General features: G+C 42.4%; 58 protein-coding genes and 1 tRNA gene (2 of these 59 cut by a window edge). 15 read left to right on the forward strand and 44 right to left on the reverse strand.

Going from position 1 to position 57,671, the window contains the following annotated elements; translation table 11 throughout:
• The 10 genes from MSG35_RS07390 to MSG35_RS07435 all read right to left on the reverse strand — a co-directional run.
• On the reverse strand, positions 1 to 701 hold the 5' portion of the coding sequence (locus MSG35_RS07390; protein ID WP_248383554.1) for a glycosyltransferase family 4 protein. 319 nt of this gene lie to the left of the window's left edge; the window shows 701 of its 1,020 coding nt (coding positions 1-701); it begins with the start codon at positions 699 to 701; the stop codon falls past the left edge of the window.
• A gap of 486 nt (positions 702 to 1,187) precedes the next feature.
• Entirely contained in the window at positions 1,188 to 2,405 is a 1,218-nt protein-coding gene (locus MSG35_RS07395) for a hypothetical protein (protein ID WP_248383555.1), read from the reverse strand.
• Entirely contained in the window at positions 2,386 to 3,465 is a 1,080-nt protein-coding gene (locus MSG35_RS07400; RefSeq protein WP_248383556.1) for a polysaccharide pyruvyl transferase family protein, read from the reverse strand. Before MSG35_RS07400 ends, MSG35_RS07395 begins: the two co-directional genes overlap by 20 nt.
• 4 nt (positions 3,466 to 3,469) lie before the next feature.
• Complete coding sequence (locus MSG35_RS07405; protein ID WP_248383557.1) at positions 3,470 to 4,588, reverse strand: FAD-binding protein; 1,119 nt, start codon at positions 4,586 to 4,588, stop codon at positions 3,470 to 3,472.
• On the reverse strand, positions 4,585 to 5,874 hold the full coding sequence (locus tag MSG35_RS07410) for an oligosaccharide flippase family protein (protein ID WP_248383558.1): 1,290 nt from the start codon (positions 5,872 to 5,874) through the stop codon (positions 4,585 to 4,587). The genes MSG35_RS07405 and MSG35_RS07410 overlap by 4 nt, the downstream gene beginning before the upstream one ends.
• A 21-nt stretch (positions 5,875 to 5,895) precedes the next feature.
• The gene (wecC, locus tag MSG35_RS07415; RefSeq protein ID WP_248383559.1) at positions 5,896 to 7,137 is read right to left on the reverse strand and encodes a UDP-N-acetyl-D-mannosamine dehydrogenase; all 1,242 of its coding nucleotides are present in this window, start codon (positions 7,135 to 7,137) and stop codon (positions 5,896 to 5,898) included.
• 23 nt (positions 7,138 to 7,160) lie between these two features.
• On the reverse strand, positions 7,161 to 8,285 hold the full coding sequence (wecB, locus tag MSG35_RS07420; RefSeq protein WP_248383560.1) for a UDP-N-acetylglucosamine 2-epimerase (non-hydrolyzing): 1,125 nt from the start codon (positions 8,283 to 8,285) through the stop codon (positions 7,161 to 7,163).
• Positions 8,286 to 9,315: 1,030 nt separating this feature from the next.
• Positions 9,316 to 11,556, reverse strand: a complete 2,241-nt coding sequence (locus MSG35_RS07425) for a polysaccharide biosynthesis tyrosine autokinase (protein WP_248383561.1) — start codon at positions 11,554 to 11,556, stop codon at positions 9,316 to 9,318.
• Between the two features lie 115 nt (positions 11,557 to 11,671).
• Complete coding sequence (locus MSG35_RS07430) at positions 11,672 to 12,256, reverse strand: polysaccharide biosynthesis/export family protein (protein ID WP_050645240.1); 585 nt, start codon at positions 12,254 to 12,256, stop codon at positions 11,672 to 11,674.
• A gap of 144 nt (positions 12,257 to 12,400) precedes the next feature.
• Positions 12,401 to 13,822 carry an undecaprenyl-phosphate glucose phosphotransferase gene (locus MSG35_RS07435; protein WP_248383562.1) on the reverse strand — a complete coding sequence of 474 codons (1,422 nt, stop codon included), beginning with the start codon at positions 13,820 to 13,822 and terminating at the stop codon, positions 12,401 to 12,403.
• 445 nt (positions 13,823 to 14,267) lie between these two features.
• On the opposite strand from MSG35_RS07435, the gene MSG35_RS07440 reads away from it, so the two are divergent.
• Positions 14,268 to 14,507, forward strand: coding sequence for a PAS factor family protein (locus MSG35_RS07440; protein WP_004733935.1), 240 nt, complete (start codon positions 14,268 to 14,270; stop codon positions 14,505 to 14,507).
• 143 nt (positions 14,508 to 14,650) lie between these two features.
• Here MSG35_RS07440 and MSG35_RS07445 read toward each other — a convergent pair whose 3' ends face one another.
• From MSG35_RS07445 to MSG35_RS07460, 4 genes are all read right to left on the reverse strand, one after another.
• Positions 14,651 to 16,375 (reverse strand): methyl-accepting chemotaxis protein, encoded by a 1,725-nt coding sequence (locus MSG35_RS07445; RefSeq protein ID WP_248383903.1) that lies wholly within the window; start codon positions 16,373 to 16,375, stop codon positions 14,651 to 14,653.
• A gap of 617 nt (positions 16,376 to 16,992) precedes the next feature.
• Positions 16,993 to 17,409, reverse strand: coding sequence for a MarR family transcriptional regulator (locus MSG35_RS07450; protein WP_017059185.1), 417 nt, complete (start codon positions 17,407 to 17,409; stop codon positions 16,993 to 16,995).
• Positions 17,387 to 18,382 carry a CDF family Co(II)/Ni(II) efflux transporter DmeF gene (gene dmeF, locus MSG35_RS07455; protein WP_248383563.1) on the reverse strand — a complete coding sequence of 332 codons (996 nt, stop codon included), beginning with the start codon at positions 18,380 to 18,382 and terminating at the stop codon, positions 17,387 to 17,389. Before dmeF ends, MSG35_RS07450 begins: the two co-directional genes overlap by 23 nt.
• Positions 18,383 to 18,658: 276 nt before the next feature.
• Positions 18,659 to 19,531: a LysR family transcriptional regulator gene (locus MSG35_RS07460; protein WP_248383564.1), complete on the reverse strand. Its 873-nt coding sequence runs from the start codon at positions 19,529 to 19,531 to the stop codon at positions 18,659 to 18,661.
• A gap of 311 nt (positions 19,532 to 19,842) precedes the next feature.
• Here MSG35_RS07460 and MSG35_RS07465 point away from each other — a divergent pair, with 311 nt between their 5' ends.
• A complete protein-coding gene (locus tag MSG35_RS07465; RefSeq protein ID WP_248383565.1) occupies positions 19,843 to 20,034 on the forward strand; it encodes a hypothetical protein in 192 nt (63 codons plus the stop codon).
• A 165-nt stretch (positions 20,035 to 20,199) separates the two neighbouring features.
• Positions 20,200 to 21,459: an adenylosuccinate synthase gene (locus MSG35_RS07470; RefSeq protein ID WP_248383566.1), complete on the forward strand. Its 1,260-nt coding sequence runs from the start codon at positions 20,200 to 20,202 to the stop codon at positions 21,457 to 21,459.
• Between the two features lie 73 nt (positions 21,460 to 21,532).
• On the opposite strand, the gene MSG35_RS07475 is transcribed toward MSG35_RS07470, so the two are convergent.
• From MSG35_RS07475 to MSG35_RS07545, 15 genes are all read right to left on the reverse strand, one after another.
• Positions 21,533 to 22,474: a sensor domain-containing diguanylate cyclase gene (locus MSG35_RS07475; protein WP_248383567.1), complete on the reverse strand. Its 942-nt coding sequence runs from the start codon at positions 22,472 to 22,474 to the stop codon at positions 21,533 to 21,535.
• Positions 22,475 to 22,604: 130 nt separating this feature from the next.
• Positions 22,605 to 23,243, reverse strand: a complete 639-nt coding sequence (locus tag MSG35_RS07480) for an OmpA family protein (RefSeq protein ID WP_248383568.1) — start codon at positions 23,241 to 23,243, stop codon at positions 22,605 to 22,607.
• Positions 23,244 to 23,251: 8 nt separating this feature from the next.
• Positions 23,252 to 24,808 carry a TadE/TadG family type IV pilus assembly protein gene (locus MSG35_RS07485; RefSeq protein ID WP_248383904.1) on the reverse strand — a complete coding sequence of 519 codons (1,557 nt, stop codon included), beginning with the start codon at positions 24,806 to 24,808 and terminating at the stop codon, positions 23,252 to 23,254.
• A 10-nt stretch (positions 24,809 to 24,818) separates the two neighbouring features.
• The gene (gene tadF, locus MSG35_RS07490; RefSeq protein WP_248383905.1) at positions 24,819 to 25,376 is read right to left on the reverse strand and encodes a tight adherence pilus pseudopilin TadF; all 558 of its coding nucleotides are present in this window, start codon (positions 25,374 to 25,376) and stop codon (positions 24,819 to 24,821) included.
• The gene (locus MSG35_RS07495; RefSeq protein ID WP_248383569.1) at positions 25,366 to 25,848 is read right to left on the reverse strand and encodes a TadE family protein; all 483 of its coding nucleotides are present in this window, start codon (positions 25,846 to 25,848) and stop codon (positions 25,366 to 25,368) included. Before MSG35_RS07495 ends, tadF begins: the two co-directional genes overlap by 11 nt.
• Complete coding sequence (locus MSG35_RS07500) at positions 25,835 to 26,572, reverse strand: tetratricopeptide repeat protein (protein ID WP_248383570.1); 738 nt, start codon at positions 26,570 to 26,572, stop codon at positions 25,835 to 25,837. Before MSG35_RS07500 ends, MSG35_RS07495 begins: the two co-directional genes overlap by 14 nt.
• Before the next feature lie 10 nt (positions 26,573 to 26,582).
• Positions 26,583 to 27,425 carry a type II secretion system F family protein gene (locus MSG35_RS07505; RefSeq protein ID WP_248383571.1) on the reverse strand — a complete coding sequence of 281 codons (843 nt, stop codon included), beginning with the start codon at positions 27,423 to 27,425 and terminating at the stop codon, positions 26,583 to 26,585.
• Complete coding sequence (locus tag MSG35_RS07510) at positions 27,422 to 28,324, reverse strand: type II secretion system F family protein (RefSeq protein WP_146491467.1); 903 nt, start codon at positions 28,322 to 28,324, stop codon at positions 27,422 to 27,424. Before MSG35_RS07510 ends, MSG35_RS07505 begins: the two co-directional genes overlap by 4 nt.
• A 1-nt stretch (position 28,325) precedes the next feature.
• A complete protein-coding gene (locus MSG35_RS07515) occupies positions 28,326 to 29,597 on the reverse strand; it encodes a CpaF family protein (protein ID WP_248383572.1) in 1,272 nt (423 codons plus the stop codon).
• A complete protein-coding gene (locus MSG35_RS07520) occupies positions 29,594 to 30,835 on the reverse strand; it encodes a chromosome partitioning protein ParA (protein ID WP_050621444.1) in 1,242 nt (413 codons plus the stop codon). Before MSG35_RS07520 ends, MSG35_RS07515 begins: the two co-directional genes overlap by 4 nt.
• Complete coding sequence (locus MSG35_RS07525; RefSeq protein ID WP_248383573.1) at positions 30,835 to 31,314, reverse strand: hypothetical protein; 480 nt, start codon at positions 31,312 to 31,314, stop codon at positions 30,835 to 30,837. Before MSG35_RS07525 ends, MSG35_RS07520 begins: the two co-directional genes overlap by 1 nt.
• Positions 31,311 to 32,681 (reverse strand): pilus assembly protein N-terminal domain-containing protein, encoded by a 1,371-nt coding sequence (locus tag MSG35_RS07530; RefSeq protein ID WP_248383906.1) that lies wholly within the window; start codon positions 32,679 to 32,681, stop codon positions 31,311 to 31,313. The genes MSG35_RS07525 and MSG35_RS07530 overlap by 4 nt, the downstream gene beginning before the upstream one ends.
• The gene (cpaB, locus tag MSG35_RS07535) at positions 32,681 to 33,505 is read right to left on the reverse strand and encodes a Flp pilus assembly protein CpaB (protein ID WP_248383574.1); all 825 of its coding nucleotides are present in this window, start codon (positions 33,503 to 33,505) and stop codon (positions 32,681 to 32,683) included. The genes MSG35_RS07530 and cpaB overlap by 1 nt, the downstream gene beginning before the upstream one ends.
• Positions 33,506 to 33,526: 21 nt before the next feature.
• On the reverse strand, positions 33,527 to 33,952 hold the full coding sequence (locus tag MSG35_RS07540) for a prepilin peptidase (RefSeq protein WP_248383907.1): 426 nt from the start codon (positions 33,950 to 33,952) through the stop codon (positions 33,527 to 33,529).
• A 148-nt stretch (positions 33,953 to 34,100) separates the two neighbouring features.
• Positions 34,101 to 34,307, reverse strand: coding sequence for a Flp family type IVb pilin (locus MSG35_RS07545; RefSeq protein ID WP_019826707.1), 207 nt, complete (start codon positions 34,305 to 34,307; stop codon positions 34,101 to 34,103).
• A 416-nt stretch (positions 34,308 to 34,723) separates the two neighbouring features.
• Between MSG35_RS07545 and MSG35_RS07550 the strand changes: the two genes are divergently transcribed.
• A complete protein-coding gene (locus tag MSG35_RS07550; protein WP_048617232.1) occupies positions 34,724 to 35,617 on the forward strand; it encodes a LysR family transcriptional regulator in 894 nt (297 codons plus the stop codon).
• A 624-nt stretch (positions 35,618 to 36,241) separates the two neighbouring features.
• On the opposite strand, the gene MSG35_RS07555 is transcribed toward MSG35_RS07550, so the two are convergent.
• Both MSG35_RS07555 and MSG35_RS07560 read right to left on the reverse strand, forming a co-directional pair.
• Positions 36,242 to 36,318 (reverse strand) — tRNA-Val (locus tag MSG35_RS07555).
• A 266-nt stretch (positions 36,319 to 36,584) separates the two neighbouring features.
• A complete protein-coding gene (locus tag MSG35_RS07560; protein ID WP_017630504.1) occupies positions 36,585 to 37,253 on the reverse strand; it encodes a DUF2726 domain-containing protein in 669 nt (222 codons plus the stop codon).
• Between the two features lie 273 nt (positions 37,254 to 37,526).
• Here MSG35_RS07560 and MSG35_RS07565 point away from each other — a divergent pair, with 273 nt between their 5' ends.
• Positions 37,527 to 37,712, forward strand: a complete 186-nt coding sequence (locus MSG35_RS07565; protein ID WP_017059179.1) for a hypothetical protein — start codon at positions 37,527 to 37,529, stop codon at positions 37,710 to 37,712.
• Positions 37,713 to 37,847: 135 nt separating this feature from the next.
• On the opposite strand, the gene MSG35_RS07570 is transcribed toward MSG35_RS07565, so the two are convergent.
• Entirely contained in the window at positions 37,848 to 39,806 is a 1,959-nt protein-coding gene (locus MSG35_RS07570; RefSeq protein WP_248383575.1) for a GGDEF domain-containing protein, read from the reverse strand.
• Between the two features lie 260 nt (positions 39,807 to 40,066).
• On the opposite strand from MSG35_RS07570, the gene MSG35_RS07575 reads away from it, so the two are divergent.
• Positions 40,067 to 41,173, forward strand: coding sequence for a M20/M25/M40 family metallo-hydrolase (locus MSG35_RS07575; protein ID WP_248383576.1), 1,107 nt, complete (start codon positions 40,067 to 40,069; stop codon positions 41,171 to 41,173).
• A 155-nt stretch (positions 41,174 to 41,328) separates the two neighbouring features.
• Here the strand turns inward: MSG35_RS07575 and MSG35_RS07580 are convergent, their stop codons facing one another.
• Positions 41,329 to 41,751, reverse strand: coding sequence for a DUF3859 domain-containing protein (locus tag MSG35_RS07580; protein ID WP_009846913.1), 423 nt, complete (start codon positions 41,749 to 41,751; stop codon positions 41,329 to 41,331).
• A 73-nt stretch (positions 41,752 to 41,824) separates the two neighbouring features.
• Positions 41,825 to 42,193 carry an ATP-binding protein gene (locus MSG35_RS07585; protein WP_017089280.1) on the reverse strand — a complete coding sequence of 123 codons (369 nt, stop codon included), beginning with the start codon at positions 42,191 to 42,193 and terminating at the stop codon, positions 41,825 to 41,827.
• A 273-nt stretch (positions 42,194 to 42,466) separates the two neighbouring features.
• On the opposite strand from MSG35_RS07585, the gene metA reads away from it, so the two are divergent.
• Positions 42,467 to 43,408 carry a homoserine O-succinyltransferase gene (gene metA, locus MSG35_RS07590; RefSeq protein ID WP_004734938.1) on the forward strand — a complete coding sequence of 314 codons (942 nt, stop codon included), beginning with the start codon at positions 42,467 to 42,469 and terminating at the stop codon, positions 43,406 to 43,408.
• A gap of 169 nt (positions 43,409 to 43,577) precedes the next feature.
• Entirely contained in the window at positions 43,578 to 44,345 is a 768-nt protein-coding gene (gene pilW, locus MSG35_RS07595) for a type IV pilus biogenesis/stability protein PilW (protein WP_248383577.1), read from the forward strand.
• Positions 44,346 to 44,433: 88 nt separating this feature from the next.
• On the opposite strand, the gene rlmF is transcribed toward pilW, so the two are convergent.
• Both rlmF and MSG35_RS07605 read right to left on the reverse strand, forming a co-directional pair.
• Positions 44,434 to 45,735: a 23S rRNA (adenine(1618)-N(6))-methyltransferase RlmF gene (gene rlmF, locus MSG35_RS07600; protein ID WP_248383578.1), complete on the reverse strand. Its 1,302-nt coding sequence runs from the start codon at positions 45,733 to 45,735 to the stop codon at positions 44,434 to 44,436.
• Between the two features lie 4 nt (positions 45,736 to 45,739).
• Positions 45,740 to 46,237 carry a M48 family metallopeptidase gene (locus MSG35_RS07605; protein WP_248383579.1) on the reverse strand — a complete coding sequence of 166 codons (498 nt, stop codon included), beginning with the start codon at positions 46,235 to 46,237 and terminating at the stop codon, positions 45,740 to 45,742.
• A 153-nt stretch (positions 46,238 to 46,390) separates the two neighbouring features.
• Between MSG35_RS07605 and MSG35_RS07610 the strand changes: the two genes are divergently transcribed.
• Positions 46,391 to 46,627 carry a glutaredoxin family protein gene (locus MSG35_RS07610; RefSeq protein WP_016786183.1) on the forward strand — a complete coding sequence of 79 codons (237 nt, stop codon included), beginning with the start codon at positions 46,391 to 46,393 and terminating at the stop codon, positions 46,625 to 46,627.
• 89 nt (positions 46,628 to 46,716) lie between these two features.
• Here MSG35_RS07610 and MSG35_RS07615 read toward each other — a convergent pair whose 3' ends face one another.
• Positions 46,717 to 47,589, reverse strand: a complete 873-nt coding sequence (locus tag MSG35_RS07615) for a LysR substrate-binding domain-containing protein (protein ID WP_248383580.1) — start codon at positions 47,587 to 47,589, stop codon at positions 46,717 to 46,719.
• A 110-nt stretch (positions 47,590 to 47,699) separates the two neighbouring features.
• Here MSG35_RS07615 and MSG35_RS07620 point away from each other — a divergent pair, with 110 nt between their 5' ends.
• Both MSG35_RS07620 and MSG35_RS07625 read left to right on the forward strand, forming a co-directional pair.
• Positions 47,700 to 48,899, forward strand: a complete 1,200-nt coding sequence (locus MSG35_RS07620; protein WP_248383581.1) for an MFS transporter — start codon at positions 47,700 to 47,702, stop codon at positions 48,897 to 48,899.
• Between the two features lie 85 nt (positions 48,900 to 48,984).
• Positions 48,985 to 49,551, forward strand: coding sequence for a DUF1415 domain-containing protein (locus MSG35_RS07625; protein WP_017096948.1), 567 nt, complete (start codon positions 48,985 to 48,987; stop codon positions 49,549 to 49,551).
• 28 nt (positions 49,552 to 49,579) lie between these two features.
• Here the strand turns inward: MSG35_RS07625 and MSG35_RS07630 are convergent, their stop codons facing one another.
• Positions 49,580 to 50,650, reverse strand: a complete 1,071-nt coding sequence (locus MSG35_RS07630) for a diguanylate cyclase (RefSeq protein ID WP_248383582.1) — start codon at positions 50,648 to 50,650, stop codon at positions 49,580 to 49,582.
• A 213-nt stretch (positions 50,651 to 50,863) separates the two neighbouring features.
• Between MSG35_RS07630 and MSG35_RS07635 the strand changes: the two genes are divergently transcribed.
• The gene (locus MSG35_RS07635) at positions 50,864 to 51,439 is read left to right on the forward strand and encodes a nucleoside triphosphate pyrophosphohydrolase family protein (protein WP_248383583.1); all 576 of its coding nucleotides are present in this window, start codon (positions 50,864 to 50,866) and stop codon (positions 51,437 to 51,439) included.
• Between the two features lie 143 nt (positions 51,440 to 51,582).
• Here the strand turns inward: MSG35_RS07635 and MSG35_RS07640 are convergent, their stop codons facing one another.
• The 4 genes from MSG35_RS07640 to gntH all read right to left on the reverse strand — a co-directional run bounded on the left by MSG35_RS07640 (position 51,583) and on the right by gntH (position 55,142).
• Positions 51,583 to 52,071 carry a GNAT family N-acetyltransferase gene (locus MSG35_RS07640; protein WP_017068284.1) on the reverse strand — a complete coding sequence of 163 codons (489 nt, stop codon included), beginning with the start codon at positions 52,069 to 52,071 and terminating at the stop codon, positions 51,583 to 51,585.
• Between the two features lie 115 nt (positions 52,072 to 52,186).
• Positions 52,187 to 52,696, reverse strand: coding sequence for a hypothetical protein (locus MSG35_RS07645; protein WP_248383584.1), 510 nt, complete (start codon positions 52,694 to 52,696; stop codon positions 52,187 to 52,189).
• 179 nt (positions 52,697 to 52,875) lie between these two features.
• Positions 52,876 to 53,391, reverse strand: coding sequence for a hypothetical protein (locus MSG35_RS07650; RefSeq protein ID WP_048611397.1), 516 nt, complete (start codon positions 53,389 to 53,391; stop codon positions 52,876 to 52,878).
• A gap of 125 nt (positions 53,392 to 53,516) precedes the next feature.
• A complete protein-coding gene (gene gntH / locus MSG35_RS07655; protein WP_050650037.1) occupies positions 53,517 to 55,142 on the reverse strand; it encodes a guanitoxin biosynthesis MBL fold metallo-hydrolase GntH in 1,626 nt (541 codons plus the stop codon).
• Positions 55,143 to 55,335: 193 nt separating this feature from the next.
• Here gntH and MSG35_RS07660 point away from each other — a divergent pair, with 193 nt between their 5' ends.
• From MSG35_RS07660 to MSG35_RS07670, 3 genes are all read left to right on the forward strand, one after another.
• Complete coding sequence (locus tag MSG35_RS07660) at positions 55,336 to 56,175, forward strand: LysR family transcriptional regulator (protein ID WP_050650038.1); 840 nt, start codon at positions 55,336 to 55,338, stop codon at positions 56,173 to 56,175.
• A gap of 98 nt (positions 56,176 to 56,273) precedes the next feature.
• A complete protein-coding gene (locus tag MSG35_RS07665; RefSeq protein WP_050645270.1) occupies positions 56,274 to 56,993 on the forward strand; it encodes a hypothetical protein in 720 nt (239 codons plus the stop codon).
• Positions 56,994 to 57,052: 59 nt separating this feature from the next.
• Entirely contained in the window at positions 57,053 to 57,286 is a 234-nt protein-coding gene (locus MSG35_RS07670; protein WP_248383585.1) for a hypothetical protein, read from the forward strand.
• Positions 57,287 to 57,398: 112 nt separating this feature from the next.
• On the opposite strand, the gene cydX is transcribed toward MSG35_RS07670, so the two are convergent.
• Positions 57,399 to 57,500, reverse strand: coding sequence for a cytochrome bd-I oxidase subunit CydX (cydX, locus tag MSG35_RS07675; protein ID WP_017083482.1), 102 nt, complete (start codon positions 57,498 to 57,500; stop codon positions 57,399 to 57,401).
• Between the two features lie 10 nt (positions 57,501 to 57,510).
• Positions 57,511 to 57,671 carry the end of a cytochrome d ubiquinol oxidase subunit II gene (gene cydB / locus MSG35_RS07680; protein WP_193835675.1) on the reverse strand. Its footprint extends 976 nt past the window's final position, so the window shows 161 of its 1,137 coding nt (coding positions 977-1,137); its start codon lies beyond the right edge, outside the window — the gene reads right to left on this strand; its stop codon occupies positions 57,511 to 57,513.

A 57,671-nucleotide genomic window follows, 5' to 3' on the forward strand; every position in this document is an offset into this window, starting at 1 on the left:
ATAAAAGGGGCGTCTTGTAAAACCTCAAAAGGCGACTTAGAGTAACCTAAACAATGGACATTTAAAAAACTCTCTTTATGTGACATCTGTTCCAGGTATTTTCTTTGGGGCCCCTCACCTACGATAAAATACTCAACTTCTTTTTTCTGCTTCTTTCCATATTTAGCTAAGTGTGATGATGCTTCAATAAAACCCTTCCAAGGATTTAAGCTTCCAACAGACGCAAATCGTGTTGTGATGTTTTCATTATAACTCGGCAAAAATTCATCTACTTCAAAGTTTGGATTAGAAATCACGGTGATCAATTCACTTAATACTCCTTCCTTTTTTAACGACTCTTTCACCGCATTTGAAACCGCAATATACTGATCAGATTTAAATAATTTGTAAAGCCACCTTGCCTTCCTATATTCAGCATGTGTGTACAGAATAGTTTTCACAGAAAAAATTTTAAATACTATTAAATAGGGCATAAAACATCGACTATGAATAATCACCACCTTTGGCCTTTTAACCAGTAATAGAATTATAAATAACAAAGAAAATTGATAAGTTAGAACCAAAACTTTGCTTTTAATTGAGTATTGTTCTAAATGATTGACGTGACTAGAACCACACAAAAGCTGAGACAATACCCTTTGCGCCCCCCCCCTTCTCACATCATTAGTATTTATAAAATGTGTCACCTCATCGAATTTCATTAAGGTGTTCTTCCTTTAAACTTGAGAATTCATTTACATAGTGGAGTAAATTATTCTCTATTGATTTTGTAATTACTGAATTGGAAGCCACAAAAACTTCCTCCTTTAACACAACGGGCTCTGCTATGGCCGTGTTAATCCCAATAAAAAACGACCAGATAATATAGATTGTTCGATTGAGCCGAACTATTTATGTTCAAGATTTTCACCTAAGTTCCACCTAAGGTAACAGATCGCATTAATTTAACGGTTCCTTACACCCTGACCGATAACAATACCTATTGGTAGAGCAATTAAATTAATAATATAACCTTACTCACGGATCAATTTTCATTTTAACCAAAAGTAAATTAACACACTAATTAAGCCGTGGAAACATCTGAAGTCTTATCTAATAAAACCGTTTCATACTCTGTAAATAAAACTAAAAATAAGCGAAGTTGATAGCATAACTTTTAAGAGCAAACTTTGCTTTCTTTCAAAACTTTACATTTTATTATAAATCTTAGACTCTCGTTTTGCAGTGTTAAAATAGTATTTTCCATTTATTCTAGCTCTTATATAAAAGTAATATGGCATATACATCCAAAACTTAAAGGTAGGATAGAAAAACAAACACACCAAGAACAAGATAACTGCTCCTTTGTAGTGAAAATCTTCTTTCTTACTTTTAAAGAAAAGCCTAATGCTATCAAATAGCAGAAGCGCTATACCTAGAAATCCTAATTCAAAAAATACTACCGGAACTTCGCTACCATCACGCCCCCCCGGCTTTGCTTCAAAAACCAGTGCCGAAAGCCTATTAGGAACAGCAATCGTAGCCCATGCCCCAACCCCCTGACCAAATACAAATTTTTCAAACCCTTCGTGCACTTGGTGGTCAAAAGTTCTGATTAGAGGGACTAGCCGAGAGCTATGGTTCAAAATACTACTTTCAATGTTTAAATTTCTGTTTTGTGTACTTTTAATATTACCTCTGAATTCATAAGTAAATAGAAAAAAACACACTAAGACAAGGCACATTAACCCGCCTTTTAACGGTTTTTTCCTTAAGTAAGGAAATGAGTAAGTCAACACCAGAATGCCCAGTGGCGCTAAAGAACCATTAACAAGGAATACAAATAAAGTCAGAATACAAAGTAGTTTTTGTTTTTTTATTACTTCAATAGGGTCATTGCCAAACAATAAAAATGTATTAAATGCTAAAGCTATTGCGAACCAGTTCGGTTCGAGAAAAAAGCCTCGTAATCGCTCTGATACAGAAAAACCTTTTTCATAGTGCTCTGGGTCTATAAAAGTAATTTGATATCCCAAAGTTTTATACGCTAAAAACTGTATCAGCCCGCTAAAAATCATCAGATATTGAAATTTTTTAACAAAAGAGAAATCAAAGTATTTCTCTGTATATGAACAATAGACCATTACGTTAATTGAAACCAACAAATACAAGAGTAATACGGCTCCGCCTTCAATTTTGGTAAACAAGAAACTGAATAAAAACCAAATAGAGAAGAGTAATAAAACCTTATTAACTGATAAAGTGGCAGGTATGACTTTAGGATTATTTACCAACAGAACACAGTTAAATAGTAGTATCCCTATAATGCCTAAGTGAAATTGAACCCCAGCATTAATCTTTAATGCTGAGTCAAGAGCAAATGACAAATAAATAATTAGTACTAAGCTACTTATTTTGAATTTCATTGGACAAAGAGCTCAACAGGTATGATTTGGATTCAGAAACGATTCGTTCCAACTTTACATTAACTAATTCATAGTCAATTTCCGGCAATTCAGAAATGTTACTCTCTGGATTAATCATTTGTTCAATAAGTTCTACGTTCTCTAATAAAGTCACCTGCCTACTATTCAAATTTTCAACTACATGAGGGATGAATAAAAAGTTCTTTTCAAAATTAACGGAGAATGCAGTACCATGAAAAGAGTTCGTCACAACGTAAGTTGCTTTTTTAATAAATGAAGCCCATTCAGAAGGCCCTATATCTAGGATATTCTGATCCGCGGCTTTTATAGGCTTTGCTCCTATGTGAATGATAGGAATATTAGTTAACTTCTTAAACTCTAATACTCTATCGTTAAATTTTTCCAGCATCTCACCAGAACCAACTACATATGTAACAACATAAGGTGTTTCGGGAACTCTTGTACTGTCGAACACTTCTGAGTAATCTTTAATCAACAAGCATGGATCGACTACGACTTCAGGTTTAGAACTTGGTACAATTTCTTTAACATCAGCAGCCAATACCGCCTCTCTCGTTCCGATATTATCAAATTTAGATAGTACACTTTCTACACTTTTAGCACTTTCAGAAATACGAATACTTCCAGCACTTGCTGCATATGCGATACGCTTTGTTTCTGTTGGTGCGAAGTCTAAGAAATATGTAGAGTCAAAGTTATTGCCTGTTAATTTATAGTTCCAAATCTGATCACTGCCGCAAACTGCTGCATGCGCTACAGGAAGAGTTTTCAAGCTATTCTTTGTTAAATAAGTTTTAGGAGTTAATTTCATAAACTTATTTCTAAACTCACTAAATTTTTTGTATTTCTTAATTTTATCTAGTGTTTTTTTAATACCTTTTGCAGGTCTGCAAGTTTGAATCAAAAAATAAGAAGGCGCATAATCAAGAACTTCTACGTCGTACCCTTCCTCTTGCAAAAAGCGCATTAAAGCATACGCCTGTAAAACAGCACCGTAGTTCAACACTCTTTGAAATGTAACCGTATAAACCTTTTCCATTTTACTAACCATTTACTACAACCTCTGGTTCGATCTTTACACCAAACTTTTTGTATACATCGTCTATTATTTTTTTTGCGACCCCCCATATTTCATCACCAGAGGCTCGGCCATGGTTCAAAATTATTAATGGGCGATTAACTTCAACACTCACATCACCTACTCGCTTTCCATTCCACTCACAAGAGCGTATTAAATCTCCAGCTGAGATTTTTAAGTGATTATTATATAGAGGATACGAATTTATTTTTGGATCTATTTTCAATATGCGCTCGAATTCAGTCACTTCAACTATTGGATTTTTATAGAAGCAACCAACATTACCTATTTTTTTAGGGTCGGGCATATTCCTACTTCTTATATACTTAACAATACTTCTCTTTAAAGAATTTGGAATAATGTCTAACTTCAACACATCTCTCATATAATTGAAATTCATTTTCAATTTCCAATTTGTTGAACTACCAATTCTTAACATTTTAAAACATAGTGGAATCAGTTTGAAAGTTTGAGTGTAGGCTTCCTTCAAGAAACTAAAGAAACTCAATCTATTCAAACGACCGAAACTAGACTTGTTAAGCTTAAACTCCACAGCATAAACTAATAGCTCCTTTTCTCGCTTAAAAACACTATCTCTATAAGAGAATTCGCATTGCTGGTTGCTAAGTACAACTTGACGTCGATTTTTTAAATCATAACAAAGTACTGAGTGAATAACTTCTGACACTTCTGTTCCATACGCACCTATGTTTTGGACAGGGCTCGCGCCTACATTCCCTGGAATTAGCGTCAAATTTTCAAGGCCTTGCCAGCTTTTATTAACACTATAGTTTACAAAGTCATCCCAATTCATACCAGCAGCAACACGAACAATGACTTCATCGTTATTCTCCTTCACAACTTCCACCGTTTTAGATTTGGGATGAATAACTAAGCCGTCAAAATCACTACGAAAAAGGACATTACTCCCTCCACCTAAAATGAAGAAAGGCCCGAGGCTATTCGTATCACATTTAATAAAATCATCTAGTTCTTGAATTTCAATAAAGCTGAAATATTGTGAACACATAACATTCACGCCGAAGGTATTAAAACTTTTTAGACTGAACTTATCCTGAATCATCTTTGAATACCATCTTTTAAAATACGAACTGCATTAGAGATTAGCACTTGAAGTGAACTAATCTGTAAGAAAAATAGTCTTTTATATGACAAAATAAAATAGTGAGCTATAAAATTTGCGAACAGCAAACCTAACAGCGAAGAAAACGCTGCTCCTTCCATACCATAGATGGGAATAAAGTAATAATTAGCAAACAATGTAATAGCACATCCTACTATACTTTTAATGTACACCATTGACTGCGTGTTATTTAAAATTATCACCTGCCCAGCAGATGCACCTAACGATATAAGCATGGGTGATATGGAGAGAATCGCTAATACGTCACTAGCACCTTTAAAAGCTTCCCCATATATTAAATATATGAGCGAATTACCGGTAACAAACATTAAAAATGACATTAATATGCCTATTAGCACAACTATAGACATGAATTTTCTTTCAAAAATATCACAATCCTGCCTGCCCCTAAATAATTTTGGCGCGAGCGTTTCCGAGACTACTATTGGTACTAGGCAAAAAATAACCATTATATTAGTCGCGCTCGCGTATATTCCAGCCGTTTCCGCGTTTATCAAATTTTTAACTAAAATAATATCCAAGCGCTGGAATAAAATCATAGCAGCCCCAGATAAAACAAAGGGTGCTGCGCTAATAGTTAGAGATTTTACTACTCCCCAACTACAACTAAAATTAGATATGTTATTTGAGAATAAATAAAACAACACTAAAAATATCGATAAAAACAGGAAGTCCAACCCTCGAATCGCAACCAAATACTCTAATTCTAATCCTTTCATAGCAACAGGAATAAAAATTGCGAGCGTTGCCAGTGCAGCTATAACCTCACACTTTGCAATAAATACATTCTTTTCGATTGATATAAAATAGGCTCTAAATAGCCTCGGTATTTTATATAGATAAACCATTGAATAGACCATTATCGAAATTGATAACGTTGGATCGTTTTCAAATTTGTTGAAAATGAAAACAACTAAAATACCAACAAATGCAAAAAAGACATTTATAGCTAGTGCAGAACCCAACAAAACACTTTTCTGGTGTGTTTTCGCCGACAACTCCCGGACTAGAATAGACTGCAACCTAAATTCCGCAAGAACAGCAACAATCGAAATTAAACTTGTTATATATACAAAATTTCCAAATAGTTCAGGACCATAGACCCTCGCTACTACTAAGTTAAAGAATATAACTTTTGTACCTTCAACAAATTTTGCTATAAGTGCAAATAGTTGATTAAAAGATATAAGATCCGAATATTTCATTGTGAAGTGTTTCTCGATGTTTTATAAAATACCGCGACTATCAATAACAACTTTTTTAGCAAGTTTTGTTTTATCTGCACTCTTAAACTGCTTGTGATCTACAAGTACAACAACAATATTTGCTTGTTCTAATGCATTTTCTAATGACGCAAACTCAACACCATTGGAATTGAGTTTGCTTGGCAATGATTCAACGTTAGGTTCTACAGCTACTAGCTTTCCTACATCGCGTTTAGCTAGCTCTTCAACAATTTTTACTGCTGGACTTTCTCTCAGATCATCGATATCAGCTTTAAAAGCTAAACCTAAACAAGCAATAACTGGACGCTTAAACTCATCAGCCGCTTTCACCACTTGATCGACCACATATTGTGGTTTAGCATCATTAGTTAAACGAGCTTGCTTAATGAGGCGTGCTTCTTCTGGGCAGCTATTCACAATAAACCATGGGTCTACTGCTATACAGTGACCACCAACTCCTGGACCAGGGTTAAGAATGTTCACACGAGGGTGGCGGTTGGCTAGCTTAATTAGTTCCCATACGTTGATTTTCAGTTTGTCGCAAATAATAGACAGCTCATTGGCAAACGCAATATTTACGTCACGGAACGAGTTTTCGGTTAGTTTTGCCATCTCTGCCGTACGTGAGTTTGTAATAATACATTCACCACGAACAAAAGTTCCATATAGCGCTTTTGCTCGCTCTGAACATTTTGCAGATATACCGCCAATTACTCGGTCGTTTGAGATAAGTTCTTGCATTACATAACCAGGTAGAACTCGCTCTGGACAGTGCGCGACTTGAACATCTGCGTTGTCACCGACTGATTGTGGGAAAGTAAGATCTGGTCGAACATCCGCTAACCAAGCAGCTAACTTCTCAGTAGCACCGACCGGAGAAGTTGATTCTAGGATAACAAGGTTACCTTTTTCTAAAACAGGGGCAATTGCTTTAGCTGCTGCTTCGATATAAGACAAATCTGGCTCATGGTCATCACCTTTAAATGGTGTGGGTACCGCAACCATGAATGCATCTGCTTTTTCAGGTGTAGTAGTCGCTCGCAACTTTCCAACATTAACGGTACTTCGAACAGCAATATCAAGATCCGGTTCAACAATGTGGATTTCACCTGCATTGATTGTATCGACTGCGTGTTGGTTAACATCTACGCCAATAACGTTGATTCCACGAGAAGCGATTACCGCTGCTGTTGGTAGGCCAATGTAACCCAAGCCAATTACTGAGATTGTTTCAAAAGACATGTTCATTCCTGATATTTAAATTTTTATTTAGCTAGCGTTTCTATAATTCTGAAGCACGCTTCACCATCACCATACGGGTTATGGGCAAAACTCATCGCGGTGTACGCATCTTCATTTGTTAACAGTTGAGTTAATGACGATGAAATACGTTCTACCTCTGTCCCTACCAATTTCACTGTTCCCGCCCCCACAGCTTCTGGACGTTCAGTGGTGTCTCGCATCACTAATACCGGCTTCCCTAGCGAAGGCGCCTCTTCTTGGATACCACCGGAATCTGTAAGGATGATGTGTGCTCTGTTCATCAAGTAGATGAATGGAAGGTATTGCTGAGGTTCAATCAACTGCACATTATCGATACCACTTAGAATTCGATTTACGGGTTCACGTACATTTGGATTTAAGTGCATTGGGTAAAGGATTTGAACGTCTTTGTGTTCTTTAGCCGTTTTCGCTAGCGCTTCACAGATACGTTCAAACCCACCACCAAAACTTTCACGTCTGTGTCCTGTTACAAGAATCAGTTTTTTGTTCTTATCCAAATATGGGAATTGGTTAGCTAGCTCTTCGTTTAACTGTTTATTAGTATCAATTTTGTTTTTCACCATCAAAAGCGCATCAATAACGGTGTTGCCAGTAACGAAGATATTGCTTGGTTCGAAGTTCTCTTCTAAAAGGTTACAGCGTGACGTATCTGTTGGTGCAAAATGATAGTTAGTCAGCACACCGGTAAGACGCCTGTTTGCCTCTTCTGGCCAAGGCGAGTAAATATTGCCTGTACGTAAACCTGCCTCTACGTGCCCTACTTTGATTTGTTCATAGTAGGCAGCCAAACTTGCTGCGAAAGTGGTTGCAGTGTCACCGTGTACTAGAACCACATCAGGTTTGAACTCTTGCAATACAGGTTTAAGTTCTTGAACGATACGTGCTGTTATATCGTTCAATGTTTGACCTTGCTTCATGAGGTTAAGGTCGTAATCTGGATTGATTTCGAATAGCTCTAATACTTGATCAAGCATTTCTCGGTGTTGGGCTGTCACACAGCATTTTGATTCGAAACGTTCGTCATTTGATAATGCGTGAACCAATGGCGCCATTTTGATCGCTTCTGGTCGAGTACCAAATACTGTTAGAACTTTTTTTTTGTTCATTTTAATTACACCAATAGGTACTAGGTACCAATTTAAGTTAAAATTTTTGCTTTGTTACCACACTGTCCACCCTTGATGTTTTGGCTCAAGGACAGGGACTTAGAACAGATTCCCTATCACGTTCGTTCCTCACTGTAGGGAATGACGTGTATGTTGTCGTTGCTCGCTATGGGCATGACTGATTCGGGGGTCTCAAACCCAAAAGCGAGATTCCCTATCACGCTCGTTCCTCGCTGTAGGGAATGACGTGTGTGTTGTCGTTCCTCACTATCGAGAGTGACGTATGTTGTCATTGCTCGTTGTGGGCAGACTGATTCGGGGATCTCAAACCCGAAGCGAGATTCCCTATCACGCTCGTTCCTCGCTGTAGGGAATGACGTGTATGTTGTCGTTCCTCACTATCGAAAGTGACGTATGTTGTCACTGCTCGCTGCAGGCATGACTGATTCGGGGGTCTCAAACCCAAAGCGAGATTCCCTATCACGTTCGTCCCTCACTGTAGGGAATGACGTGTTTGTCGTTCCTCGCTATCGGGCGTGACTAAATCGGGGATCTCCGACCCAAAAGCGAGATTCCTTATCACGCTCGTTCCTCGCTGTAGGGAATGACGTGTGTGCTGTCTTTCCTCGCTAAGGGGAATGACGATTCCTGCATAATAAGGCTACTTTTGATACGCTACCGCCCTTAGGTTTCAGCCCCTAATCTGCTATCAATTTTCTAATTTTTCGTTGTTTGGCTTTGTGCTTTTAGCTAACTTGGTCGTCATAACGATTGAAGCTAATGGGCTTCATTCAGACCAGTTTTTTAGCCATCACGTTATGGTGTGTGATTTTATTGCGTATTTAGTACGCTGTAAAGGGTTTATTGCGTATCTGGTACTTTTTGCTGTTATGATTGTGTCCTTGATTGTAAATATCAAGACAACATGCTGAATTCATTACTAAATGAATTCAGTTGTACAGATCTAAAAAGGCCAAGCTGTTTCCAACTTGACCTTTCACTGCGGTGTTACTTGAACTGTATTGCTTAGTTAAACGGGTTGTTTCGCTAGGTGGTTGTCACCATAGCTTCCGTAGTAACCGCCATAGCCAGACTCGTTCTTTAACGCTTTTTCAGTGACTTGGTTAATCACGATGCCATCTATCTTTATGTTGTGTGTCATAAAGCGGCCTAGCGTGTTTCTTACACTTGCAAGGCGTGTGCTGTTAGCTTTTACTACAACGGTAATTGAGCCCACCAAACGGCTTATTACTAGGCTGTCGGCAACAGGTAACGTTGGTGGTGTATCGATGATTACACGGTCGAACTGCCCGTCTAGCTGGTCCAACATTTTAGCGAATGCTTCTGATGTTAAAAGCTCTTGTGGGTTTGGCGTTAACATACCTGCAGGTAAAATCGTTAGGCCTGACTTCTCGTCTTTGTATAAGCAGTTTTCTAATGCGTCGCCCATTAGCAAGTGGTTAGTAATGCCCTGCTGGAACTTCTTCAAACCAAAACGTTCTGCTACTGCGGGTTTACGTAAATCCGCATCGATAAGTAATGTACGTTCTACTTGTGCATACGCCATCGCTAAATTGATAGACGTTGTGGTTTTACCTTCGCCCGGTAATGAAGAGGTAATTGCTAGTCGCTTACTGTTTGATTGCATTTTCGATAACGTCAATGCAGTACGAATTGAACGAACTGATTCGCTGAAGGAATTAGCTTCTTTCTCAAAATACAGTGCTTTGTCTAACGCTTTCTTTTTGTATTTCTTCATCGATACTTTTGGTAAGCCGCCCAATGGGATTAAACCAAAGCGATCTTCGAACGTTTTTACTGATTCAACGGTATTACGGAGTGCGTCTAGCAGGAACACCATCACAACCGCAAAGCCAAAGCTTGCGACGAATGAAAGCGCAATGATTAACCCTTTCTTCGGTGCCGCAGCTTTTTGTGGGATCATCGCGTAGTCAGTAAAGCGTGCGCTTTCTGCTGCAAAGTCGCTGGTTGCTGAAGTCTCTTTTTGACGCGACAGGAACAAATTGAAAACGTCACGGTTGGTTTTTACTTCACGCTTTAACGCTTCAAATTGACGCTTTTTAACTGAAATAATCTGGTAAGCATCTTTATTTGATTTCAGCTCTGCTTTTAGTAAGCGCTCTTGTTGCACTACCGATTTAAGCTCTTGGTCAATGCCATTAACCAGCTCTTTTACCACTGCTCTTATTTGGTTATCTAAAGAACGTACCTTTGCGGTCGCAGCCTTCATGTCTTCGTGAGCAGGACCATAGCGCTTAGCTAGTTTGCTGAGCTCTTTATCCGCTAAGATCTTTTGCTCTTTTAGAGCCAGAACTTGAGGGTGCTTAGATACAAGTGGAATAGTAATAAACGCTTCTTGAGTTTTACCTTGTGCCGCTCTTAACGTACTGTAAGAAGATTCAATTTCGATTCTTCTATCTGTAATCTCTGTTAAACGTGTGGTTAAGCTACTGATTGTCGATCGAGCTTGTGCATCAATACCGCCCTCTACACCACTGTCATCAACCAGTTTTTCTTTAGCAAGAAAGTCCGTTAGAGCCGTTTCAGAGCTCGACAGTTGTTCTTTTAGTTCTGTTAGTCGGCTGGTGATCCAGTGTGATGCTTGTTGTGTCGCACCTAAGCTCGCCTCTAGGTTTAGGTTGACGTATTCCTCACCTATTGCATTTGCAATTACCGCTGCTAGTTTTGGATCTTCTGATTCAAAGCTGATGTTAACCAACTGAGTTTTTCGGATCGGAGAAATCGTTAAGCGCTCTTTAAACGCATCCAGTACCGACTGGCGAATTGCTTCTTGAGCATCTTCTTCGGTTATTGGCGTATTGTCACGATACGCGTCAAACACAGGTAGAGATTTCACTGAATATACAAGTTGTTCCTTCAGCGACAACTCTGGGTCCAATGACGAGTTGAATTCTAGCTTATTAGTTAAACCTAGCTTGTCGATCACACGCTCAGCGATTTGGTTCGACTTTAAGATCTCAAATTGAGTTAGATAATACTCTTTTTGATTTGAATCGATGCCAACCACTTCTTCAATTGAAACGGCTTTCTTTTGCTTCGATTCAATCAATAGCGTTGCGGTCGCTACGTATTTTGGCGTTAGTGCGAACACCACTAGCGTGGTTAAAATAGTGATAACCAAGGTGAACATGGTTATCTTCAACCAGCTTTGTTTGATAAGCTGGAAATACTTTCCGAGATCGATGATCTCTTCACTATTCGTATTATTTTCTTTAGAGAGCAATTGCATAGCGAGTTGTATTCTCAATAGATTTAAATGGGTAATTGTTAGACTCTGGCTAAAGGTCTAAGGCCTTCGGTTTCACTGCTTGAGCTATTAACTCACAGCTAAAAAATATTCACGTTTACCAGAACGAACCAATAACATGCAGTGTGTCACCCGGCTGTATCTTTTGATAAAGCGCAACTTCATTTTCAGTATCGCTTTCAAACGCTTTTGTTAACTGTTCAGAAGTGTAACCTTCGTATTCACCTGCTGACGTTAGGTAAACCTTTGCGCTACGGCGGTATTTCGTTAATACGCCACCAGCCAACGAGATTGCTTCTTGTACAGTTAGTGCTGGTTCATATTCGTAACCGCCCGGTTTATTCACTAAGCCGTTTACGTAAATATTGCGATATTGGACGATCGAAACATTAACTTTAGGATTGATTAGCACGTTACCTTTCAATCCATCAGTGATTTCTAATTGAAGTTGCTCTAGTGTTTTACCACCTAGCTTAATTCTCCCTAGGTACGGGTAATCAACTGTTTCGCGGTTATCGATTTTTAGCTCTTCAATTGAAAGGTTTTCTTCGCCATATACGGTGATACTGATGGTATCGCCCGCGGTTAATGTGTAAAGAATTGGTGCTGGCTTTGCATTGCTAACTGCTGATGTGAACAGGGTTAACATCACAATCAATGAACCAAGTAGCTTTTTAAACATGTGTTTGCTCTTATTGTTTGTCATTGGTAATCGTTTTTCATTCGTGAATCAGTAATTGAGTAAGCAAGTCGACCTGATGTTGAAAGGTCAGTGACTCTTTGTTCCGTGACTCGCGTTTACGCTTGTCGCATTTTGTTAGGGCGATCAGTAAGCCGCTTTGCCTACAAAGCCTTTGAATACCGTCATCACGATGATTTTAATATCTAACCAAAGCGACCAAGTTCGAATGTATTTCAAATCGTATTCCACACGTTTTTCCATTTTGTCTAACGTATCGGTTTCACCTCGATAACCACTGACTTGCGCTAAGCCAGTTATCCCCGGTTTCACGTTATGACGAAGCATGTATCTACCTACAATTTGACGGTATTCCTCATTGTGTGCGACCGCATGGGGACGAGGGCCAACGATCGACATTCGCCCTTGCAACACATTGATAAATTGGGGTAATTCATCAAGCGATGTTCTACGGATGAATGCACCAAATTTAGTGACTCGAGGGTCATCCTTCGTTGCTTGTTTCACCACGGCACCGTTATCTTGTGTGCTCATTGAACGGAATTTCCAAATCAGAATTTCTTCTCCATCTAGGCCATAGCGTTTTTGCTTAAAGATCACTGGGCCTGGCGAACTTAACTTCACGCCGATAGCAACGGCTAACAATACCGGCGATATCATCGCCAAAATAAGCGTCGAAAAAACAATATCTTCCATACGCTTGATGCTGCTTCTTACGCTGTTAAACGGCGTATCGTGCACACTTACAGTCGCGACACCGTTAATGGTTCTCCAACGAGATTGCACGAGATTAAACGTTTGTAAGTTTGGCACCACGTATACACGGGCGTTTGAATCAGAAAAACGATCTACCAAAGCTTTTGTTTTTTGGCTTCCTAACGGGTGTAACGCAATGAACACATGTTTTAACTGTCTCGATTTTGCTAAAACCAGTGCTTGTTCAATATTGCCTTTGACTGGATAAGCCACAGCTCCATTAGACGAAGTCGTTGTTGGTTGGTTAATGTTCTTTTCTGCGTCATCGTAAATACCTTCAAATGTTAAAATTGAACCTTTTTGATCTAGCGCTCCGGCCATGTGATAACCCGTTTGCGTCGCTCCGATGACGATGGCTTTGTTCCTATACTGACCTTGAGCAAACATGCCTGTTTTAGTAAATCGTTCCAGTGCCCTTGCCGATATCATGAAATAAGGTACGGCCATAGACCAAATCGCGATAACTACACGTGAATGGTCTTCCGAACGCTTCGCAAAAAAAGCGATCATTAGAATGACAAGAATCGTCATTCCCCAACACAAGGTCAGTCTCTGAATTTTTTGAAACGTTGTTGTGAAGTCTTGGTTTCGATAAAGCTCAAAAACTTGTGCGAACAACAAGTGAAGTACACAACCTAAGCTTGCAAGGGTGACGTAATCCTTTGATACGTTACCAATATAAAGCCAACTTGCGCCCGTTAATGTCGCGACGATAATGAGCAAATCCAGCATCTTATGAGCGACTACACTTTCGTACTCACCATTCTGTACTTGGTATTCTTTTGAAATCATTGTTTCAAAGCCAGTTTGTTATAAGCCATTAATTTTGAAAGTGATTAGTCGAACAACTGTTGCTTTTAGTAGCACCTGATTCACTGATGATTCAGGCTGTGATTACTGCTCTACTACTTGTTTATAATGACTAATACAGAAGCGCAGTTGCCGTTGCTTACTTTCTTCCTTTCGGTCACTGGGAGTAAACTTAATTTCACTCCTACTTAGACACTTTATAATTGGCTGAAATATTAATGCGTATTTGGTACGCTGTAAAGATATTATTTGTACTTGGTACGTAATAATATTGAAAGTGTAGAAAAGACCGCGATCTCAGGGTCTGCTTTGAAAGCAGTATTAGGCTTCCCTCAAAACATTAATAATATTGTATGACTTATATCACAGTAAAAGAATACGAAAAGATTATAAAATAAGCGCCTCCCACTTAATGATAAAGAGACGAATGAACACTACCACCACTCTTGTTTATGACACTTTGAAAAGCCTTGCTGCTCACGCTCCTGAGCAACATGCCGAGATTCGCCAGCGTTTATATGAGCAGTTGAGCCTGCCATTTAACAAGCAGCTCTCGTTATACGCTAATGTGCTTGGTCCTATCAGCTCAGGTAAGTTAGCGGGATGCGACAATATTGATAAAGCGGTTGAACTGGCACTGGATGTGCTGGAAGGCCGAAATAAGTAACTCCCCTTTAATGCGTAACATAACGGCCCAGATCTTCCCCCAGATCGGGCCGTTTTTTATTCTAGTCATTTATCTAGTTGAATTTCAGACACAAAAAAGGCGCAGATGATCCACGCCTTTTGTTTTAGTAAGTTCTATGTTGTTTACGAAGTCTTGAACTGCGCGACCGCTTGGTCCATATCGTTCGCTTGCTCTGCTACCTTGTCCACTTCAACTAAGCAATGCTGCGCCGAAGCGTTATTGTCGTTCGAGATAGTGTTCAGCTCAGTGATTGAGTCGCTTACTTGCGCCATTACTGCGCCCTGCTCTTCAATCGCTGAGGCAATACGCTCTGAATTACCTTGGATGCTTTCCATATCGCTCAAGATAAGTTGCAAGCTTGCATCCAGCTCTTCTGAATCTTTAAGTGTTAGTTGGCCTTGTTGATTACACTCGCCAATCTCTGTCATCGACGCCTGCATCTGGCTTTGAATTGCACTAACCACTGAAGTTATCTCTGTGGTCGATTGGTGTGTTCTGCTTGCTAGTGCGCGTACTTCATCGGCAACTACCGCAAAGCCACGACCTTGTTCACCCGCACGTGCTGCCTCAATGGCTGCGTTCAATGCCAATAGGTTAGTTTGTTCTGCAATGCCTTGGATGATGTTTACTGCATCGCCGATTTGGTCAACATGGTGGTTCAGTGAGCTGATCGAATCTTGGCTGCTTGAAAGACGTTCAGACAACTGGGTGATGTTGCTGATGGTTTCAACCACCACTTCACGTCCTTTATCCGCATTCACTTTCGCTTGATGTACACCTTCAGCCGCAACCGATGTGCTTTCTGAGATCTCTCCAATGGTGAGTACCATCTCTTGCACTGACGTTGTCATGGTTGAGGTGTGATTTGCTTGAACTTCAAACTGTTTGATTACTGACTCTAGCTCATCATGCATGTTTGATGTGCTTTGTGTCAGTTGCAGTGACTTAGATTGAGATGCCGCGATTAAGCCCTCCAACTGATCAAGCAATTGGTTGAAGTATTGGCCTAGCGTGCTGAGTTCGTCTTTACCATCTAGGTGCGAACGAATAGACACATCGTTTGAATTAACGATATTACGGATAACCGAAAGCAGTGACTCAATTTTGCCAATGATAGAACGGACGATTAACCAGCTGAACAGAATGATCGACACAAGTAGTGTGACGCAAAGGATGTTGTTGATCAGCGATAGTTTGTCCATCTCTTGCTGCGTTTGTTGGTCTAACACCGCCGAGAACTCTTTAAACTGAGTCTCAATAACGTGTGAACCAGAACGCGCTTCGCCTAGCAGGCCTTCGTTATGCTTCAAACCGATCACGCGCTTTTGCTCAACCACTTGGCGAGCAGCGTCAATCAAAGCCGCTGAGCTACTCATATTCGAAGTTATAGAAAGAACACTCGGGTCAAACTCCCCCTTCTCAATTAAGTCATTGAACAGGTAAAGCTCAATTTTTTGTTCAGCACTGGCTGTCGCGCTGATGTTATCGAGCAAAACATGAAACTCGCCTAGCAGGCCTTTGTCACGTGCTAGCCCATAGACTTCGCTCGCTTTTACTAGGTTAACAAAGCTGGTGTGGTAAGTTTCGATGTCTTCACGTAGGTGTGTGCTGTTGGCTAAACCTAAATCACTGAGCACTGTATCTAGTTCGGATTCAGACGCTAAGAATTTGTTGTAATTTACGTCGAACTTGTCGAGGTATTTCATATCACTACGCAGTAAGAAATCTTTCTCGTTACGGCGAAGGTTGAGCAAACGCACTTCAAGTTCCTTGGTTATTTGTTTGGCTTCGCTCATTTGAGCGGTGGTGTCTGCAAATTGTGATGTGGTAAACAGCAGTGAAATCATGCCGAAGATGGAGAACATCCCCAACGAATAGAGCTTTTTCTTTATGTTCATATACGTGGCTCGTCTTTACTAAATTAACTATGAATATCTAAATAAATCGCATCAAAGAATGGATAACCAACTTGCGCGACCTGATTATTGTTATGGTTTTTATATCGATAATGAGCGTCTAAAACTGTGGCTTCTAAGTCCACTAGCTATGACGTTCTTAATTGCATTTAAACAGCAAATGAAACAGCCAACTAAAGTTAAATTTATCAATAACACAAATTTATTACATGTACATTAGTTGAATGATAAAAGTGAGAGACAGCTATTTGACGGAGCGTAAAGGCTTGAACACCTTGCTATGTAAGGCTTTGAATTAAAACACTTTGGGCGATTATTGACCTTAGGGTTAGAAATGACACTTTTTTGGCTCATCAGAGGAGCAAAAACGAAGCGCAATATTGGAGGTTTTGACTTGATTTTTAAACGGTGAATCCATCGATTGGTCATTGTACAGTCGATCGTAAATGGTAAAAAAAATGGACCTACTCAATTCGAGTCAGGTCCATTTTTGGATTTCTTAATCAATCGCTTTGCAGCTAATAATTAGAGTGCGAACTTAACTCTGACTAAAACGCTTTCACCATCTTGGTTAGGCACTTCAATAACACCGCTTTCTCGTCTTCTTCGATGTCTTGCGTCAGCTCATTAACCAAATTCAAGTGAAGCTGGTTATGGTGGACGTGGATCTTCTGACCTTCATCAGTTAATGCCACCACAATTGCACGACGGTCCGTTGGGTGTTCATGGCGTTCAATTAATTCGGCTTTAACCAGCTTTTCGATTTGAACGGTAAGTGTGCCCGTGGTGATGCCCAACTTTTCAGCGAGCTCTTTCATTCTTAACGCGCCATGCATACCAAGTACTTCAATGGTGTGTACTTGAGCCAGGGAGTAACCCGTCTCTTTGACAACAGACTGCTCCCACGAAGACATTTTATCGTAGAACTCAGTCAGTATTTGGTTAAGCTGTTCTATATTTCGCATGGTCGTTTGAATGCACTTCAAGAGTAAGATGATTAATCTTATCAAACTTGGCGAGCATTTGTTTATATTCAGAGACGGTTTTATCACTGTTTGATTCAAGAGTAATCGCTGCTGAATAGTGATGCCCACTCACCTTCCACATATGGAAATCGGTGACCGATGCATAGGGCGTTAAGGTTTCTGTCACTGAGTCACGATAATTTTGGTCGATATTCTCATCAAGTAGGATTGGACTGGTTTGTTTCATAAGGTTCATCGTCCACTTGGCAATCACGAATGCGCCAACCATTCCCATTGCTGCATCTAACCAGTTCCAACCGTAAAACTTACCAAATAGCAGCGCGACAATCGCAAGAAGCGAAGTTAGAGTATCCGCCAACACATGCATGTAGGCTGCGCGTAGATTGTGATCATGATGGTGTCCGTGATGCTCGCCATGTTTATGACCATGGTCGCTATCATGATCATGGCTATGTGAATGACCGTGATTCTTACTATGATTGTGGCCATGTTCGTGTCCGTGATCATGATGGTGATCACCAAGTAAAAACATACTCACCAGATTCACAGTTAAACCGATACAGGCAACGATGATCGCTTCATTGAACTGAATCGCTTGTGGGTTAAACAAACGATGCACCGATTCCACCAGCATCAACAATGCCACAATCCCCAATGCAATCGCGCTGGTGTAGCCCCCTAGCACACTGACTTTACCAGTACCGAAAGAGAAACGTTCGCTCTCGGCATTTTTCTTCGCATATCGGTATGCAAATAAGGTGATGCCAAACGCCGCTGCATGCGTCCCCATGTGCCAACCATCGGCAAGTAACGCCATTGAGCCGTAAATAGTACCTGCAACGATTTCGACAACCATGGTAACGACGGTCAATAACAGGACATAGAACGTGCGTTTCTCACCTTGACTGTTATGTGAAGAAAAGTTGTGTTGGTGGCGTGTTGGAAAACTCAAAATGGCGTCCTTAGCTGATGTTTGTGGTTAGATTATCGTTGTTAATAAAAGCCCTTTGATTGACAAGTAATTTGACAATCAAAGTAATTAGTTCAAATTTAGTTTGATTATCAAAGTTTGTCAACGATGAATTTTGAAGCTCTGATTTGCGGGACGAATAGTTAATGGTGAGCGCTAGTTTCTTCCAAAGATTATTGATTCAGTAAAAACTGGGCTTTTCAGGGACAAAAAAGCCCACGCGAGGTGGGCTAATTCAATCAAACTCAATGATTGTATTTATTTGTTTTGCAATGAAATAATCTCATCATTCACCCACCCTAACAACTGCTTAGTCGCTTTCGACAAGACTTGGTTCTGCCTAACAATATAACCGAGGCTGGTGCTCGAGAAGTTGGTCAATGGTGTCACTTTTGAATTCAGATGATGTTTGGTTGATACCGCGAACTCCGGGACAATAGCCACACCAAAGCCGGCTTCTGCCCAGTCGATTTGAGCGTCGACACTCCCTACTTCCATTACCCTGTAATTGGGGAGATTAAGACTCGGTAATCCTTCATCAATGAAGTCACGCGTTCTCGTATCATGACCCAGTAGAATCAATGTGAGCTCTGCATCAGAGTCTTGGATATCAAACCCATCGCCAAGCGCACACCAAGAAAGCTCTTGCAGCTTAGTGAAATACAATGACTCGTTGTGCTGCTCTTTGGCGATAACAAAACCAATATCCGCTTGAGCATTTTTAACTAAACTCGATGCCTGATATGAGGTGGTATTCAAGAGCGTAAGGTCAATACCGGGATACTGCGCTTTAAACTTCTGGAACGGGCGAATTAGCAAGAATCGAGAAATAATATCGCTCACGGCAATGGTTAACGTCCCTATTTTAAGGTCGTTAATGGCATTGAGATCAGCCTGACAAATCTGCAGTTCGAGCAGCGTTCTTTGGCTTGTTTCCAATAGCCGTTCACCCGCTTGAGTCAATTGAAATGGGCTTCGCTCTATCAACTTAATGCGTGTTTGTTGTTCTAACTGTTTCAGATGCAAACTCACATTAGGCTGCGTCATGTGCAATGCATTGGCCGCTTTCCCGAAATGCTTATATTCCGCTAGCGTCACAAACGTCTTCAACAAATTAATATCGAGCATCATGTCCTCTCTCTCGTGTCACTTATATCATTCCCTAAAAATGAAGAATGCCCTTCCGTCACTCCCTTCTGTGCGGAATATCCTCACATCGTCATTCCCTAAAGTGAGGAACGAACGCGATAGGGAATCTCGTTTGTGGTTTGAGATTCCAGATACCTCGTTCCTCGGTTCTGGAATGACGCCAAGAAACCGAGTCGACTTTAGGTTCGTCACTTCCAGTTGTAAGGTACTGCAATCGCGTCACTCTCTACGACGAATTACACCCCACCCCGTCATTCCCTACAGCGAGGAACGAACGCGATAGGAAATCTCGCTTGTGGTTTGAGATTCCAGATTCTTCGTTCCTCGGTTCTGGAATGACGGTTGTTTTTAAGTTTTTGTACCAATTATCGTCATTCCCTGCAGTGAGGGACGAACGTGATAGGGAATCTCGCTTGTGGTTTGAGATTCCTGATACCTCGTTCCTCGGTTCTGGAATGACGGTTATTTTGAAGTTTATCTACTAATTATCGTCATTCCCTACAGTGAGGAACGAACGCGATAGGGAATCTTGTTTGTAGATTAAGACTTTAAGGATATATGGAATCCTTATCAAGATAATAAAGATAATTAATTTCTCTTATCCACCTTGTAGGCCTAACATGATTTCTCAATCAGTTAGGAGAAAAATTATGCCATCTATCGTTGTTGTGGGCGCAAACTGGGGTGATGAAGGCAAAGGCCGCATCGTCGATTTTTTAGCAGACCAAGCTTCTGCTAGCATTCGTTTTCAAGGCGGAAACAATGCGGGTCATACTGTGGTAAATGACTTCGGTACATTCAAACTGCACCAACTACCTAGTGGTATTTTTAATCCTGATTGTACAGCGGTTCTTGGCCCTGGCATGGTGATCAGCCCAGCTGCGCTAACTCAAGAGATTGCAGAAGTACAAGCGGCTGGCATCAAAGTGAAAATGGCGATCTCCGATCGTGCAACACTGTGTCTCCCTTTACACGCTCTTGAAGATACGCTTGAAGAAGAGCGTTTGGGCGATGGTGCTTACGGTTCAACACGTCAAGGTATTGCACCTGCTTACGGCGATCGTGTAATGAAGAAAGGCATTCTTGTTGGTTGGCTAAATCAACCTGAGATTTTGGAGCAGCGTATTCAATTCCTACTTGATTGGAAGATGCCTCAACTTAAAGCTCTATACCCTCAGTGTGACTTCTCTCAGACTGCTTCTGAAATGACAGAATGGCTACTTGAGGTGACTAAAGCTTGGCGCCCGTTCATCTGCAACGTAACTGAGCCGCTTAAAGCACTGCAATCACAAGACGCAAACCTACTGTTTGAAGCTCAGTTAGGCGCAGGTCGCGACCTTGTTTACGGTGAATACCCTTGGACAACGTCTTCGAATGTAACCGCAGCTTATGCAGGCATTGGTAGCGGTTTACCTGCCCTTCGCCCTGAACGCGTTATTGCTGTTGCTAAATCATTCAGCTCGTCTGTTGGTACTGGCACGCTTGTTACGGCAATGGAAGAGCAAGACAGCTTCCGCGAAAGCTCTAACGAATACGGTGCAACAACAGGCCGCCCACGTGATATGGGTTACTTCGACGCGGTAGCAACTCGCAACGGCGTTGACCTACAAGCCGCGACTGAAATCGCACTGACTAAGATTGATTGCCTGTCTGGTTTGTCTGAACTTAAGATCTGTACTGCTTACTCAGGTGAGCATACTGAGAACCCAATTTGGCCACAAACGGCTGAGCTAAAACCTGTATATGAAGATATGGCTGGCTGGGATGAAGACATCACGGGTTGCCGCACGTTTGAGAGCCTTCCTCAAGCAGCACAAGATTACGTTACTCGTATCGAAGAGCTAATGGGCGTGCCAATCGTGATGGTATCGGTAGGTCCAGAGCGCGAACAAATGATCATTCGCGCATAGTTTAGAAAGATATTACACATACATCTACATCTAAGCCCACGCTCGTGGGCTTTTTTACGCCTGTCACGAACATCTAAATCTTGTTTTTCTTATTGAGGTACATGTTTTCATCGGAGGACTTTATTAGATTAATGATATTGAAACTTCGGGAATCTGCCGTACCACAACCATATGAAAAGCCGAGTGAAACCTCATCATCACAACGAAAGCCTTCAATGAAATCATGGAATTCAGCGTGAATTTTATTGACCAACTCACGAGCAAAACCCGGTTCTTCTGAGTGTATGACGACAATGAATTCATCACCGCCGACTCTCGCCGATATAGTGTTGTACTTTGAATTGTTTTTAATGCATGACGCAAAGCCAGATATGTAATCATCACCTTTGAAGTGACCATACGTATCATTGATGTATTTCAAATTATCCAAATCAAAATACAAACAAACAACCTCTCCATCGCTGATGTTTGCTTTGTTGAATTCGTGGAAGAATCCCCTTCGATTAAGCAGCGTTGTCATGATATCAAAATGACTATTCTTGTATAAAATCCGGCTCTCTTCTTTTAATAGAATTTCAGAACGCAATAGAGTCGATATGTTTTCAATCAAGCTAACTTGGCTCTCGGTATACGCTGTTGGGCTTAAATCAAACACCAAGAGCACCGCAAACACTTCGCCATCGATATCTCTTACCGGGACGCCACAAAACGACTTATAAGCATCCGCCCCATTCGCAGAAACGGAATCACCCCCAGCATGACCACTCAAATAGACCGTGCGATTTTCGTTATGCACATACTCACAAAAGAGGCTAATTTTGCTCTTATGTTGGTTACACGATATGTTTGAGGAGCTCCACACACTCTCAGAACCAGAGCAACTCAAATCAGAGATCATGATGATGCCCGCATTCGATGCGTCCATTATGTCTCGTATGTTATCCAATATAGATACCCAAGTATCGACATCGATATTTCTTTGCATCCCTTCAGAAGAGAACTTATCAAAAAGCATTAATATTTCTTTAGTATCAGATAGTTAAACTTAATCGAATATTCATTAGTATACGTTGTAACAAAAATCCCAAGAGCGACAATCTAGGACGGTTATTACCTAGTACTAAGCAACAACCAAACCCTACATCTTAATTTTCTAATTCAGTGGCATCGTTCGCAGAGACCCAAATCTCTGAGCGTCTATTCTTGGCTCTACCCTCTAACGTTGCGTTGGACGCAATAGGTTTACTTTCACCAAATGAGCGTATAACAAGGCGATTCTTTTCTACACCATCCGCGATTAAACCATCCGATGTCGTCAGTGCTCTTTGAAGACCCAATGCTTGGTTATAACCTTCTGCGCCGGTGCTGTCAGTGTGTCCATCCACCGTAATCGCACTGCCGTTAGCCTTTAACTCGCCTGCAAGTTGGCTCAGTGCTTTGCTACCCATCGGCGATAAGTTGTGTTGGTCAAAACCAAAATGAAGACGGGCCAACAATCCTTGACGCTCTTGGTTACTGATCCAAGTCTTACAACCGGATTGATTGGTACTTAGATTAGATTGACCTGCCAAGGCTTGTTTTAACTCACTGCTATCAGACTGCTGCTCAATTTGTAAAAAGCCCTGTCTGTGCTGCGCGATACCCACGACATCATCAACCCTAACACTATGTTGATATTCACTGAACGCAGTGTCGCAATAGACATTGATGCCTTCTTCCGCATGGGCGATAAGGCTAAATTGCAATGTCGATAAGACGATTGAGCTGACCATAAACTTTTTCATATTTTCCTCTAGTACAACTTAGTGATTCCGCTTGTTTTTGAGCCTTTACGGATGAGTTCTTCTATTTTTTCAATCAATTCATCGAGGTTAGATACATCGATGATGTCTTCATTGGAATCCACAACACAGTCTTGAAAACCACTTTGTTGAGACGCTCGAAAATCGATACCAATAACACCTATGTATAAGCCGGGTATCTCCTCTCTTGCTTTGTCACACATGCCTCTATCGACAAGTCCTTTGAGGATGCCGTTATTAGGGCTCTCTTGCCCGTCGCTCAAAATCAGTAGCATCTTGATTTTCTTGTTGTAAGCTTGTTGTTCTTCTTGAACGGAACTGTTCGGGTCACCATCATGGAGAACTTGAGAGCCCCTCAAAATGCCCTGAAACGCCGCTGTACCTCCATCTGCCCACATCGAGTTAATCGGGTCTAAATCTGAGAGCTTGTTCGATAGGCGAATGTTCGAAAACTGCGATGAATTGGAAGAACCATGCGCGTTAAATAGCTTTGTTCCACTCACACCATAGAAATCAGGCTGCAGCCCCGACTTGTCAGTAAACATCGTCGATACCGAACTAGGGAAATCAACGTAGTTGTAGACATCTGCAACCAAGTAATTATCTTGATAGATCACATCCTGAATGCGTTTTGCGTACCGTCGATTGTCCGCTTTTGGATTGGGACAATATGATTGCCAATTCGCACAGTTGATCACCTGATTCTGCGAATACGTACGCCAGTAATCCCAGTCAACATCGTTGTAGGAATATGGTGATACATTCGTTTTATAGTTGTCTTTGTAGCTCAACTGGCTTGTAGCCCGCGCTTGATTTCCCGAGACGATTTCCCTCGTTCGAACGTTAAAAGGCACAAAGCCAACTCGGTTAAGCAGCTTGTCTCCGGTTGTGTCTTCTCCCGGCTCGTCACAAACGTATTTCCACTCGCCATCGACATAGTCTTGGTCAATCGACGTACAAAGGATCTTGTTTGATATTTCGTAGATGGCCGTTTTCAAATCGTCGATTTTTTTATGTCGATTTGAACCCCATCGCTCATCCATAGAACCAGAAAAATCCGACACAAAAACAATGTCGATGTTGTTATCACCTAAGTAAACCGGGTACTTTCGAGCTAACGAACGCCCCGCCAAATCTTGCTGCTGATCAAATGAAGGAATAAAGCTGCTCGCGAACCAAGAGTCGTGCGTGGTCTTGGCATTCACTGTGTATTGAATGTATTCAAGAACCCCAGCGCCCTCATCTTCCGCTTGATGGAACCGGTCTGCAGAGAGGTTGGTTGATTTAATGTCTCGCACGTAGTTTTCGACATATTTTGTTGCTAGCCTACCAGCCTGATCTTGTTGATCTTCAATGGTCACCGCTATCGCCGCCGCCTCTGCTGAATCCCTTAATCGGCTGGTCTCTTGAACATAACGTGTGCCTTCAACCGCCCAAAAAGTCATACCCATGATTGGCACGAGCAATAAGCCCATCCAAACCGCAGCTACCCCTTGCTGTCTTTGAAGACTGAGATGATGGCGACTGATATGGCGGTCATGCTGCATTTTCATTTCACTACCTCCCAGGCATTATTGAAGATGAGCCAATCTTAACCGTGGTACTGGTGCCACCGTTGAAGAAGGGTTTGAACCAAGAACTTTGCTCTTCACAAAGGCTGATTCGATACAGTGGATAAACAACTCCCTTCTCTACCGGAGCTAGATCTGCATGCGCGAGAATCGAATCCGTTTGGCAATTTAAACTTCTATATTTGCTCGATGTGAACTCAGCAACATTCGTTTTATTGGTCAACGACTCAATCTTGATCGCCACACTGTCTACTGGTGTATTGAGCATTCGGCTTGCCACTTTCGTCATATCTAATAGCTCAGTGTTAGTCACGGCTAAGTTCTTTCCTGCCAACACATCGGCTTCAAAATAACGAGTACGCTCTTTGATAACATTGACTAGGGCAAAGCTGGATCGATCAAGCTTGGCGCGGGCGAGTAATTGATAGCTCAAGTCCGCTCCAAACAAATAAACGCCCCATAAGGCCACAAGAATGAAAACTAGCTCAATGGTGTACGAACCTTGCTGGCGCCTCTTAGAAAGCACACGTTGTTTACGGAACATCATCTTCCCACCCTTCGTGTTCTAAGTTCAAAACCATGGTGCGTGAAATATCTCTGTCAGCGGCACCGGTGAGTTTAATCACAGGTGTATAACGATAAGTCACCGTCATTTCGGCTAAGTCGTAATTGAAGTTCAAGCCTTGATCAGAATGTCCTCTGTTCGCGATAAAATCGTCATAGGTTTTGAAGTACTGACCGGCGATGGAGAACCGTGAGCTATCAATTAGAAAACTCCATAGATTGTCATCGTCTTCAATTAACGATCTGAACTTGTTCTCGTACTGTTCGTTGATCCCTTTGCCTTCATAGATTTTGGTATTCCTGATGGTTTCTCTGAGCGAATACTCGGTCATGTTCACGACATAGATCTGGTAACTCGATTCGAAAATCGCAAAGGTAGCGAAAAACAGAACAAGCGCACCCAACACAAACTCAATCGCCGTGACTCCTTTCTGCTTGTTAAGACGCTTCATCGTTAACTCCTAGTTGAGTTAATTCAGCGGCAATGCTCTGGACCTCTTCTGCTGAGAAATCGCTTTTAAGTAACTTTTTGGCCGAATCGATTTGCTGAGTTTTCATCAGCGCGATAGCCAGGTTTGCTTTTACGATTTTATTTGCCGGGTCTTCTTTTAAGACTGGGGCTAACGTTTCGATCGCCTGTTGATACTCGCCATTGGCCATTTGAATCATCGCAATGTTGTTCTTAATAACGACATCGTCGTAACCACGTAAACGTGCTCGGTTGAGCTCTTGGTACGCTTCGTTGAATCTTCCAACTTTGGTGTATGACACGCCGAGTAACACGTGAATTTGACCCGTAGTATTCCCCGCATCTACTGACGCCATATAAGCAGCAATGGCACTTGCAACGTCATTTTTTGCATCAAACACTTGTCCTTCTAACTGATACAAGTTGGGATTTTCAACCCCCTCTTTTTGCAAGTGTTGAACATAGAAGTCAGCCGACTCGATATCCCCTTTATGGAAATATGCCCAAGCCAGTTTCTCTTTTACCTCTGGGTCTTCGGAGCCTTGCGCTAACTCAGCCTTGTAATAGCTAATGAGGCCGTCATAGTTGTTCACTTTTTCCATGCTAGCGACGTCGGCAAGCTGCAAGTCTTGTTGTGACGGTGCTGATTGACAGCCCGCCAACACACTAAACGCTAACCCAATGAGACAGATACGTTTTCCAATCACTGGTAACTCCCTATATGTTCAATGTCATTTGCATGATGCTCGGTGCGAGAATCAAGATAACGATCGGAAACATAATGAAGAGGATCAAAGGCACACTCATCTTCGCAGAGAGCTTACCCACCTTCTCCTCAACGGTAAGAATTTGAACTTTTCGCATGTCTTCAGCGAGATCACTTAACACACTCGCCACGGATGTTCCGTATTGCAGGTTTTGGATGATGGTCAGCACAAAGCTTCGTACTGGTGGCGTCGGGATGCGTTCACTCAAATCATTAAGCGCCTTTTCCAGTCCGTGGATCTTCGCCGAGTCCGATGTGCGTTTAATTTGGTAACAAAGGTCTGAATCAAATTCAGCCAACTCTTTTCCCAGATAGACCAGCGCGGCTTCAATCGTCATACCGGTTTGCACACATACCGACATCATGTCGAGCAGATACGGCAGTTGCGCTGAGGTTCTGCTGATCAACATCTTACGTCGCATTTGCAACAAGGTATCTGGAACGACAATGACGCCAATCAGCGCGAAAATAACCACGACCAGTTTGTTGGTCGATGTCATATCCCCCAACAGCACCAACCCAGAAACCAACGCCAATACCAGTAACTTGGCAGGAAAATAAAATTTCGCCCACTCAGTGTTGTAGTACCCCGCCTCAATCATTTTTTGCTCGAGTTCATGGCGATGTTCTTTACCAAAACGAACGAAAAAACGGTTAACGCGAGAAGGTGCGCGAGCCGAGCTATCTCCAATATAGAGCGCAACTTTCTTATGTCGTTGATCTTTACGAATAGAGTCGATAATCAAAAAGAGTAGCGAAAAAAACAACACAATAAGGGAGGCCAGTAACATCATGCGCGTACCCCTCTGACTAATAGCCAAACAATGAACAAACCGAAAAGCTCACTACCCAGCACGTAAAACAGAACGATCCTTCCTTCTGGATCGTAGAGAACAAAATCCACATTCGCCGGATTAACGTAGTTAAGAATAATCATAAAAATCAGAGGAATAGCCGCAACGATTTTGGCGGAGATTCGAGCTTCCGAAGTCATCGCCATTTTCTTTTTCTCTAGTGTTCTAGAATCGACCAGTACTCTAATTAACCGCGCTAACACCCCCTTGAGTTGCCCACCTCGAGCAATATTCGCCCTGATCGTCACGGTAAAGAACAGAAACTCTGGATACGGATAGTTTTTACACGATCGTTGAAGCACAACTTCGGGAGATTCGCCTAACTTCAGTCGCTCTCCCATTAGCTTAAACTCACGGCCAATCGGGTTGTGCATGACATCACCTACATAACTGATGGCTTGCATTAAGCTATCACCCGCCGTGACGGCACTCATTAGGATATTCAGCGCATCAGGAAACGTATTCTCAAAGTCTCGACGCCTTCTTGTGACCAGAAAACGATAGCCGAAAAAGGTAAACATCAAAGATGAACCCAGTACCAACCAAGAGTTGGTGATTGATAGTAGATCAGTAACGATGTACCAAGACGCGATGAGGCTACCCGTTATATATAAGGCGATGTACAACGACGATCTCGGGCCCAACACCATTAATGTTGGCGAGATGGAATCTTTGAACTTTTGCCAACCCTGCTTGCGCACTAATGACTTAACGTTAATCGCATTAAAGTTTTCCGCTTCCGCTTCTTCGATATTGAAAAATTGGTAGACCTTTTTGACCTTTGAATCTCGGATCAAAAGCAGCACAAACGCGAACAGGATTAATGAAACCCAAAGCATGTTATGCCCCCTTAAACGATGCGATAAGCTCGTCATAGAGCCCAAAGAATTGTGCTTTTTTGACTAGCTCAGAACGTTGCATGATGCCGTCAGTAACAAATTCGCCTTTAACGTTTTCTCCGTAATGCGCGTCGTCATAACGAAAGCGATAGATCTCTTCCATCACTACGCTCTCACCTTCCAAACCAACGATTTCAGAGATGCTCGTGATCTTACGAGACCCATCACGGAGTCTGTTAACCTGAACAATCATCTGAACGGCACTGACGATCGTTCTTCGAATCGCATCAAGCGGTTGATTCAAGTTCGCCATCATCACCATTGATTCAACACGAGCAATCGCATCGCGCGGCGTATTGGCGTGCAATGTAGACATCGAGCCATCGTGACCCGTATTCATGGCTTGCAGCATTTCAAACGCTTCAGATCCACGACACTCGCCCAGAATAATTCGATCTGGACGCATACGAAGCGCATTGATAACCAACTCACGCTGAGTTACTGCTCCAGTTTGCTCAACACTTGAGGTACGTGTTTCTAGTCGTACCAAGTTGGGTTGTTGCAGGCGCAGCTCGGCCGCATCTTCAATGGTAACGATGCGTTCATCTTCAGCAATATACTGAGACAACGCATTGAGCAACGTGGTTTTACCTGAGCCTGTACCGCCAGAAATCAACACATTGATGCGACAGCGAGAAGCGATCATCAGCACTCGAGCCATCTCTGGAGACATCGACCCAAAGCCAATCAAATCTTCAAAGCCGATCTTCTGCTCTCTAAACTTACGAATAGAGATCGATGTGCCATCCAATGAAATCGGCGGAATCACAATATTCACACGGCTACCATCTTCAAGCCTGGCATCGACCGTTGGCGAAAGCTCATCCACACGTCTTCCGACACGTGAAGCAATACGCTTGGCTATAGCTAACAACTGCTCTTCATTCACGAATGAGACTTCGGATTTTTTGACCTTACCGTGTCGTTCGAAAAAGATGTTGTTAGGCCCATTGACCATGATGTCGGAAATGGACTGATCTTCGACCAAAGGCTGTAAAGGCCCCAGACCAAACAGTTCATCGATTAAGCTTTTCACCAAGCCTGACTTCATCATCGAAGTGATTGGTCTTTGGTAGCTATTCGCCAACAGGTCAACGGCCGCTTGTATTTGGGATTCAAGGTCTCGGCGGCTCATTTTCTGAACCGCTTCTGCATCTAGGGCTTCAAAGATTTGGCCACGAAATGCGAGGTATAAGTCTTTGTTAGAACTCATTTAGCACGCACCTTTTTCAACCAAGAATTCATACTCTTGTGATCTAAAGGCTGACCATTAATCAACTTCACTAGCTGTTCCATAGAACGGCTAATGTGGCGGTCATGCTTATGACCTCTTTTGCCATCGATAATGATGTGTGCCAACGCTTTGCAGTAGTCGACTTCTAGATCAACCTCTGCGCCTAAATACTTAGTCAGATCGGGCTTTTGTAGAACGTAAGCATTTTCCGGACGATGGTAGTTCACCACGGTAATCACACGAGTACGCGACGATAACGAAAGCTGTAAGTTGGAGACTTTCTCAAACAATCGCTTCGCACTTCTTACTGAAGACACCGACGCATCTAAAACCAGCACCACCACATCAAAGTTTTCTACCAAGAGTTGAGGTTCAACTTTGAAATCCACACCACCCGAAAAGTCTTCAATAATGAAGTTGGCGTTGCGCGCTAACAACTCGCACAAGGTTTGGTTGTAATTAAGAACATCGGTTTGGCTCATGTCGCCATCAATCGCTAACAGACGTAAATTCTTGCGAGCGTTGATTAAGTAACTCAACGCCCCTTCTTCATCCATTTCATGCAATGGCGCTGTAAACTCATCAATGGTTCGCGGCTTGAAGTCTTTGAGACCCAGCAAGACATCAATGTTGGTATCGGCATATTGATGATCGACAAGAATCGTGTCCGAGCCTTGAGTCGATAACAGTGAGCCCAACTCCGTGGTGATAAACGACGCGCCAACGCCGCCCTTGGCACCAACAATCGCGACTCGCTTGGCTTTGCGTTTCTGGCTTACACCAGAGAAAGTCTTAAGGTTCTTGCTAACATGATTTAAGAAGTCCGCGAATTCTTGTTTATTCACCGGCCAAAAAACGTAATAGAAACCCATCTCTTTAAGAGAACGAAGCGTAGAAATGGCATCCTCTTTACCAATCACGACCACACCTTTATGGGTGGGCAGTTTGCTTGCAAAAGATTTAGCGTCTTCAACAACATTGGTCGATTCATTGAGTTCCAGAATAACGATATGGCTACTCTGTTGTTCTGTTAGTTTGGTCAAGCCCGCTTTGGCTTTGACGCATGCAGGATCACTCCACCCTTCAAAGCGGAAGACCTCTTGAACAAGGTCTAAACACTCTTGAGATTGATAGAACAAAGTACACCCGGCAACGCCTGTTGTTGCGGTCGGAGTTGGCTTGGCCTTTGTTGTTAATGCTTTCGTCAAGTCAAACATTATTGTTCTCCTACCAATCTTGATTTGTAGGCCACTTGCTTCAAACGCATCGATTCAGCAAAGCAGTCTGGCTGCCTCAAACGAACATGAATCTGTGCTGGCGTGCATTCTTGAGTCTTCAAACGTGTTAGCGTCACCTGAATATTTAAGTCGTTAGGCAACAACTGAGCACTTCGGTACACCACTCTTTGTGGCGCAATGACATGCGATGGATATTGCTTGAAAATCTCTTGCAACATCGCTTTGCTACGAATTGATTTGTAATCCACAACATAGGTTGCTTCTTTGTCCATGGATTCAATATCCTGAATCAATCCTTTGAGCTGCTTGGCCGCTTCAGTACGGTTTTTCATCGCAAACTCAAAGTTATGATGCTCTTTGTACACCAAGGCTTCAGAGCCATGCCCGACAAAATATTGCTCAGAGGCGCAGCCCAAAAGTGAAGAGGTAAATAACGCCATCAATAATAGTTTCTTCATTGGATAAACCCTCCTTGCGACAACAAGCGAATCGTTGCATCAGAAGAAGTCACCGACTTGCCATCCCACTTAACGTTGAGCCAACGCGCTAATGTAGAGGTCTTCTTGATGTAAGGCAGTTGAATGTCTTTCGGTTTCATCGGTTCCACAAGATTCACGGTCGCAACGATGATCAATTCAGTGCGCTTTCTTTCTGTGGTTGCTTTGCGGAATGCAGCGCCAAGTACTGGAATATCGCCAACAAAAGGGATTTTTTGCATTTTTTCCAAGTCAGCACTGCTCATCAAGCCACCAAGAACGAAACTGTCGCCATCGGCCAGTTCAACGGTTGTCATCGCACGTCGTGAAGCCAATTGTGGGACTTTGATTCCTGCCGCTTCGACATAGCCCTCTACTTCGCTCACTTCCGGCGCTAACTGCATACGGATCTTGTCTTGGCTAAGCACTTTGGCAGTCAGGTCGAGTTTGATGCCGAACTCTTTGAATGAAATGTTGACGTTACTGCTGGTAGAAACAATAACAGGGACTTCACCACCCACAAGGAAACTTGCAGATTCACCAGATAACACGGTTAAGTTAGGCTCAGCCAACACTTCTGCAATCTGATCGTTACCTAACGCAGTGATTAATGTACTTAGGTTAGCCGCATCAAACTGGTCGAAAACAAACTCGCCAACACTCGAGCCCACTGAGCTCCAATCGACACCAACGGTTTGGCCAAACGATTCGGTGACTTGAGCCACCGATATTTTGACGTTCACCTGCTGGGTAGTCGCGACTTCAATACGTTCGATGATCCCTTCCCACGTCATGTTGCGCGCAAAGACCATACTTTCCGGCTCTTCATAATCAGAGTTGTCGGATTTAAACTCTAGCTTCTGAGTTTTGTCCCACTTCTCGGTTTTTTCTCGTCCTAGCAGAGTGGCAACCAAACGATAGATGTCGTCACGAGTCGCTTCTGAATCAACAAGACCACTAACGGCAACTTGCTCTCCCACTGATTGAACCTTGACCTTGGCATCTGGGAAATGAAATTTGAGTTGACGCCTAATATCCGTCAGATTCAAATCAACAATAATGCGATCGGAAAGCAATACCTCATCGTCAATTCCGTAAACGATCAGACGTGACTGCCCAATACTATTGGCGAACACGACTAGGGTGTTGTCATTGATTACCTTGTAGTCAACGATATCAGGTTTATTAATGAACACTTGGCCAATCGGGCTTTTGAATTTGATGTGCTGACCATCGTTGAGCGTAATGGAGCGATCGGCAGCAAAACTGTGTGTTATAAAAAGTAAGCCAATCAGCGGTGCCAACATGGAAACACGCAGTGCTTGCTTGATTCGATGATGAATCATAATTACAAAGCCTCTCTAGGATTATTCTCATTACCGCGTAACTCAGCAATCCCGGTATAGTTATCAATAATGTTGCGCACCTCCGCGAACTCAGGCTGCGTATAGGTTTGGCTTCGATAAATTTCGACGTGCATTGTGCGCTGGGCTAGTGCGAGCTTTGGTAACTCATCGGGGCTAACTTCAATGACTACCGTAGTCAGTCCGTCCTCTTTGCTCGGAGATCGAGCAGTGACAGAACTGTCTCCTGTTTCGTCATTTCCGATGTTGAGGACTTTGACGTTTTTAAGAAACATTGAGGCTTTCACTCCTCTAAAGCGCTTTGGCTTATCGATATTGCCAGCCAAGTTGGCATTAGGAGAACTCACCGTCAGAACATCGATAAACGAACCCGGTCGGATGTAGTCGTTAATTAGGTTTTTGTCGCTGACTTTTAATGGGTATAGCGTCATACCGTCCGTAACAAGAAGATCAATGTATCCAGGCTGGCCAGGCGTCACCTGATATTCAGGCAGTACAACCTCGCCGGCGTTAAGGTTTCGATTTAACAAAATAGAGGGTGAAAAGCTGATTTGGGCGTCTTCTCTGACACCAAACGTTAATGCTTTACTAAGAGGGAGTTGTTGTTTGACGACACCTTGAGCATCGAGCGGAAGCCCTTTTTCATAAGGTTCCGTGGTCATCCAAACAGAAACATACTCTTCACTTTTTTCTTCCACCACTTCAGCGGTCGTTGTCGGTTGAGGTTCACTCTTCAACAAATCGACAACGCCTAGCGCGCCAACTATTAAGGCAGCAATGGCAACAAGTAATACCAGTCGAGATCTCATAATGTTCTCATTCTTGGAGGTTTATATATGTGGCGTAGATTGAGTTAAAATGACTAAGTAAAATCCAATGCTAATGGCTATCCCATATGGAATACCCTCTTGGTAATGGGCATTTTCTCTTATTAATTTTTTACTCATTAGATAAGTAACTGCTAAAATACCACCAGAAAAAGCCGTCAAAATATACGCCAACAATAAGTCATCAAAAGGGATGGTAAGTGACAAAATAACGGCGTATTTAATATCACCCGCTCCAATCCATATCAGCTTATAAAGAATAAGCCCTCCACCTAACATCAGTAAAAAGCTCATTATTTGAATATCTAACGGGGATATGAAACACTGCAAGAAGAGTAATACGTATAGGGCGTAATTTTGTATCTTGCGATAGAGAAAATCAGTAACCGACACATATATACTCAGCATTGCCAAAGCCACTAAATACAATTCATGACTAAAAATTGGAAATACCACCTAATTTTGGTTAGAATAAATCTTATTTCACGATGTAAATTAACCAAGCCAGACCAATGTAAACATGGGTCTGGCACGAATATCTTTCGATATCTTCTACATTAGCTAATAAGGCTTGATGTTAGCTGCTAGCAGTTTCAATAGCCGTAGCTACTTGTTCAAAAGCACCTTCTAGCTTACCAATGAAGCCATCAGCGCCTACTGCTGTAGTTACTAATACAGCCATTGCAACAGCAATAAGACCATATTCAATCGCAGTTACGCCGCGCTCATCGTTCTTGAATTGTGATAAAAACATGTTTGTTTTTACGTAAAGCTTAGTAATCATTATTTCTTCCTATAAGGGCTGTTGAAAATTCGTCGCTATTATAATTACCGCCCCTACTCAGTGGAAAATACCCCCTATCGATTTAATCAATAGGGCGAGCAAAAAATGATCAGAATAAGCACAGTAAAAACAGAAGAATTAAAAACAAACCTCTAAATAACAACACCTTAGATACAAACCTAACTCCCAAAAAAAATATTAATTTAAATTTATAAACTTGAAATAGTAAGACACGGGTCAATATTCTTACTTATCTAAAGTTTATATAAGGTTTGGAAGCAACCTAAGAATTAATTGACCAAGCTTTATTACTCCTTATAAAACTTGTTGAAATACAATTATCATCACGCTATTGTTCTTCGAATCAACAAACAATAATAAATATAATTTCTTTGTGTCAAAAGGTTAGTCGAATCATGAAACTACATTTCGAAAATATTGTTTCGTTCATTGCAGTAGTTGAAGAAGGTTCATTTAGCTCTGCTGCTCGCATGCTTGGAAAATCACAGTCAACCGTTAGTACAGCGGTTCAGAATCTGGAGTCAGATTTAGGTTTCAATGTATTTAATAGAGAACACTCTAAAGTTTGGCTAACGGAGAAAGGAGAACGCCTATTCCAACTATCTTTACCTGTGGTATCGAAATATCGAGAATTGGTCACCATTGCTCAACAAATGAATATATCTGACCAGATAGTTTACCGAGTAGGTATAGATCCGTTGGTGTTCAATCAAAACGTAAAGAAGACACTATTGGCATTTTCAGAGGCATTCCCAAATGTGGATTTACTTGTCGTCACTAAACCGAGTTTCGTTTTAGGGAACTACATAAATGAAGGGAAGATAGACTTAGCGTTAGGTAACCCCTATCACAAGACAAATTACGACTTCAATATAGAGGAGTTATTTCACGTCAACTGTTGGTGGGTAGCCCATGAAGACTTGGTAACTTTTGAGTCTCACGCACCATCACAGCGAGTTCTATTAATGGATGGTTGTGAAGAGCTTCTTAACTTATCAAACATTGCTGCATATAACCTATGGCGACTGGATGATTTAGGGACCATCATCGACTTATGTAAGGCTCAAAAAGGCATCGCATTTTTACCCGGGTTTCTTATCGATGGTAACGTAAAAGAGAATAAGCTTAAGGTAATTACAGACCACCCTGACTTTTTTGGTAAACGAGTTATTGCATCCCTCTTCTGGCACATACATTCTGACTTTAGCTTGTTTAACCAATGGATAAAAAAAGAACTACAAACCACAACTAATTATAAACAAACATTTGTTGCTGATTTAGCTCAATAACGTTCTCTTACAATCTGGCAATCACGCTCTGGCACATTCACTAGCTTAGGGTGTGATACTAATAAATCCATACATCTTGATATATCTCCGAAATAAATCATAGATAATAAATATAATTAACGTCGTTATAAATTTGTTTATTCTATAGCTCACCAATCAAAACTTAACTGCACATATAACCTTCCATAGCTTAGATTTAATTAACAGAAAGAACTTAGATCTATTTATCGCCATACTCATAATTCAGCTTGTCACAAGCTCTAGAGTTATGTGTTTGGCAGTATTTCGAAGCGATCAGTTGGGGTTGTCGATTAGTCGTCTACAAGTCCACTATGGAGCTATTTAGGTAATACGTTTACTCGGAGATATAGAGCGAGTTAGCTTTCGCTTAATCCTCTCACAAGCGACGATATAGAGGATTAGAAGGTAGGTTGATATAGACGACTCTCATGCCCCTCCTTGGTGCTGACGACCTTTCAAGCTCCGGAATACAATATTGGACAGGCAAGCCTTAAAGAGCTTCATAAGAGATGAGAAGACTAGAACATTCATAATGCGGGGAATTACAGACACAAAAAAGCCCACGCTAGGTGGGCTTTTTTGCTTGTTCATAAAGAACGAATCTGGTGCCCGCTACTGGACTCGAACCAGTGACACCTTGCATGTCATGCAAGTACTCTAACCAACTGAGCTAAGCGGGCAAATGCTGTGAAACTTGTCTAACCGCTTTACTAAGTGGCTAACGCTTTAGAACGAGATGGATAATAACGAGTGAATGGGTAGCGTGCAAGGATAAATTTGCACAAAACAGTTCGTTTGCTTTTAAAAACAACAATCAGAATAAATTTTAAACACAAAGCAGATCAATGGCTTGAAGTAGATCACATTTCACCTCAACTTCAATGGTGACACACATCGATATGCTTTGTGCTATTTACGGCTGCCTTGAGTATTTTGACTCAAGATATTAGTTCGTTTCCTCATCTACATCGAATACAACGTTGTAGTTTTCGGTGTAGGTACAGTTTGGCTGACGACTACAAGTGAAGAAGCGTCGGCCTTTGTAATCGCCTTGGCTTGCCAGTTTGATGATCATCGGGCTACCACACTTCTTACAGAATCGAACTTCTTTGGATGGTTCGATTAAATCGATGTGGGCTGCCAGCAACCTCTTCAAACGGCTTACTTGGTAGCTGTGTTTAATTGAAGCACCAATCAAGGGTAAACCTGCCGATTTACACACGTGAATCAGTAGCTTTTCGCGGTCGACTTTCCCTTTATTGAGTTCTTTGCCGTTATCAAGTTCAATGATCACGCGGGGCTCTAACGTTCGCGGATCGCAAACCACAAAATCGAAATAGCTACGTGAGATCTTGTTGTTGGCGATAAACCAATTCTTCTTGTTGTTCGTCTTGGCAGGAACAAGTACGTTCGACATGCTGACTTTCGCAAACACTTCCCCATGGTTGCCCACAGCGGATTTAAGCGCGTTATAAAATGTCGCCTGTTGCGCCGACATCAACGCACCTTTCTTCTGATAAGCGTGGTCTTTGGTGTCATCGTGTTTCACCACATACTTTTGAATAAAGTAAAAGAACACAACCAGAACAATTACAACGATAAAGATATTAGTCATTTTCCAACACAATCGAGTCTGTATAGGGATTAAGAGAGTGGCTAGCGTATGTAGAAAAGCATCACCTGGCAAGCAAAAGAGCGAGAGTTGCCAACCATAATCACGACCTTTGAGCTCAGTGCTCAGCGAGAGGTCGCCCCTTCGCTAGACACAGCTCTCCTATTTTGATAATCAAATCATCAATTACACTCTAGATTGATTTAGATCAATTTACTTAGATTTGTGATCAACTAGTCTGAAAAACGTTAGGCAAATGTTAATAAGGAAATTGATATGGAACTTAAACAAGACCCAAGATGTTATACCGACGTATGTGTAGATGGTAAATGGTTCCACTATGACCACTGCGGAACCCAAGCCTACATGTTAAAAGGCGGCGCTTCGGCAGTGATTGAACTCGCTAGCGAACCAGCGACAGAAGGCGAATTGGTTGAAATGCTTCAAGGTGTCGCTAAGTAATCCAGCAAGCCAAATCAAAGTATGAATTAAGCGAATAAGAGTAGATAGCCGTATTAGTTCAGATAAGCACTCTTATTCGCTTAATTATTGAAGTTCAGGTTTCTTGATTGCAGGGGATTAACCAAGTTTAGGAACTCAAATGATAACGACTTTATTGCGCCCTGACTGCTTAGCTTGATACAAAGCATCGTCTGCCGATTTCAAGTGTTTCTTATAGGTACGGCTATTCAACTGTTGCTCCGTTAGATGAGTCGTCGCACCAATCGATGTGGTTAATTCTAATGGGCCAGAATGCGTCTCAATCGGTCGGCTAGCGATCGCTTGTCTTATCAGCTCAAGCTCTTTATTAGGATCTTGATTCCCAGCCAACAACAAAACAAACTCTTCCCCACCCCATCTTGCCACTACATCGTTTGTTGATAAGATTTGCTCTAAACGCTGAGCGACTTCCACCAACACTTGGTCACCGATATCATGCCCATAAGTATCATTTACTTGTTTGAAGCGGTCTAAATCTAGAATAGCGAGCGTATACCCAAACGACGACAAATAATGTGGCATTGGCTGAGTTAACCGTTGTTCCAAGTAACGCCTATTGTATAAACCTGTCAGTTCGCATCTTGTAGATTGCTTGAGTAACTCTTTGTTGGTCTTCTGGATCGAGCGTAACCTTATCAAAAGTAACGTGGCACTGATCATCACCATGATACCCAAGGCGACAACAATTCGATTTCGTAGCTGCTGCTTATCTAATGTCAGCTCACCTAACTCTTTTTCTGCGTTAAGCAGTTCGTTTTCTTGAGCTAATGATGCTGTAGCGAAATCTTGCTCTAGTAAAAAGATATCACTCTGGCGCTTATCAAATAGCAGCGCTTTGTTGCCCTTGTAATAGAGTTTGAAGTAACGAAGTGCGTTCTCGCTGTCGCCTCGCGAATCATAGTATTCAGCAAGTGTTCTTAAGCCGAGGACCTTCCAGCTGCGAGTCCCCACAACATCGAACATTGCAGACGATCGCTTTAGATCAGCAAAAACAAAATTATCTCGGTTCAAACCAATGTTCGCTAAGGCTCTGTTTAAATAACACTGCCCCAATTGAAGTGTGTATTTGTCCACGCCCGGGTAACTAAGACACAAGTTTGCGACTTGTCGTGCTGACTCAAAGTTCTTTTCCGCCAACAACACATCACTCTCTGCTTTTAATAGGATGATTTTGTATCGTTCACTCACGTTATCGCCATTTAGCTTAGCCGCACTTTGATATGCTTCTCGGCCTTTGACCAAATCACCACTGCGCAGATAAGCAAAAGACTCATTCACATGCAGCACGCCGATAGTAGACGCTTCGAGTAGTCCACTCTTGTAATAGAGTTTTTTAGCTCTTTTAATCAGCTTGAGCGCTTTAGGCCAGTCTTCCAAATAGATATAAAGCAGTGCCATGTTTGACACTAACTTGCTGTTGTAGATGTGTTGAGGGTACTTCTTACCAAGATCTAAACCTTTATGGAAAAAGTATTGAGCTTCAGGAAAGTCATTGCGGATGTTGTTGATGACACCGGCCGTGTTATAGGCCTTAATCAACAACTCTTCATAGTGGAGCGATTCTGCGATATCTATAGCAGCTCTGATTTGGATTTCAGATTCCGCTAGCTCACCCGTACTGATGTATTCGATCGCCAATTCAACGAGAGATTGGGCCTTTAACCAACCCATATGTTCGTGTTGTGCGAGTGCTTTAATCTGCCTGACGTATTCGGAAACCGCTTCGGTATCCAACTTATGTTGCGCGAGGTTCGACAAAATCATCAATTCGTAAGCACGATAGATGGCTTTATCTTGGTCTGGGAACTTGGCTTGGAGAGCCTCAAGTTGTTGGGAAGCTAAATTAGGGTCACCGCGAGATACATCGAGAATATCGATCAACGCAGATCCATATTGAGAGAGTGATAACTCTTTCTCTGGACTATAAACACTCGGGTTTTCAGGGCGAATATGCTTTAAATCGTCGTCATAAGTTGGATAGAGCAAATACAGCCCCAGCACAATACTCATCAGCACCACGAAAAGGAATGAACCTAACACATTGTTTCTATTCATTTATCAGGGCCATTATTGATTGAATTCCAATTTTATTGACGTTTTTCTAAGAGCGGTCAAACATTATACCCGACAGATATACAGATTAAAATCCTGCACACCGGTCGATCTGGGTTAGGTTTTTCTCACTAATTAGAATAATCAGGCAACTTTCTTGATTTAACTCAGACAATCATCTACCTCATTGGCGTTATAGTGATTTTCCTGTTCCTACCTCCGCGGCTTCTTTTTGAACAAGCGGAGCATAATGAGAATTAACAATGACCCAAATTAATGAACAACGTCTTGTAGAACATTTCTGCGATCTAGTGAAAATTGATAGTGAATCTCGTAACGAAAAAGCGATTGCTGAAGCTTTGGCTGAGCAACTCGGTGAACTAGGTTTTGAAGTTCACAAACTGGCGGTTCCTGAAGAAGTGTCTAACGGTTTCAACATCTACGCTCGTCTAGATGGCACTCTTCCAGGTAGCACGGTGTTCAGCTGCCACATGGACACAGTAACGCCAGGCATCGGCATTGAGCCAATCATCGAAGGTGGCATTATCCGTTCAAAAGGCAACACAATTCTAGGTGGCGACGACAAGTCTGGTATCGCAGCTATCATGGAAGCGGTTCGTTGCATCAAAGCTGAAGGCCAAGAGCACAAAACTATTGAGATTGCGTTTACTGTATTCGAAGAAGGCGGTCTGTTCGGTTCTTTGAACTTCGATATGTCTTACATTCAATCTGAGCACGCAATCGTACTTGATACAGGCGGTCCAATTGGCACTATCGTAAACGCAGCGCCTGGTCAGCAGAAGATTGTAGCTAAGATCAAAGGTCGCCCTGCTCACGCTGGCTTAGCACCAGAAGAAGGCATCAGCGCAATTCAGGTTGCTGCAGACGCAATCACTAAGATGAACCTACTTCGTATCGATGAAGAAACGACAGCAAACGTGGGTATTGTTGAAGGTGGTCAAGCGACTAACATCGTAATGCCAGAGCTTAAAGTCGTGGCTGAAGCACGTTCTCTAAACGGCGAAAAGCTAACAGCTCAAGTTGAGCATATGATCTCGACATTCCAAGAGAGTGCAAAACAGTTCGACGCTGAAGTAGAAATCGAATCAACTCGTGCTTACGATGCATTCGTTATTGCAGACGATCACCCGCACATTCTTTCTATCAAATCAGCGTTTGAGAAGCTTGGCGTAACAGCGAACACTAAACGCACTGGCGGCGGTAGCGATGCAAACAACTTCAACGCGAAAGGCCTAACAACAGTTAACCTTTCGACTGGTATGGCGAAAGTTCACACCACAGAAGAGTACATTGCAGTGAAAGACATGGTCGCTATCACTGAGTTTGTTGTGGCTTATGTGACTCATTAATCTTACTGGTTAACTAGCCAGTCTTATTTGTTAACTAGACAACCTTACTCGTTAATGAAATAGAAAATGCCATCTAGTTAATGTCAAAAAGCCGAGTTCACGTATGATCCGTGACTCGGCTTTTTTGTAGTCTGAGTTTAGCTAGAAGATTAAGCTTAAAAACCCCTACGCTTCCAGAATTGGCCTTCGTCTTTTGCAACAAGGTCGAATGTCTTATCGGCAATGATGTTGCCTTTTAACTCCACGGTCATGCGCCACTTGCCTAGCTTGTTCGAGACTGGCGCCCAGATGGTGTCGCCTAAGTAGAAATCCCAGTCGTTGTTACCGACATGCTCTTCACCATCGAACGGTTCGAGCACTTCGCCCTTGTCTGTGGTGATATCCGGGTGATAGATGCAGTAGCGGATCTTTTCACCTTTGGCTTTCTTGATATTCAAGATATAGCCAAATTCCACATCGATTTCGGCATCAACGGTAGTGGTGAACTCTTGGATTTTTGGTAGATCTTTAGATTTGGAATCCCACGTGGAATAGATACCATAAGAAGTCATGTCGACCACAACAGAGCGCTTTGCCATTTCAATCGTTACCTTGGAGTTGTTCGTTAATTTAATTCTATTTGCCATTCAGCCAAGCTGGATAAGCACGAGGCTATTCTTGCCAATCTTTTGCCATGCGCTTAATCACAGACGGTTCGATGTCGTGAATACTGCCATATTGCTCTCGGCATACCTCGATGATCAATTCTGCTTTATATTTGCGTGCAAGTTGGCGGTAAGCCTTCATTTCCCAATGCTTAATAAAGGTATTCGAAACAACAACATCCAACCCTTGCTTCAAGCCATTTTCCGCCGCGTTCTGACACCACTCATGAGCTTGCTGTAACTGCCTAGGATCAAAATGGTAGTCACCTTGCTCATTCACGTAATACATATCGGCTTCAACATGCAATGCATCGTAGGTTTTTGCTTTTGTTGACTTGCCAGAACCGGGCAGCCCTCGAATGAGTATTAACTTCATCTGTCACTTTACAGGCTAATTCGAAAACATGAGTTTATCGTAAATGCTAACCGCTTGCTCTGATAACTGCCTAGTTCTACATAAGAGAACCAAGTACTTATGCCTTACTCGGGTAGTCGTCAAACATTATAAGACTTCCTCGAAGCCGGTAGATGGCTTCTGTTAGAAAACACAAATAATTTACATCTATCCATTTTGGATATCGACAATCGTATCAAACTACTATAGATTTAGATGTATAGACGTCTACATATCTAGCTTAGGGAGAAAGCTTTGCCTATTCGCATTCCAGACCAATTGCCAGCATCTGATGTTCTTCGTGAAGAAAACATCTTCGTGATGCCGTTATCAAGAGCATCGACACAGGAAATTCGTCCACTTCGAGTCTTGATCCTCAACCTAATGCCGAAGAAGATTGAAACTGAAACTCAATTCTTACGCCTACTATCAAACAGTCCATTGCAAGTGGATGTAGAGCTACTGCGCATTGATGACCGACCAAGCAAAAACACACCGACTGAACACCTTGATAACTTCTACCGCCAATTTGAAATGGTCAAAGGCAGAAACTTTGATGGATTGATCATTACTGGTGCACCGCTTGGCTTGGTTCAATTTGAAGATGTGATTTACTGGGACCACCTAAAAACCATCATGGAATGGGCAAACAAGCACGTGACCTCAACCTTGTATGTGTGTTGGGCCGCTCAGGCGGGTTTGAAATTACTGTATGATTTGCCAAAGCGCACTCGCAAAGAGAAGCTTTCTGGTGTTTATAATCACGAGATTCATCACCCTTACCACCCGCTTCTGCGTGGCTTTGACGATACCTTCTTAGCACCGCACTCTCGCTACGCAGATTTCTCTCAGGAATACTTAGCCGAGCATACCGACCTTGATGTTCTTGCGACTTCTGATGTGGCTGGCGTATATCTGGCGGCGACCAAAGATAAGCGAAACGTGTTTGTAACGGGTCACCCTGAATACGATGCGCATACATTACACGGTGAGTACGTTCGTGATTTAGGCGAAGGTATGGAACCCGTGATTCCAATCAACTACTACCCGAACAACAATCCAGATAATAAGCCTGTCGCAAGCTGGCGTAGTCATGGGCACTTGTTATTCTCAAACTGGTTGAACTACTGCGTTTACCAACAAACGCCTTACGATTTGGATCACTTCAGCGAAGACAACTTTACCAAAGACGATTAAGTTCTTTCTTCCGATTTACAAACACATAAAGCCGTGTTCAGTAGGTTGTTGATAAAACGCCAAATTGGACGCGGTTTTTTTATGGTGTTTGAGTCGCATTCCATAATAGATTTACCACTTCAATGGGTTTGATTTCATATGATGGCTTGGTGTTCATAAGGAGCTTCACATGCCTGCCAAGCCGTCATTCTCAAATCCGATTTCGTTATCCCGCCGCCTTTCGTTATCAAGTGTAGTACTACTCGCCTCGCTTTCGTTGGTCGGTTGCGTCTCTGTCACTGAAGGACCACCAAAGATTGAAAGTGATCCTATCGCGATGTCTGAATCTCGAATCGAATTAGGTTTGGGCTATATGGGACAAGGCAATATGGTAAGAGCGCGTGAAAACCTTGAGCTCGCGATTAAACACGCACCTAGCTACTACCGTGCTCGGCTTTCAATGGCGCATTACTACGAACAAGTGGGTGAAGTAGATGAAGCGAGAAACACTTACCGCAAAGCACTCAGTCTTGATTCAAGAAACGGCAATGTATTGAACAACTACGGTACCTTCTTGTGTAAACAGGGCGAATACGAGCAAGCCGATAAATACTTTAATCGCGCTATCGATCAACCTTACTACTACTTGGTGTCTGCAAGTTATGAAAATGCCGCGTTTTGCGCATTTAAGGCTGGCAATACAGACCAAGCGAAGTACTACTTTAGCAGAGCGATTGACCACGATCCCAACCGGGTGAAATCGATACTACAGTTATCAAAGATTGAAGTGAGTGACGCCGATTACAATGACGCTCGACTTCGTTTATTCAAATTCCACCAACGTTATGGCTATCAAATTCCATCGCTTAAAATCTTGGTCGATCTCGAGAATAAAGCAGGCAACAAAGCTCTAGAGCAGAAATATCAGAGTAAGTTAGATGAGTTGCTTTCTGCTTAGCAAATATACAAAACACAAAAGACGGGCTTGTCGCGTTAACAACAAGCCCGTCCGTATTTCAGTTTAACGCCTTAACTAAGAGCAGCGACTATTTAAGCGCAATCCACTCTTGTCTTTGCTCGTCATCCATAAAGGTCCATGCGATAAAGCGACTTACCTTCTGGCCTTGTGACATCTCGACGACTTTTACTTGTTTCGCTCGCAACTTGCCCAGTTCTGAACGAACCATATCGACGTTGTCTTTCTTAGAAATCAACGTCGTAAACCACAAAACTTGAGTAGCAAAAAGCTGGCTCTCTCTCGCCATCTTCATAATGAAAGCGGCTTCACCACCTGGGCACCAAAGCTCGGCTTTTTGACCACCAAAGTTTAAGGTTGGTTTAGCTTGCTTAGTTGATTTATCTAACTTAGCTGGCTTCTTGTTCGTTTCAGGCTTGAACGACTGACCGGCTTTCTTAGCACGATTCGCCGCTAGATTATCCAGTTTACGTTGTGACCCCTTTTCAGCCTCTTCAAGAGAGCTGTGGAATGGAGGGTTACAAATAGTGACATCGTAACGTTCATTATTCTTAATCACGCCCTTAAAAATAGATTCAGAGTCCGCTTGCAGGCGAGCGCGAATCTTACCTTTTAGATTAGGGTTACTTTCCGCAATGAAGTTCGCTGTTTTAATGGAGACTGAATCGACATCAGTTCCCGTGCAGCGCCACTTATACTCTGTCGCACCAATGATTGGGTAAATACAGTTTGCACCAACACCAATATCTAGTGCTTTCACAGACGCGTGGTTATAGGGTTCACCTTGGCCATCGCTATTAAGGATGTCGGCTACTCTGTGAATGTAGTCTGCACGGCCAGGAATTGGCGGACACAAGTAACCAGCAGGAATATCCCAATGTTTAACGCCATAGTGATGCGCCAACAAAGCTTTGTTGAGTAGCTTAACGGCCAATGGATCAGAGAAATTAATGGTGTCTTCACCCACTGGGTTCTTGATCAGATGCTCTTTTAGCTCAGGCAAGGCTGCAACCAATAACTCGAAGTCATAGCGGCCAGTGTGCTGGTTTCTTGGGTGTAATCCACCTTGAGGTTTTTCAGCCGAACGTCTTTTCTGGGCTGCGTTTTTGTTAAAAGCCGTTTTATTGAAAGAACCCTTATTCGATGATCCTTTATTTGCACCCTGTTTGCCTTTGCTGTCTTTTGCAAAAGGTCGCTTTGCTTTGTTACTGCCCGCGCCTTTCGGTGCACTATTCTTGCGACTTTTATCAGATATTTTCTTGGTAGAAATACGCTTGTCGCTGCCTTCTTTAGCTTGGTTATCTTTTGTTTTTGCTGATGAAGTACTGTTTTTCGACAGGCTTAGCGTCGTTCTATTTTGTGATTGGCTCATTGGGCTACTTCTTTAAATCTAAATACATCATGAATAAACGGGCATCCAACTCAAGTTGATGATATTCCGGTTCCATGTGACAGCATAGTTGGTAAAAGGCTTTGTCGTGCTCTTTCTCTTTGATATGCGCCAGTTCGTGTACCACCAGCATTCTTAGCAAAGGTTCTGGTGCATTTTTAAAAACACTGGCGATACGAATTTCATTCTTTGATTTGATCTTTCCACCGTGATTCTTAGCAACGTAAGAATGCAGACCTAACGCATTATTGATTAGATGTATCTTGCCGTCGTAAATCACTTTGCTGATCGGTGGTGTTTTTTTCATGTAGCGATTTTTTATCTCAATCGCATACTCAAACAGGGCTTTCTCACTTTTGATTTCATGATTCTTTGGGTAGCGAGCTTCAAACCAAGGCACCAATTTACCCGACTCTACAAGTTGAGTAACAGGATCAAGAATGTGCTTAGGATAGCCTTGAATATAGCGTAAAGAAGGATGCATGCTGAAAGACCGTACAAGTTACACCACGACAATACGTTGTGGTCTTGAAAATTGAGCCGCATAGTGTAACTGATCACACTTTTCTAATCACCTAGGATTCGTTACACTTTAGCGAGATTCACCAAGAGCTAGACTCAAAAAGAGATTGTAAAAATGAAACGTGTTGTATTGTACGTCGCAGACAAATGCCCGCACTGTAAAGATGCCCAAAGGTATTTAGACTCTAAGAAAATTGTTTACCGCTTGACGAATGCAAAGATGCAGCGTGGTCGTAAAGAATTGCAAGCGATGGGTGCTCGTTCTATCCCCGTGCTTAAGATCGGCGATCAAGTGATGGTCGGCTGGAATCAGAAGAACTTCGATAAGATGTATAACTCAAAGAACACTTAACGTGATCTAAGAGACTTATATTTCTACAAACAAAGTCCGAATGTCCAACCTAGGATGTTCGGGCTTTGTTTTGTCTATTGCATTCTAAATCACACATACAGTTTAACGAAGTCGATAAAGGTTCGGTCTGCTTTTGACAGATACCCTTCCTTTCTCCACGCCAAAGATAGGTTCAGCTTCACACGGTCTTTGAATGGCACGCCTACTACGTCTTTCTCGTATTCTGTAACCAAGCTAAGCAGCGCAGTAATGGCAAACTCTCGCTTCACGATAGAAAGAATCATCGGTAACAAATTGGTTTCGAAGGCGATGGTCATGTCTAGGTTGTACTTCTTGCAAGTCGCATCAATAAAATCACGGTGGAAGTAGCCTGATTTGAACATGATCAGCTCTTGAGCAAAAAATTCTTCAAAGGTGATGGATGGTTGCGTTGCCAGTGGGTGATCTTTGCCAACGACAGCTAGCATTTCTGAACTTAACAGGTGGTCAGTTTCAAGATCATCAGGCACGTTTTCATGGTTGATTACGCCAATATCAAGTTCGCCGTTTAACAACATTTCACGAATAGAAGCGGTGCCTGCATCAATCAAGGTCAACTTTAGGTTTGGGTACTGGCTTTTAAAGGCCATCACGACTTGGGGAAAAAAATAACTCCCCATCATGCTTGGAGCGCCTAACCGCACTTCTCCTTTCTCTAACCCCTTTAACTCATTCATCGCAAGCTGAGCATCATCAAACTGCTGTGCAATTCTCTTGGCATGTTCAAACAACACCTTTCCCTCTTCCGTTAAGGTGACGGATTTATCTCCTCGACGTAAGAGAATCAACTCAAGCGTCTGTTCGAGTTTTTTAATGGAGATACTCAATGCAGGCTGCGCGATATGCAGCGCTTTGGCGGCCTGAGTGAAGTTACCAAACTGCGCAACAGCCAGAAAATGTCGAAGAGGTTTTGATTCAAGCATGACGATATATAAAATATATAGAGGTGATATTTTTAATATATTTCTTTAATTACACTTGTGCTGATAACTTGTTCACAAATAGCTTACTAACTCGTGCAGGCACAACGTAAATGTTTGATAAAGGCAGTCTTCAATACAAACGCATCACCCAATCATTGGCGATTGGCTCGTTTATCATTTTCTGTAACCTTTACCTCTTTCAGCCAATCTTGCCGCACATGGCGGAACACTTCCAAGTATCGGAAACTCAAATCAACTGGCTGTTTGCCGCGACAACACTTGGGCTTTCCATCAGCTTGGTGCCTTGGGCGATCGCTTCTGAAACCTTCGGTCGAAAACCCATCATTCTGTTCAGTCTGTTCGCTATTCCTTTGATTGGATTGAGCATGGTGTTCACAACCACCCTACTACAGCTTGTTATTGCCCGAGCATTCATGGGAATAGCGGTCGCTGCTTTTGCAGGTGTGGCAGTTGCCTATATGGTCGAAGAGTTATCACCGAAAGCATTCGCTGTCGCGATAGGCGGTTATATTGCGGCTAACTCATTAGGTGGCATTTTCGGGCGTGTATTGGGTGGCTTGATTACGGATTATTTCGACTGGCATGCGACAGTTTTGTTTTTCGTTGTCGGCTCTTTGCTTGGCGCACTCTATATTGCGTATAGCCTGCCTGACCAACAAAACTTCAAACCACAGAAAGGGTTGTTCTTTCACCATAACCGATCTGTAATGATGCACTTGAGAAACCGTACACTGTGGTTAGCTATGCTGATTGGTGGCGCTAACTTTGCCCTGTTCGTTAACTTGTATTCGGTAATGGGCTTTAGGCTAGTATCCGCACCTCATTCAGTGCCTGTGGGTTTAGCTTCACTGATATTTTTGTGTTATTTAGCCGGAACGGTAAGCTCTAAGCTCTCCAACAAATGGACACTTCGTTTTGATCCGCTAAACGGTATATTGATGGGCGTGTGCATTAGCTTAATCGGAATGTTAGTTTCAGCCGTCGATAAAGTCCCGTTCATGTTAGCAGGCTTGTTATTGATTAGCGGCGGCGCGTTCTTCGCTCATACCCTTGCTTACTCTTGGGTGAGTCAAAAAGCGCCGAGCGCGAAAGCGACAGCAACGGCACTTTACTTAGTCCACTACTACATAGGTGGCAGTTTAGGTGGCTTCTTACTATTGTATTGCTGGCAACTGTTCGGTTGGAATGGCGTGATCGCGGGCGGTTCAATCTTCTATGTAGCGATATTTGCTTGGGTCTACCAGTTGAAACAGCTACAAGTATCGACTTCCAAACTCGCACAAGCATAACTAAGACTGAATTTGTAACTCAATTATTGCTTTTGATTAACGTCCGTTCTGATATCCTACGCAAAATTTCATTTCGGAACCTGTTATGTCGAACACTCAAAGCACAGATCTTCAAACCATCCACGACCAAGTAAAACAGTGGTTAGACGATGTCGTTATTGGCCTAAACCTGTGTCCATTCGCAGCCAAGCCACAACGTAATAAACAGATTAAGATCTTTGTGAGTGAAGCGAATACGGAAGAAGCGTTGTTGGAAGACATCATGACGCATTTCGTAGAGTTAGATAACACGCCAGTCGCGGAATTAGAGACGACTTTGGTGGTTGTACCTAACATGCTGCAAGATTTCTTCGACTACAACATGTTCATTGATTGGATTGAAGCGTTGATCAAGCAAGAAGATTGGGAAGGCGTTTACCAAGTGGCAACCTTCCATCCAGACTATTGCTTTGGTGGTGCGGATCCAGAAGACGATGAGAACCTAACGAACCGTTCTCCGTACCCGGTTTACCATTTGATTCGTGAAGCAAGTATGGAAAAGGTGTTAAAGCACTACCCTAACCCTGAAGCGATTCCTGATACCAACATCGCGAGAGTTGAGTCTTTAACGCCAGAAGAACGCCGTAAACTGTTCCCTTACTTGTTTAGCTAATCGTTCAGTTAATCGCTAACATACTGGCTCATATTCCTGAGCGCTCTTGATGATATGGGCGAGAAACAAACTGATCTCGTCCATTTTGTTTCGCAATGTACAGACACTCATCGGCAACCTTGATTAGCTTATCTAACGCCGACATCCTTTCCCCTTTGGTATCCCCTGTACTCAACTCAAAATGACACGCACCAATTGATATAGTGACAGGCTTTCTATCCAGTGTGATTTTCTTCATCTCTTGCAAAAGAGTCATGAACTTATCTTCTACACAACTTGGTGTTTTATTTGGATACCAAAGAATGAACTCTTCACCACCAAAACGCGCGACAAATTCACCCTCTTGAGTGTTATTGCTCAGCACGTTCGCCACTTTCTTTAAGACAACATCACCCATTTGGTGGCCATAGGTGTCGTTGACCTGTTTAAAGAAATCGATATCGACAACGGCCAAGGTTCCCTTTCCTAAAGAGCCTTTTAACTGCTCCACTTCTGCATTCAATGTTTTGAACAAACAACGTCTATTTGGCAAGTGTGTCAGAGGATCATACAGAGCTTGATACTCCAATTTCTCATTCAGCTCTTTTAGCTTTCTTTCTTGCTGTCTTCTAACCAGCTCCACTTCGATCCATGACGCCATTAGTCTCATCACGTCGACATCGAACTCTTTAAACTCACGATGATAGGGGGCTGGGCTTGAAAAATTTAAGGTGCCATAAAGCTCATCATTAACGAAAATGGGAACCCCAATATAAGACTCCAAGCCAAAAGACTGGTAAGCAGGGTGCTTCGCATACTTATCATGTTTGCCACAATGCTCAATACAGATAGGACCAATCGATTTACAGGTAATTTCGCAATAGGTTGAACGATAATCAAAAGTGTCACCGGTATTGAGTTCTACCCCTTCAGGCGTAACACAATGTTCAACAACATAAGTATTGCCATCGACTTTCGATAAGATACCAATATCAAGGTTGAAGCGTTCAAGCCCCATAATAAGCAGCTGAGCGATTTGAATATCGAAGCCCTTTCGATAATCATTGGTGATTTGATACAAGCGGCGTATAACAATTTCGCTTTCACTGGCTTGGTTCATAAATGGGATTCCACTACTGCTGACATTACTGGCAACATTAATATTTCGTATATTAAGAAGAGTAAAGTGTAAAAAAACATAATAATCAATTAGTTTGTATGCAAAATACCTCATTGGTCCAATGAATAAAAGTCGACTTCTTCGACTTTGCGTTAGCACCCTATTCCTAGCTTTGGTAAAATAATCCACTAACGAAACAGAATGGATAGGAAAATGAACCTTTCTCAACTAAGCCAAGAAATCTACGATCACCTTTACCGCGACATTGAAGAGTTCCGCAGTACTTTTGATCTGCCTGTTGCTGCTCCTGAAACAATGGACGAAAAAGGCGATACGCTACATACCTCTCTAGCGATCGAAGAACTAACAGAACTTGCAGAAGCTGATTCTAAAATAGAACAAGCGGACGCTATTGTAGACAGCGTTTATGTTTTGATGGGACGCTTGGTTCACCTTGGTCAAGCTAAGGTTGAAGACAATCTAGCAATCAGCTACCTGATCGACCTACTGTTGAATGTTTCTAAAAACCGCTCAATTGACTTCTTACCATGCTGGGACGAAGTACACTCAAGCAACATGAGCAAAGTCTGTCGCAACGAAACTGAATACGCTGAAACAGAGGCTTTCTATTCTGAGCAGAACATCAAGCTGATGGCGGTTCAAAAAGGCGAATACATCATCGCTAAGTGTGCGGAAGATTTCGTATCTGAGGGCAAGACGGTTCGCCAAGGTAAGGTACTAAAATCTGTACACTACCGTCCTGCGAACCTTGAGCCACTAACGGCTTAAATAAGGTTAAGACTGAGGCGGTTAAAAGCTTCAGCTAACTTGAATAGCAAACGCCACGCTTAAATAACGTGGCGTTTTATTATCTGTCAGTCAATTCTAACTGTGTTAATTTTAGCTGTGTGCTAATTGTAGCTAACTAAGCGCTATACCAGTCGCGCCATATGATAAGCCGCTACATATTCGCCATTTCTGAAAGCGAACCCTGCGGACTCTCCTTCAATCACGAAACCGAACTTCTTATACAGGCTGATCGCTCTTTCATTATCGGTGTACACCGTTAACTCCATTCGCTTGATGTTAATCCAGTTATCACACAGATCGATTGCTGTTGCGAGCAGTTGACTACCCACACCTTTGCCTAACACATCGTCTTTAACACCCATACCGAATGAAGCGACATGTCGTCTTCTTGGGTTCACACACACTTCCATTCCCAAGTTACCAACAATCTCATCGTCGATCATCGCGACATACGAGTACACGTTGTCAGGCATATTAGAGATTCGTTTTTGCCAGCTTTCCAGAGATGGATTTGGGAGTTGCAGCGTACCGGTATAAGCATTAGTGCATTCGTAAACTTCTTTTATTCCCTTTGCATCTGACGGTTCAGACCGTCTCACTATAATACTCATCGCAACTCCTACTATTTTCATCGCTAAATATGAAACACATCCTTAATGTGCACCTAGACACACTATCAAATAGTAAATATTTAACAATAGGTTAGATGGACTTATTTTATTGGGCTTAGTTGATACTGAGTAAACGCCCTCTCTCAATATCTTGCTCAAGCACCTCTGGCGCTAAATCGCCAACTTCATGGTGGTCATGATTATGGTGATGCCCATGATCGTGGCCGTGGGAATGACCTTGATGTTCATTTGCTCTTTGAGCTAACTTGTCTGAATCCAAATAGGTATCAGTCAAATCAGCACAATAATCTTCAGTCCATAAACGTCGAGCCTCATCATCACTCATGATTTGCTCGGCTTTAGGGCCCAACTTGTCCATGTAGAACATCCCTAACTCCTCTCCTTCCACATTGGCGTGGTTGATCAGGTTCATGAAAGCAGGTTCTTGGTTTTCATCAGAGAGATGACCATTTTTGTAACACACAGTTAGACCAATAATGTCATCACCAAGTTGTTCTAGTGCAGGGTTGAAATGATTGTGACTGTGATTATGTTCAGCAGCGGCTACAAGCATTGGAGTTAGTAAAACACATGCGATAGCCAGTAGTTTAATAGTGTTATTCATGGATAGACCTTCTAAATTTGAGAGAACAATTTGATTAGTTGCTTGGCTTAACTTCTGGTGAGATGAGCGGATGGGAACGTCAGGACTATTTCAGCCTGAGCCCCTCTCTCATCTCACTACAAATAATCAATATGATTGGATAACGAGGCTCGATATAACGAGCGTTCTGAAAACAAAAATCACTTATCAACCACGATTCTTGCTGGCGCGATGGTGTAAGCCATCTGCTTCATCTCCCATTGCCCTTTTGCTTCCAAGGCAACCGCTAATGCTTGCGCCTCTTCACATACCTTCGCTGGTTTTCCATCAGCCCAGAATGAAGGACCCGAGGTATATCCACACATAACAGAAAAAGCGTGTTGGCCATCCTTTATTGTGTATTCCGTCATAATGCCTCCACCTTCACCGTGCGTTATTTTTAGCGAGCCTTCATCGGCAACATGCATTGCATCGGAAGGGTTCGGTTTGACATACGTTGTGTAGGTGCCGCCATCTGACATGTATTGGTTGTCATACATGGTGTAGCCTTCTTTTTCTGAAGGTAAGGTCAGTTCGTAGTTAGGATCAATATCCGCTAAACGTTCTGAGTTATTCGTCGCACCAGGTTGATAGTTGTGAGCATTTGATTGTCCGTTAGCGAAAACAGACCCTGCCACTAAAGAAAGGATAACGACCGCTAAAATTGATTTTTTCATAATGAACTCCAGATATTCTAAGCAAAGAGGTTGCTAGCAATGATTTTTATGGTTGAGTAATAGAATGGGTTTATTCACCTAAGTTTTTAGGATGTGAGGGCACATCAGCCCTCACAACAAATACCCTATTTGTTGTCGGTTCCTGCTCCTTCACCAGGTTCAGTAGGACGACTTACCGACTTTCGCTCAAGGTTGTGGTGAGCACGCACTCTATCCATGTATTCTTGCTTGGTGTTCATACCTTGCTTCATTGCTTCTGGTACTTGTTCAGCTGGGATCACGATGTCACGGTCGACTGGCCACTCAGTTAACAGCTCTGGATGGTAGCCTTCTGGGTAGTACAGTTTTGGGTCCAACTCTAAATCACGAATCTCTTGTTCTTGTATGTCTTCACGGCTGTTTTTCGGCAACGGAATTCTAAAGTCAGACCCATCAGCCATATCGAATTGTGGCGCTCGCGCATTCGGAAAATCAGGTAAAATACCTTCACGAACCCACGCGTTATCTTTAGTCATGTTAACGACAATGCCATCTGGCGCACCGAAGTGGTAAGGCCCTTGCCAATGGTGGCGAACCTCTGCAACGGTTTCCTCATTGAGATATGGGTCGAATGTCATGTGTGTTGTCATGAACAAGCGCGGTTGTACTTCATTTGCCACATAACCCGCCGCGTACGCTGGCGTGTGGTGAGTATCAACGGTGTAACGTGCTAAGAATGGCGGTACACCTTGAATAATTGAAGACACACCAAACGTTTCAGTTTGCAGTTCAGTAATGAACAAGTCTGCACCTTTTGCGTATTTCAAATCCAACTCTGTTGGACGACCGTCTCCTGTCCAAACAAATGAAAGCACTCGACCGTCATCTTGAGTCCAATTCAAGCGGTAACCAGACGCGCCATCTTTTGCGTGACTGCGTCGCCAGTGAATCACTTCCACATTGTCTTGGTCATAGATAACACCACCGTCATCGCGGAAATCAAACTCGTGAACCACAATGTCGTTGCCTGATGGGAACACATCAAATGCGTCGGTGTGCCAGTTCAACATTTGCTGCATGCCTTCAATCATATGACGAGTGCCATATTCAGGAGTCGCACCACTCGGGCCATAAATGTTAAGCGGTTTTTCCCAGCGACCATTCCAGCCGCCAAATTGATACAGGTAAGGTAACGAGCCGTAATGGTCTACGTGTAAGTGAGTAATGAAGATATGGTCGAGCTCATTCATCGCGACACCCGCTGCTACGTAGTTCGCAATCGATCCTTCACCTAAATCAAAGACAAAGTTAGAGCCGTTACCCAGTTCTACGTATATCGAGGTGTTTGCCTGTCCTGGGCGAATCATTGGTGATGTCCCCATAAACGTGACACGCATTTCATCCGGTTGAACTTCTTCAGTGCGTGGGAACCAGTTTGCGCCCGACACCATGTGATCCCCATAAGGTGCAATGCCCTCAAACATCAGGCCTTCTTTCCAACCTGAATTGGTTTCTTTGCGATAGTCACCATTATTTACACCGCCCATTAACACAGAAAGCACTTCTTCTTCTGAAGAGTACAAGTTCCCCTTAGGTTGGTTGCTCAGATACTCTTCAAGGGTTTCACCCTCGTGATATTCAAATTTCTCGAGTTTTTGAATATCAGAGTTAGTCTGCTTGGTGTTGTATTGCATCATTGGATCAGCAGCAAAAGCGGTGGTCGTGATGATCATTGCTGTAGAGATGATTGATAATTTTGCGAAAGTTCTCATAGTTTCACCTATCGGTCTGAGTATTTAGTAAATGAATGAAGTTCCTTCCTCACTCCGATGCAAACAAGTTTATTAATAAACAGAACCTTGATATATAGTGTAAACTTTACTTAAAACCTCCATTTCATTTATGAGTTAATAATAGCTCCACCATGATTTGGATGAGTGGCAATAAGAATAGAGAGACCTGAATTTGGACTTGAATCTACTGACGACATTTTTGGCCGTTTACAAACACAGCTCTATCACAGTGGCATCAGAGCAGCTCGATATTTCTCAACCTGCGGTAAGCGCGGCGATTAAGAGACTCGAAGGTGTCGTGGGAAAAGCTTTATTTGTGAGAGAAGGACGAGGTATCGCGCCTACTGGAGCAGCGGTATCACTCGCTAATAAGATAGAAGACCCATTGAACATCATTGGAACAGTTGAGCAGCAAAAGAATGACCTTAAAGTCTACTGCACAGAGAGCTTGCTTCATTTCGTTAGTCAAGTTGAAGGCGTAAACTTTACGGAAGCGCCGCTCGAAGAAGAAGAATTGTTTGATGCGCTTACTGCACAAAAAGTGGATATCGTCATTGATGTACTTTCGAGTAAGAAACACTCATTGATTGAAGAAACCATCGTCGATGAGGAACCCGTGTGTCTGACTCGGATCAATCATCCTCGAATTGGTGAGACACTGAGTAAAGAAGAGTATTTCCAAGAGGAACATATTGCACTCAAGATCAAACGTGCCAACATGAACACGGTCGAGTTTTTATCCGAGAGCGATATCGAGCCGCGAAAAGTCAGAATTGAAACCAGCTCAATTTCAAGCATGCTGATTTTGGCAAGCACGACGGATTACATCGCCGCTTCTACCCGTTCTTTTGCAGAAATGCTCGCACCAGCGCTTGGCTTACGCGTTCACCCTATCCCCATCAAATTAAAACCGCTCACGTTTCGAATGCTCTATCACCGCCGTTACGCTAACGACGAACAACACATCAAAACCCGCGAAGCAATCAAATCGGCATTAAGAAAACATAAATGAAACTGAGGTTTTAACTAAAGTTAACCCTATTAATATAAATTTGGTTTCATCACATACTCTCCAGCAAGTTAATTCAATAGAACGACACTGGAGAATCCATGAAAAAGCTTAACCTTATTGCTCTACCACTTACATTACTCAGCAGCGCAGCGTTTGCGACCTCAACTCAAGTTTACATCGAACAAAACGTTGCCTCTAATGCTGCAGATAACGGTGTCTACACCACAGAAGCTGGCGCATTAATCGATACCTCAGAAAATGGACAAGTCTATATAGGTTTTGATGACCAGGGTTGGCTGGCAGCGGGTTACGGGCACGATTTTCACATCAGCGAGTCTTTCACGTTCAACCTATACGGTGAGCTTGGTAAATGGGACAACGGTGAAGAGTTATTAATCGAAGGTATTATTGATTATCAAGTGAACGACAACTTCAATGTATTCAGTGGATTGGGATATAACCAGTCAGGGCAAGTACTCGAAAATATAAGCGACACCACGATCAACACCAATAAGTTCATCGCGGGTGCGGGGTACTCACTCGCAGGTTGGGATTTAGCTTACCAATACACTCACGAAAACAGTGATGGATCCAATGGCGGGTTTACCCATGACGGTAACAATGTCTATTTTCATCAAGGCGATTACCGTACCAATGAACACGAAGTTATTCTCTCTAAGAGCATCGACGACTGGACACCCTACGTGAAATACACCTACTTCAATACCAACGAAGGTGACCTTTACTTGAACGGCCAATCGATGGGCCCGATCGACAACGACAATATCATTACGCTTGGTTTGTCTTACGACTTCTAAACATCTCAGATTCAATTCTCATAGGCAGATGGATTTGCCCACCTTTCGAGGGCACTACTATGAAAATGACTCATCAACGCAACAAAGTCATTAACATCGCAGCAGCGATCAGTATCATTTTGTTTTCCGCAATTCCCACCTACGCAAGTGCTGATCACTTAGATTTCCATTATCTAGAGCCGCGTTATCTCGAAACCAGCTATCTAGACTCCTCCTCCGTCGAATTCATGACACCAGATTTTGATCAGGGGTATCTTAACGATGAGATTAAACAAAACCTTATTCTGGAATAAATCACCAACACATTACAAAATGTAAAAGACCAGAAACTCACGCTTCTGGTCTTCTTATATTGCTCTTGTTTTCTATATAACTCTTATCCGATTACAGAGCTTTGCTCAGCGATTAAGACTCAGTTTCTGAGTCACTTTTCTCTAGGCTAATCACATTCAAAACTGCAAATGCAGAGGCTAGAAATAAGCCCAATATCCAGACAAAATACCACATGAAAAACTCCTTAATACAGTGAATGGCCATTACGTTCGACATACTCGCTATCAAGTCGCCCAAACATGGTTCGATAACTGAACGCGGTATAACACAGAATGATTGGCACCATCACGAATGCTACGCCTGTCATGATGTTCAAGGTCAGTTCACTCGATGTCGAATCCCACA

It is taken from the genome of Vibrio sp. 1CM23M (assembly GCF_023161755.1).
GTDB classification, from domain to species: Bacteria; Pseudomonadota; Gammaproteobacteria; order Enterobacterales; family Vibrionaceae; genus Vibrio; species Vibrio coralliirubri.

Bases quoted from the DNA above. Each gene is read 5' to 3' on its own strand.
- MSG35_RS07395 (WP_248383555.1), bottom strand. From the start codon at position 2,405: ATGAAATTCAAAATAAGTAGCTTAGTACTAATTATTTATTTGTCATTT.
- MSG35_RS07400 (WP_248383556.1), bottom strand. From the start codon at position 3,465: ATGGAAAAGGTTTATACGGTTACATTTCAAAGAGTGTTGAACTACGGT.
- MSG35_RS07405 (WP_248383557.1), bottom strand. From the start codon at position 4,588: ATGATTCAGGATAAGTTCAGTCTAAAAAGTTTTAATACCTTCGGCGTG.
- MSG35_RS07410 (WP_248383558.1), bottom strand. From the start codon at position 5,874: ATGAAATATTCGGATCTTATATCTTTTAATCAACTATTTGCACTTATA.
- wecC (WP_248383559.1), bottom strand. From the start codon at position 7,137: ATGTCTTTTGAAACAATCTCAGTAATTGGCTTGGGTTACATTGGCCTA.
- wecB (WP_248383560.1), bottom strand. From the start codon at position 8,285: ATGAACAAAAAAAAAGTTCTAACAGTATTTGGTACTCGACCAGAAGCG.
- MSG35_RS07425 (WP_248383561.1), bottom strand. From the start codon at position 11,556: ATGCAATTGCTCTCTAAAGAAAATAATACGAATAGTGAAGAGATCATC.
- MSG35_RS07430 (WP_050645240.1), bottom strand. From the start codon at position 12,256: ATGTTTAAAAAGCTACTTGGTTCATTGATTGTGATGTTAACCCTGTTC.
- MSG35_RS07435 (WP_248383562.1), bottom strand. From the start codon at position 13,822: ATGATTTCAAAAGAATACCAAGTACAGAATGGTGAGTACGAAAGTGTA.
- MSG35_RS07440 (WP_004733935.1), top strand. From the start codon at position 14,268: ATGAACACTACCACCACTCTTGTTTATGACACTTTGAAAAGCCTTGCT.
- MSG35_RS07445 (WP_248383903.1), bottom strand. From the start codon at position 16,375: ATGATTTCACTGCTGTTTACCACATCACAATTTGCAGACACCACCGCT.
- MSG35_RS07450 (WP_017059185.1), bottom strand. From the start codon at position 17,409: ATGCGAAATATAGAACAGCTTAACCAAATACTGACTGAGTTCTACGAT.
- MSG35_RS07460 (WP_248383564.1), bottom strand. From the start codon at position 19,531: ATGATGCTCGATATTAATTTGTTGAAGACGTTTGTGACGCTAGCGGAA.
- MSG35_RS07470 (WP_248383566.1), top strand. From the start codon at position 20,200: ATGCCATCTATCGTTGTTGTGGGCGCAAACTGGGGTGATGAAGGCAAA.
- MSG35_RS07475 (WP_248383567.1), bottom strand. From the start codon at position 22,474: ATGCTTTTTGATAAGTTCTCTTCTGAAGGGATGCAAAGAAATATCGAT.
- MSG35_RS07480 (WP_248383568.1), bottom strand. From the start codon at position 23,243: ATGAAAAAGTTTATGGTCAGCTCAATCGTCTTATCGACATTGCAATTT.
- MSG35_RS07485 (WP_248383904.1), bottom strand. From the start codon at position 24,808: ATGCAGCATGACCGCCATATCAGTCGCCATCATCTCAGTCTTCAAAGA.
- tadF (WP_248383905.1), bottom strand. From the start codon at position 25,376: ATGTTCCGTAAACAACGTGTGCTTTCTAAGAGGCGCCAGCAAGGTTCG.
- MSG35_RS07495 (WP_248383569.1), bottom strand. From the start codon at position 25,848: ATGAAGCGTCTTAACAAGCAGAAAGGAGTCACGGCGATTGAGTTTGTG.
- MSG35_RS07505 (WP_248383571.1), bottom strand. From the start codon at position 27,425: ATGATGTTACTGGCCTCCCTTATTGTGTTGTTTTTTTCGCTACTCTTT.
- MSG35_RS07510 (WP_146491467.1), bottom strand. From the start codon at position 28,324: ATGCTTTGGGTTTCATTAATCCTGTTCGCGTTTGTGCTGCTTTTGATC.
- MSG35_RS07515 (WP_248383572.1), bottom strand. From the start codon at position 29,597: ATGAGTTCTAACAAAGACTTATACCTCGCATTTCGTGGCCAAATCTTT.
- MSG35_RS07520 (WP_050621444.1), bottom strand. From the start codon at position 30,835: ATGTTTGACTTGACGAAAGCATTAACAACAAAGGCCAAGCCAACTCCG.
- MSG35_RS07525 (WP_248383573.1), bottom strand. From the start codon at position 31,314: ATGAAGAAACTATTATTGATGGCGTTATTTACCTCTTCACTTTTGGGC.
- cpaB (WP_248383574.1), bottom strand. From the start codon at position 33,505: ATGAGATCTCGACTGGTATTACTTGTTGCCATTGCTGCCTTAATAGTT.
- MSG35_RS07545 (WP_019826707.1), bottom strand. From the start codon at position 34,307: ATGATTACTAAGCTTTACGTAAAAACAAACATGTTTTTATCACAATTC.
- MSG35_RS07550 (WP_048617232.1), top strand. From the start codon at position 34,724: ATGAAACTACATTTCGAAAATATTGTTTCGTTCATTGCAGTAGTTGAA.
- MSG35_RS07560 (WP_017630504.1), bottom strand. From the start codon at position 37,253: ATGACTAATATCTTTATCGTTGTAATTGTTCTGGTTGTGTTCTTTTAC.
- MSG35_RS07565 (WP_017059179.1), top strand. From the start codon at position 37,527: ATGGAACTTAAACAAGACCCAAGATGTTATACCGACGTATGTGTAGAT.
- MSG35_RS07570 (WP_248383575.1), bottom strand. From the start codon at position 39,806: ATGAATAGAAACAATGTGTTAGGTTCATTCCTTTTCGTGGTGCTGATG.
- MSG35_RS07575 (WP_248383576.1), top strand. From the start codon at position 40,067: ATGACCCAAATTAATGAACAACGTCTTGTAGAACATTTCTGCGATCTA.
- MSG35_RS07580 (WP_009846913.1), bottom strand. From the start codon at position 41,751: ATGGCAAAGCGCTCTGTTGTGGTCGACATGACTTCTTATGGTATCTAT.
- MSG35_RS07585 (WP_017089280.1), bottom strand. From the start codon at position 42,193: ATGAAGTTAATACTCATTCGAGGGCTGCCCGGTTCTGGCAAGTCAACA.
- pilW (WP_248383577.1), top strand. From the start codon at position 43,578: ATGCCTGCCAAGCCGTCATTCTCAAATCCGATTTCGTTATCCCGCCGC.
- rlmF (WP_248383578.1), bottom strand. From the start codon at position 45,735: ATGAGCCAATCACAAAATAGAACGACGCTAAGCCTGTCGAAAAACAGT.
- MSG35_RS07605 (WP_248383579.1), bottom strand. From the start codon at position 46,237: ATGCATCCTTCTTTACGCTATATTCAAGGCTATCCTAAGCACATTCTT.
- MSG35_RS07610 (WP_016786183.1), top strand. From the start codon at position 46,391: ATGAAACGTGTTGTATTGTACGTCGCAGACAAATGCCCGCACTGTAAA.
- MSG35_RS07615 (WP_248383580.1), bottom strand. From the start codon at position 47,589: ATGCTTGAATCAAAACCTCTTCGACATTTTCTGGCTGTTGCGCAGTTT.
- MSG35_RS07620 (WP_248383581.1), top strand. From the start codon at position 47,700: ATGTTTGATAAAGGCAGTCTTCAATACAAACGCATCACCCAATCATTG.
- MSG35_RS07625 (WP_017096948.1), top strand. From the start codon at position 48,985: ATGTCGAACACTCAAAGCACAGATCTTCAAACCATCCACGACCAAGTA.
- MSG35_RS07630 (WP_248383582.1), bottom strand. From the start codon at position 50,650: ATGAACCAAGCCAGTGAAAGCGAAATTGTTATACGCCGCTTGTATCAA.
- MSG35_RS07635 (WP_248383583.1), top strand. From the start codon at position 50,864: ATGAACCTTTCTCAACTAAGCCAAGAAATCTACGATCACCTTTACCGC.
- MSG35_RS07640 (WP_017068284.1), bottom strand. From the start codon at position 52,071: ATGAGTATTATAGTGAGACGGTCTGAACCGTCAGATGCAAAGGGAATA.
- MSG35_RS07645 (WP_248383584.1), bottom strand. From the start codon at position 52,696: ATGAATAACACTATTAAACTACTGGCTATCGCATGTGTTTTACTAACT.
- MSG35_RS07650 (WP_048611397.1), bottom strand. From the start codon at position 53,391: ATGAAAAAATCAATTTTAGCGGTCGTTATCCTTTCTTTAGTGGCAGGG.
- gntH (WP_050650037.1), bottom strand. From the start codon at position 55,142: ATGAGAACTTTCGCAAAATTATCAATCATCTCTACAGCAATGATCATC.
- MSG35_RS07665 (WP_050645270.1), top strand. From the start codon at position 56,274: ATGAAAAAGCTTAACCTTATTGCTCTACCACTTACATTACTCAGCAGC.
- MSG35_RS07670 (WP_248383585.1), top strand. From the start codon at position 57,053: ATGAAAATGACTCATCAACGCAACAAAGTCATTAACATCGCAGCAGCG.
- cydX (WP_017083482.1), bottom strand. From the start codon at position 57,500: ATGTGGTATTTTGTCTGGATATTGGGCTTATTTCTAGCCTCTGCATTT.